The sequence below is a fragment of the Parasphingorhabdus sp. genome (assembly GCF_965233695.1).
Lineage (GTDB): Bacteria > Pseudomonadota > Alphaproteobacteria > Sphingomonadales > Sphingomonadaceae > Parasphingorhabdus.
In genome coordinates this window covers 1,129,942-1,186,509 of the sequence record NZ_OZ247497.1, presented here as the reverse complement: position 1 = coordinate 1,186,509, position 56,568 = coordinate 1,129,942, and the positions used below count along the sequence as shown (strand labels likewise).

General features: G+C 54.8%; 54 protein-coding genes (2 of these 54 cut by a window edge). 27 read left to right on the top strand and 27 right to left on the bottom strand.

The window, feature by feature from the left end; translation table 11 throughout:
* The 3 genes in view from ACO6S1_RS05565 to ACO6S1_RS05555 are tightly spaced (at most 16 nt apart) and all read left to right on the top strand, a layout consistent with a single transcriptional unit that may run on beyond the window.
* A protein-coding gene (locus tag ACO6S1_RS05565; RefSeq protein WP_422346146.1) for a M61 family metallopeptidase crosses the window boundary here: on the top strand, window positions 1–699 show its 3' portion. Its footprint begins 1,284 nt before the window's first position; the window shows 699 of its 1,983 coding nt (coding positions 1,285–1,983); its start codon lies off the left edge, out of view; it ends in the stop codon at window positions 697–699.
* A 16-nt stretch (window positions 700–715) separates the two neighbouring features.
* The gene (ppa, locus tag ACO6S1_RS05560; protein ID WP_422345328.1) at window positions 716–1,249 is read left to right on the top strand and encodes an inorganic diphosphatase; all 534 of its coding nucleotides are present in this window, start codon (window positions 716–718) and stop codon (window positions 1,247–1,249) included.
* On the top strand, window positions 1,246–1,560 hold the full coding sequence (locus ACO6S1_RS05555; RefSeq protein WP_422345327.1) for a hypothetical protein: 315 nt from the start codon (window positions 1,246–1,248) through the stop codon (window positions 1,558–1,560). The genes ppa and ACO6S1_RS05555 overlap by 4 nt, the downstream gene beginning before the upstream one ends.
* Window positions 1,561–1,574: 14 nt before the next feature.
* Here ACO6S1_RS05555 and ACO6S1_RS05550 read toward each other — a convergent pair whose 3' ends face one another.
* Window positions 1,575–2,699: a serine hydrolase domain-containing protein gene (locus ACO6S1_RS05550; RefSeq protein ID WP_422345326.1), complete on the bottom strand. Its 1,125-nt coding sequence runs from the start codon at window positions 2,697–2,699 to the stop codon at window positions 1,575–1,577.
* A gap of 174 nt (window positions 2,700–2,873) precedes the next feature.
* On the opposite strand from ACO6S1_RS05550, the gene sucC reads away from it, so the two are divergent.
* The 5 genes from sucC to ACO6S1_RS05525 all read left to right on the top strand — a co-directional run bounded on the left by sucC (window position 2,874) and on the right by ACO6S1_RS05525 (window position 8,238).
* Window positions 2,874–4,073 carry an ADP-forming succinate--CoA ligase subunit beta gene (sucC, locus tag ACO6S1_RS05545; RefSeq protein ID WP_422345325.1) on the top strand — a complete coding sequence of 400 codons (1,200 nt, stop codon included), beginning with the start codon at window positions 2,874–2,876 and terminating at the stop codon, window positions 4,071–4,073.
* Between the two features lie 133 nt (window positions 4,074–4,206).
* The gene (locus tag ACO6S1_RS05540) at window positions 4,207–4,953 is read left to right on the top strand and encodes an electron transfer flavoprotein subunit beta/FixA family protein (RefSeq protein WP_422345324.1); all 747 of its coding nucleotides are present in this window, start codon (window positions 4,207–4,209) and stop codon (window positions 4,951–4,953) included.
* Window positions 4,953–5,882, top strand: coding sequence for an electron transfer flavoprotein subunit alpha/FixB family protein (locus ACO6S1_RS05535; RefSeq protein WP_422345323.1), 930 nt, complete (start codon window positions 4,953–4,955; stop codon window positions 5,880–5,882). The genes ACO6S1_RS05540 and ACO6S1_RS05535 overlap by 1 nt, the downstream gene beginning before the upstream one ends.
* 138 nt (window positions 5,883–6,020) lie before the next feature.
* Window positions 6,021–7,178: an AAA family ATPase gene (locus ACO6S1_RS05530; RefSeq protein ID WP_422345322.1), complete on the top strand. Its 1,158-nt coding sequence runs from the start codon at window positions 6,021–6,023 to the stop codon at window positions 7,176–7,178.
* A 46-nt stretch (window positions 7,179–7,224) separates the two neighbouring features.
* Window positions 7,225–8,238 carry a cupin-like domain-containing protein gene (locus ACO6S1_RS05525; protein WP_422345321.1) on the top strand — a complete coding sequence of 338 codons (1,014 nt, stop codon included), beginning with the start codon at window positions 7,225–7,227 and terminating at the stop codon, window positions 8,236–8,238.
* A gap of 21 nt (window positions 8,239–8,259) precedes the next feature.
* Here the strand turns inward: ACO6S1_RS05525 and ACO6S1_RS05520 are convergent, their stop codons facing one another.
* The 14 genes from ACO6S1_RS05520 to acs all read right to left on the bottom strand — a co-directional run bounded on the left by ACO6S1_RS05520 (window position 8,260) and on the right by acs (window position 20,754).
* Entirely contained in the window at window positions 8,260–8,727 is a 468-nt protein-coding gene (locus tag ACO6S1_RS05520) for a hypothetical protein (protein WP_422345320.1), read from the bottom strand.
* Entirely contained in the window at window positions 8,727–9,089 is a 363-nt protein-coding gene (locus ACO6S1_RS05515; protein ID WP_422345319.1) for a HesB/IscA family protein, read from the bottom strand. The genes ACO6S1_RS05520 and ACO6S1_RS05515 overlap by 1 nt, the downstream gene beginning before the upstream one ends.
* Window positions 9,086–9,604: a GNAT family N-acetyltransferase gene (locus ACO6S1_RS05510; protein WP_422345318.1), complete on the bottom strand. Its 519-nt coding sequence runs from the start codon at window positions 9,602–9,604 to the stop codon at window positions 9,086–9,088. Before ACO6S1_RS05510 ends, ACO6S1_RS05515 begins: the two co-directional genes overlap by 4 nt.
* The gene (locus ACO6S1_RS05505) at window positions 9,601–10,122 is read right to left on the bottom strand and encodes an SUF system Fe-S cluster assembly protein (RefSeq protein WP_422346145.1); all 522 of its coding nucleotides are present in this window, start codon (window positions 10,120–10,122) and stop codon (window positions 9,601–9,603) included. Before ACO6S1_RS05505 ends, ACO6S1_RS05510 begins: the two co-directional genes overlap by 4 nt.
* A 9-nt stretch (window positions 10,123–10,131) precedes the next feature.
* A complete protein-coding gene (locus tag ACO6S1_RS05500; RefSeq protein WP_422345317.1) occupies window positions 10,132–11,346 on the bottom strand; it encodes a SufS family cysteine desulfurase in 1,215 nt (404 codons plus the stop codon).
* Window positions 11,346–11,828 (bottom strand): hypothetical protein, encoded by a 483-nt coding sequence (locus ACO6S1_RS05495; protein WP_422345316.1) that lies wholly within the window; start codon window positions 11,826–11,828, stop codon window positions 11,346–11,348. Before ACO6S1_RS05495 ends, ACO6S1_RS05500 begins: the two co-directional genes overlap by 1 nt.
* Window positions 11,825–12,583 (bottom strand): SufD family Fe-S cluster assembly protein, encoded by a 759-nt coding sequence (locus tag ACO6S1_RS05490; RefSeq protein ID WP_422345315.1) that lies wholly within the window; start codon window positions 12,581–12,583, stop codon window positions 11,825–11,827. Before ACO6S1_RS05490 ends, ACO6S1_RS05495 begins: the two co-directional genes overlap by 4 nt.
* Entirely contained in the window at window positions 12,580–12,906 is a 327-nt protein-coding gene (locus tag ACO6S1_RS05485; RefSeq protein WP_422345314.1) for a hypothetical protein, read from the bottom strand. The genes ACO6S1_RS05490 and ACO6S1_RS05485 overlap by 4 nt, the downstream gene beginning before the upstream one ends.
* Entirely contained in the window at window positions 12,903–13,646 is a 744-nt protein-coding gene (gene sufC / locus ACO6S1_RS05480; protein WP_422345313.1) for a Fe-S cluster assembly ATPase SufC, read from the bottom strand. Before sufC ends, ACO6S1_RS05485 begins: the two co-directional genes overlap by 4 nt.
* Window positions 13,647–13,729: 83 nt before the next feature.
* Window positions 13,730–15,241 (bottom strand): Fe-S cluster assembly protein SufB, encoded by a 1,512-nt coding sequence (gene sufB / locus ACO6S1_RS05475; RefSeq protein WP_422345312.1) that lies wholly within the window; start codon window positions 15,239–15,241, stop codon window positions 13,730–13,732.
* Entirely contained in the window at window positions 15,238–15,696 is a 459-nt protein-coding gene (locus ACO6S1_RS05470) for an SUF system Fe-S cluster assembly regulator (RefSeq protein ID WP_422345311.1), read from the bottom strand. Before ACO6S1_RS05470 ends, sufB begins: the two co-directional genes overlap by 4 nt.
* Window positions 15,697–15,777: 81 nt before the next feature.
* Window positions 15,778–16,620, bottom strand: coding sequence for a DUF6597 domain-containing transcriptional factor (locus ACO6S1_RS05465; RefSeq protein WP_422345310.1), 843 nt, complete (start codon window positions 16,618–16,620; stop codon window positions 15,778–15,780).
* A gap of 272 nt (window positions 16,621–16,892) precedes the next feature.
* On the bottom strand, window positions 16,893–18,728 hold the full coding sequence (locus ACO6S1_RS05460) for a DUF885 domain-containing protein (protein ID WP_422345309.1): 1,836 nt from the start codon (window positions 18,726–18,728) through the stop codon (window positions 16,893–16,895).
* 88 nt (window positions 18,729–18,816) lie between these two features.
* On the bottom strand, window positions 18,817–20,754 hold the full coding sequence (gene acs / locus ACO6S1_RS05455) for an acetate--CoA ligase (RefSeq protein ID WP_422345308.1): 1,938 nt from the start codon (window positions 20,752–20,754) through the stop codon (window positions 18,817–18,819).
* 177 nt (window positions 20,755–20,931) lie between these two features.
* On the opposite strand from acs, the gene ACO6S1_RS05450 reads away from it, so the two are divergent.
* Genes ACO6S1_RS05450 through ACO6S1_RS05440 form a run of 3 tightly spaced genes read left to right on the top strand, consistent with a single transcriptional unit; the run spans window position 20,932 to window position 24,698 of the window.
* Window positions 20,932–22,833, top strand: a complete 1,902-nt coding sequence (locus tag ACO6S1_RS05450; RefSeq protein WP_422345307.1) for a DUF3604 domain-containing protein — start codon at window positions 20,932–20,934, stop codon at window positions 22,831–22,833.
* 48 nt (window positions 22,834–22,881) lie between these two features.
* Complete coding sequence (locus tag ACO6S1_RS05445; RefSeq protein ID WP_422345306.1) at window positions 22,882–23,700, top strand: peptidyl-prolyl cis-trans isomerase; 819 nt, start codon at window positions 22,882–22,884, stop codon at window positions 23,698–23,700.
* An 8-nt stretch (window positions 23,701–23,708) separates the two neighbouring features.
* Window positions 23,709–24,698, top strand: a complete 990-nt coding sequence (locus ACO6S1_RS05440) for a HupE/UreJ family protein (protein WP_422345305.1) — start codon at window positions 23,709–23,711, stop codon at window positions 24,696–24,698.
* 7 nt (window positions 24,699–24,705) lie between these two features.
* Here ACO6S1_RS05440 and ACO6S1_RS05435 read toward each other — a convergent pair whose 3' ends face one another.
* The 6 genes from ACO6S1_RS05435 to ACO6S1_RS05410 all read right to left on the bottom strand — a co-directional run bounded on the left by ACO6S1_RS05435 (window position 24,706) and on the right by ACO6S1_RS05410 (window position 28,445).
* Window positions 24,706–25,083 carry a DUF6768 family protein gene (locus ACO6S1_RS05435; protein WP_422345304.1) on the bottom strand — a complete coding sequence of 126 codons (378 nt, stop codon included), beginning with the start codon at window positions 25,081–25,083 and terminating at the stop codon, window positions 24,706–24,708.
* A complete protein-coding gene (locus ACO6S1_RS05430; protein ID WP_422345303.1) occupies window positions 25,080–25,643 on the bottom strand; it encodes an RNA polymerase sigma factor in 564 nt (187 codons plus the stop codon). The genes ACO6S1_RS05435 and ACO6S1_RS05430 overlap by 4 nt, the downstream gene beginning before the upstream one ends.
* A 94-nt stretch (window positions 25,644–25,737) precedes the next feature.
* Complete coding sequence (locus ACO6S1_RS05425) at window positions 25,738–26,670, bottom strand: SDR family oxidoreductase (protein ID WP_422345302.1); 933 nt, start codon at window positions 26,668–26,670, stop codon at window positions 25,738–25,740.
* Between the two features lie 83 nt (window positions 26,671–26,753).
* On the bottom strand, window positions 26,754–27,527 hold the full coding sequence (locus tag ACO6S1_RS05420) for an SDR family oxidoreductase (RefSeq protein WP_422345301.1): 774 nt from the start codon (window positions 27,525–27,527) through the stop codon (window positions 26,754–26,756).
* 83 nt (window positions 27,528–27,610) lie between these two features.
* Window positions 27,611–27,991, bottom strand: a complete 381-nt coding sequence (locus ACO6S1_RS05415; protein WP_422345300.1) for a nuclear transport factor 2 family protein — start codon at window positions 27,989–27,991, stop codon at window positions 27,611–27,613.
* Between the two features lie 25 nt (window positions 27,992–28,016).
* Window positions 28,017–28,445: a MarR family winged helix-turn-helix transcriptional regulator gene (locus tag ACO6S1_RS05410; RefSeq protein WP_422345299.1), complete on the bottom strand. Its 429-nt coding sequence runs from the start codon at window positions 28,443–28,445 to the stop codon at window positions 28,017–28,019.
* Window positions 28,446–28,521: 76 nt separating this feature from the next.
* Here ACO6S1_RS05410 and ACO6S1_RS05405 point away from each other — a divergent pair, with 76 nt between their 5' ends.
* Complete coding sequence (locus ACO6S1_RS05405) at window positions 28,522–29,334, top strand: amidohydrolase family protein (protein ID WP_422345298.1); 813 nt, start codon at window positions 28,522–28,524, stop codon at window positions 29,332–29,334.
* Window positions 29,335–29,356: 22 nt separating this feature from the next.
* On the opposite strand, the gene ACO6S1_RS05400 is transcribed toward ACO6S1_RS05405, so the two are convergent.
* From ACO6S1_RS05400 to ACO6S1_RS05390, 3 genes are all read right to left on the bottom strand, one after another.
* Window positions 29,357–30,403 (bottom strand): phytase, encoded by a 1,047-nt coding sequence (locus tag ACO6S1_RS05400; protein ID WP_422345297.1) that lies wholly within the window; start codon window positions 30,401–30,403, stop codon window positions 29,357–29,359.
* Complete coding sequence (locus ACO6S1_RS05395) at window positions 30,403–33,174, bottom strand: TonB-dependent receptor (RefSeq protein ID WP_422345296.1); 2,772 nt, start codon at window positions 33,172–33,174, stop codon at window positions 30,403–30,405. Before ACO6S1_RS05395 ends, ACO6S1_RS05400 begins: the two co-directional genes overlap by 1 nt.
* A gap of 113 nt (window positions 33,175–33,287) precedes the next feature.
* Window positions 33,288–33,920 (bottom strand): glutathione S-transferase family protein, encoded by a 633-nt coding sequence (locus ACO6S1_RS05390; RefSeq protein ID WP_422345295.1) that lies wholly within the window; start codon window positions 33,918–33,920, stop codon window positions 33,288–33,290.
* Between the two features lie 137 nt (window positions 33,921–34,057).
* Between ACO6S1_RS05390 and ACO6S1_RS05385 the strand changes: the two genes are divergently transcribed.
* The 3 genes from ACO6S1_RS05385 (at window position 34,058) to ACO6S1_RS05375 (ending at window position 36,793) form a co-directional block, all read left to right on the top strand.
* Window positions 34,058–34,648, top strand: a complete 591-nt coding sequence (locus ACO6S1_RS05385) for a phosphoribosyltransferase (RefSeq protein ID WP_422345294.1) — start codon at window positions 34,058–34,060, stop codon at window positions 34,646–34,648.
* Window positions 34,649–34,650: 2 nt separating this feature from the next.
* Complete coding sequence (locus ACO6S1_RS05380) at window positions 34,651–35,685, top strand: adenosine deaminase (RefSeq protein ID WP_422345293.1); 1,035 nt, start codon at window positions 34,651–34,653, stop codon at window positions 35,683–35,685.
* A gap of 91 nt (window positions 35,686–35,776) precedes the next feature.
* Window positions 35,777–36,793, top strand: a complete 1,017-nt coding sequence (locus tag ACO6S1_RS05375) for an SDR family NAD(P)-dependent oxidoreductase (protein ID WP_422345292.1) — start codon at window positions 35,777–35,779, stop codon at window positions 36,791–36,793.
* Here the strand turns inward: ACO6S1_RS05375 and ACO6S1_RS05370 are convergent, their stop codons facing one another.
* Window positions 36,794–37,378, bottom strand: coding sequence for an NADPH-dependent FMN reductase (locus tag ACO6S1_RS05370; RefSeq protein ID WP_422345291.1), 585 nt, complete (start codon window positions 37,376–37,378; stop codon window positions 36,794–36,796).
* Window positions 37,379–37,560: 182 nt separating this feature from the next.
* Between ACO6S1_RS05370 and ACO6S1_RS05365 the strand changes: the two genes are divergently transcribed.
* The 11 genes from ACO6S1_RS05365 to ACO6S1_RS05315 all read left to right on the top strand — a co-directional run bounded on the left by ACO6S1_RS05365 (window position 37,561) and on the right by ACO6S1_RS05315 (window position 54,043).
* Window positions 37,561–38,721, top strand: coding sequence for an acyl-CoA dehydrogenase family protein (locus ACO6S1_RS05365; RefSeq protein WP_422345290.1), 1,161 nt, complete (start codon window positions 37,561–37,563; stop codon window positions 38,719–38,721).
* 141 nt (window positions 38,722–38,862) lie between these two features.
* Window positions 38,863–40,077 carry an acetyl-CoA C-acetyltransferase gene (locus ACO6S1_RS05360; RefSeq protein ID WP_422345289.1) on the top strand — a complete coding sequence of 405 codons (1,215 nt, stop codon included), beginning with the start codon at window positions 38,863–38,865 and terminating at the stop codon, window positions 40,075–40,077.
* 128 nt (window positions 40,078–40,205) lie between these two features.
* Entirely contained in the window at window positions 40,206–42,395 is a 2,190-nt protein-coding gene (locus ACO6S1_RS05355; protein WP_422345288.1) for a 3-hydroxyacyl-CoA dehydrogenase NAD-binding domain-containing protein, read from the top strand.
* A 265-nt stretch (window positions 42,396–42,660) separates the two neighbouring features.
* Window positions 42,661–44,493, top strand: coding sequence for an acyclic terpene utilization AtuA family protein (locus ACO6S1_RS05350; RefSeq protein ID WP_422345287.1), 1,833 nt, complete (start codon window positions 42,661–42,663; stop codon window positions 44,491–44,493).
* Between the two features lie 2 nt (window positions 44,494–44,495).
* Entirely contained in the window at window positions 44,496–46,118 is a 1,623-nt protein-coding gene (locus tag ACO6S1_RS05345) for an acyl-CoA carboxylase subunit beta (RefSeq protein ID WP_422345286.1), read from the top strand.
* Between the two features lie 112 nt (window positions 46,119–46,230).
* Window positions 46,231–47,043: an enoyl-CoA hydratase/isomerase family protein gene (locus ACO6S1_RS05340; protein ID WP_422345285.1), complete on the top strand. Its 813-nt coding sequence runs from the start codon at window positions 46,231–46,233 to the stop codon at window positions 47,041–47,043.
* A gap of 10 nt (window positions 47,044–47,053) precedes the next feature.
* Entirely contained in the window at window positions 47,054–49,069 is a 2,016-nt protein-coding gene (locus tag ACO6S1_RS05335) for an acetyl/propionyl/methylcrotonyl-CoA carboxylase subunit alpha (RefSeq protein WP_422345284.1), read from the top strand.
* Window positions 49,066–50,208 (top strand): NAD(P)H-dependent flavin oxidoreductase, encoded by a 1,143-nt coding sequence (locus ACO6S1_RS05330; RefSeq protein ID WP_422345283.1) that lies wholly within the window; start codon window positions 49,066–49,068, stop codon window positions 50,206–50,208. Before ACO6S1_RS05335 ends, ACO6S1_RS05330 begins: the two co-directional genes overlap by 4 nt.
* Window positions 50,209–50,345: 137 nt before the next feature.
* A complete protein-coding gene (locus tag ACO6S1_RS05325) occupies window positions 50,346–51,500 on the top strand; it encodes a CaiB/BaiF CoA transferase family protein (protein WP_422345282.1) in 1,155 nt (384 codons plus the stop codon).
* Window positions 51,500–52,318 carry a TIGR03084 family metal-binding protein gene (locus ACO6S1_RS05320; protein ID WP_422345281.1) on the top strand — a complete coding sequence of 273 codons (819 nt, stop codon included), beginning with the start codon at window positions 51,500–51,502 and terminating at the stop codon, window positions 52,316–52,318. Before ACO6S1_RS05325 ends, ACO6S1_RS05320 begins: the two co-directional genes overlap by 1 nt.
* 84 nt (window positions 52,319–52,402) lie before the next feature.
* Entirely contained in the window at window positions 52,403–54,043 is a 1,641-nt protein-coding gene (locus tag ACO6S1_RS05315) for an acyl-CoA synthetase (protein ID WP_422345280.1), read from the top strand.
* On the opposite strand, the gene ACO6S1_RS05310 is transcribed toward ACO6S1_RS05315, so the two are convergent.
* Complete coding sequence (locus ACO6S1_RS05310) at window positions 54,040–55,131, bottom strand: NAD(P)/FAD-dependent oxidoreductase (protein ID WP_422345279.1); 1,092 nt, start codon at window positions 55,129–55,131, stop codon at window positions 54,040–54,042. The two genes, ACO6S1_RS05315 and ACO6S1_RS05310, sit on opposite strands and share 4 nt — an antisense overlap.
* Window positions 55,132–55,187: 56 nt before the next feature.
* Here ACO6S1_RS05310 and ACO6S1_RS05305 point away from each other — a divergent pair, with 56 nt between their 5' ends.
* Window positions 55,188–56,132, top strand: coding sequence for a diacylglycerol/lipid kinase family protein (locus ACO6S1_RS05305; protein ID WP_422345278.1), 945 nt, complete (start codon window positions 55,188–55,190; stop codon window positions 56,130–56,132).
* 19 nt (window positions 56,133–56,151) lie between these two features.
* Here ACO6S1_RS05305 and ACO6S1_RS05300 read toward each other — a convergent pair whose 3' ends face one another.
* A protein-coding gene (locus ACO6S1_RS05300; RefSeq protein WP_422345277.1) for an alpha/beta fold hydrolase crosses the window boundary here: on the bottom strand, window positions 56,152–56,568 show its 3' portion. 474 nt of this gene lie beyond the right edge of the window; 417 of the gene's 891 nt are visible here — the last part of the coding sequence; its start codon lies beyond the right edge, outside the window — the gene reads right to left on this strand; its stop codon occupies window positions 56,152–56,154.

The window sequence follows — 56,568 nt, the reverse complement described above, 5'->3', positions numbered from 1 at the left end:
CAGCGGCAGGAAGACTATTATAACGAAGGCCTGCTCATCTGGCTGGAGGTCGATGGCATTATCCGCCGCGAATCGGAAGGCGAGAAATCGCTCGAAGATTTTGCCCGGAGCTTTTTCAAGGGCAAGAATGGCGACTATGGCGTCGTTACCTATGAACTGCCCGATGTGATCGCGGCACTTGACGCGGTGCAACCATATGACTGGGCTGGGTTCATCCGGGAACGGGTCTATCAGACAACTGCCGAAGCACCCAAAAATGGCCTGGCGCTGGGGGGTTATAAACTGGTCTATAATGCCACGCAGAGCGATTTTATCCGCGCCAACGATAAACGCCGCAAACAGCTGGATCTCAGTCACTCGATTGGCATGGTGGTAAGTGACAAGGGCGTTGTCAAAGCGGTGATGTGGGACGGTCCGGCGTTTAGGGCGGGCCTTAAAAACGGCCTCACTATCACTGCAGTAAACGGCAAGGCCTATACCGCCGAAATGTTGACCCAGGCGATCGAGGAAAATCGCGGGCAAATGAATAAAATCGAGATATTCGCGAAGAATGACGACCAATATAGCAATTTTTTGGTCGATTATTCAGGCGGGCTTCGCTATCCGCACCTCGAAAAGATTATTGCGGATGCAACCGCTGGAGAGGGTGGCCAAGCTGAAGGGGGCATTGACCGGCTTTTAGAGCCAAAAACCAGATAATAGGACCCGATACCCTATGGACATCACCAAAATTCCTATCGGCGATAACCCGCCGGAAAGCCTCAACGTCATAATCGAAGTTCCGGTGGGCGGCGAACCGGTTAAATATGAATTTGACAAGGCATCCGGAGCACTGTTCGTCGACCGCATCCTCCACACACCGATGCGCTATCCCGCCAATTACGGCTTCATTCCGCATACCTTGTCCCCCGATGGCGATCCGCTGGATGCGCTGGTCGTGGCGCGCTCGCCCTTCATGCCGGGCTGTGTTGTGCGTTGCCGGCCGATTGCGGTATTGAATCTGGAAGACGAGCATGGCGGCGACGAAAAACTGCTTTGCGTCCCGATTGATGCAACATTCCCTTATTATCGCGCCATTGGCGAAGGTGGTGATCTGCCCGAGATCGTGATGCAGCAAATCGAGCATTTCTTCACCCATTACAAAGACCTGGAGCCCGAAAAATGGGTCCGTGTCGGCAAATGGGGCGATGCCGAGGAAGCCCGTCAGGTCGTGATGGACGCGATCGAACTGGCGAAAACAAAAGCATGAGCAAGATGCAATATGCGGCCGGACTAGCGCTGATCGCGTGTCTGGCCGCCTGCACGACGCCCGAAACCCGGGTGCGCAACGGATTGATGAGCGCGGGACTGTCCAAACCAATCGCAAGCTGTATGGCAGACCGGATGGTGGATCGGCTATCCTATGCGCAGTTGGACAAGCTCAGCCGCCTCGACAAACTGCGCAAACGCAATGCCGGGGATATCAGCGTCAATGAGTTTGTAAAGCGAACCAAAGCCCTGCAAGATCCCGAAATACTGGGTGTTGTTACCTCTTCGGGACTGGTCTGCGCCGTCAAATAGATAACAATATCCGCTTATGGCGTGACAAATTCCATGAGGAATTTCGCCACAACCGGACTATTGTGAATCTCCGCCGCAGTCAAAGGATTGCCCCACCAGAGATTTTCGTTATTTGCCAGCACGATAAGGGTGAGCCTCTTATCCGGTATTTTGAGATAGATGGCGGAATAGCGATCCGGCTCCCATCCCGAATGCCAATAGAGCCGCTTACCCTGCCGGTCTTGTGCAAACCAGCCCCAGCGATAATCCCCGCGCGGCGGCAGTTTGTCGTCAGAGAATATCCGCCCCATCCATTCAGCCGAAAGCAGTTTTCCGGAATCGAGCGCGATATCAAACTGGGCGATATGTCTCGCGCTGGCTCTGATGCCAGCAGCCGCGCGAAAGTCATCATCCGAATGACTGGCCTTAACATCGCGGCCATCCTCCTGAACGGTAAATGGCGGTGCCAGCAGCCGGAGCGCTGAGCCCCCTTCCGGATCATGCCATCCCAGCGCGACATTTTCCATGCCCGCCTTTTTCAGGACATTGTCCCGAACAATCGCGCGCAACGGCCGTCCACCTGCGCCTTCAATAGCGCGATCAATGCGCGCATAGGTCATCGGATTGTAAACGAAGGCCGATCCTGCCGCGCCATTGACCCGCATGTTGAGGCTGTCCGATAGCGACAATTTGCGGGTGCAGTCCACCGGTTCGATAACGGTTCCATCACTGTCTTGGCCGCCGCCGCCAAAGGGAATGCCGGAGGCTGAAAACCATCCGCAAAAATCTGCCCAGCGCGGGTCGTTGGCCAAGAGCCAATCGAGAAAGAGTCCGCCCTTCTCGGCTTCCGCCAAAATCGCGGTTGCGGCAATGGGTTTCGTGACCGACGCAATCCCGAAAGTCGTGTCTATTGTCGCCGGAACATCGCCCTCGTCATCCGATGTTCCCAAAGCCTGTTCCCAGACTATTTCGCCGTCTTTGACAATTACGGCGGTCAGCGCCCGAATGGATTGCCCCTTGCGAAAGTCAGACAGAAAGGCGCCAAATTTTTGATAGCTTTCGATATCGTCCTTTTCCGAGGCCGATACTGTATCGCCGAGAGGTAACAAAATCGCGGTCAGCGACATGAAAATACCGCTTAGCAGGCCTTTGCAAGTCATCGAGTAACCTCTTTCGCCAAAGGGGGAGCGGAAATCGCGGGAAGCCTATCTTTACATAGCTGTCTGGAGAAGCAACAAATATCATAAATCAGGGTGGAAATCCCCACCTGACTGTGCTTTAGCCCTGCACAAGACTCGCTAACCGAAGATATAAGAAAGGCGCTGCACCGTCCCATGAACATCCATGAATATCAGGCCAAAGAAGAACTCGCCAAATATGGCATTGGCATTCCTGCAGGCCACGCGGCCCTGACCGTTGAAGAAGCCGTAGCAGCAGCCGAGAAACTGCCCGGACCGCTCTATGTGGTCAAAGCGCAAATCCATGCCGGCGGACGCGGCAAGGGCAAGTTCAAGGAATTGGGGCCAGATGCCAGCGGCGGCGTGCGCCTCTCCAAATCGGTCGACGCCGTGCGCGATAATGCGACGGAAATGCTCGGCAACACGCTCGTCACTATCCAGACCGGTGATGAAGGCAAGCAGGTCAACCGGCTCTATGTCACCGATGGCGTGGATATTGAGGAAGAATATTATCTCTCCATGCTGGTCGACCGCGCAAGCGGCCGGATCGCGATGATCGTCTCCACCGAAGGCGGCATGGACATCGAAGATGTCGCGCATAACACACCGGAAAAAATCAAGACGATCACAATCGATCCCGCGCAAGGCTTTATGCCGCATCATGGCCGGTCGATGGCTTTTGCTCTCGGTCTTTCGGGTGATCTGAACAAGCAAGCGCAGAAACTCGGCAAACAGCTCTATACCGCGTTTACCGACATGGATTGCGAGATGCTGGAAATTAACCCGCTCGTCGAAACCAAAGACGGTCAGCTGCTCGTGCTCGACACGAAAATGAGCTTTGATGGCAACGCGTTGATGCGTCACCCCAATCTGGTCGAACTGCGCGATGTGACCGAGGAAGATCCGGCAGAAGTCGAAGCATCCAAATATGACCTCGCCTACATCAAACTGGACGGCAATATCGGCTGCATGGTCAATGGCGCGGGTCTTGCGATGGCCACTATGGACATTATCAAGCTTAACGGTGCGTTCCCGGCCAACTTCCTCGATGTAGGCGGCGGCGCGACCACGGAAAAAGTGACCGCAGCGTTCAAGATCATTCTTGCTGATCCGGCTGTCGAAGGCATTTTGGTCAATATTTTTGGCGGAATCATGAAATGCGATATCATTGCTGAAGGCATTGTTACCGCGGCAAAGGAAGTCGATCTGTCGGTACCGCTCGTGGTCCGCCTGGAAGGCACCAATGTCGCGAAGGGCAAGGAAATTTTGGCGAATAGCGGTCTGCCGATCGTTTCAGCCGACGACCTCGGCGATGCGGCGAAGAAAATTGTTGCCCAGGTAAAAGACGCCGCCTGAACCGCGGCATAGGTCACAAAGTGCATCTATGCGTGGTTCGCAAAAGCGGTCATGTTGCGTTGCACCATCGATATTTGACGTTTACGTGAACGTAAGCTAAGGCGTTCGCGATATTACAAAGAAGGAAACAGCAATGAAAATCCTGGTGCCCGTCAAACGGGTCATAGACTATAATGTAAAACCGCGGGTCAAATCCGACGGCAGCGGCGTGGATCTCGCCAATGTCAAAATGTCGATGAACCCGTTTGACGAAATTTCTGTCGAAGAAGCGATTCGCCTGAAAGAAGCTGGTAAGGCGGAAGAAATCATCGCCGTTTCGGTTGGCCCGCAAAAGGCACAGGAAACTCTCCGCACCGCACTCGCCATGGGCGCAGACCGCGCGATCCTGGTTATGACCGACGCAGAAGTCGAGCCACTGGGCGTTGCCAAAATCCTTGCCAAAATCGTTGAAGAAGAAGCACCAAAGCTGGTCATCACCGGCAAGCAGGCGATTGATGACGATTCAAACCAAACCGGTCAGATGCTCGCAGCATTGCTCGGTTGGGGTCAGGGCACATTCGCCAACACCGTTTCCGTCGATGGCGACAGTGTCGAGGTAAAGCGCGAAATTGATGGCGGTTTGCAGACGGTCAAGCTCAGCTTGCCTGCTGTGGTCACCACCGACCTGCGCCTCAACGAGCCACGCTATGCGTCGCTGCCGAACATCATGAAGGCCAAGAAAAAGCCGATGGATGAGAAAACACCGGCTGATTACGGCGTCGATATTTCGCCGCGCCTCACCACCACCAATGTTTCCGAACCGCCCGTGCGTCAGGCCGGTGAAAAGGTTGAAGATGTGGATGCGCTGGTCGCCAAACTTAAAGCTGTAGGAGCCATCTGATGAAGACTCTTGTACTCGTAGAACATGACAATACGAACATGAAAGATGCGACGCTGGCCGTGGTTACTGCCGCGTCGCAACTGGGCGAAGTCCATGCGCTGGTCGTCGGCTCTGGCTGTGCCAGCGTTGGTGAGCAAGCCGCAAAGGTCGCCGGTGTCAGCACCGTGCATGTCGCCGACGATGCCGCGCTTGCCAATCAATTGGCTGAAAATGTCGCGCCTCTGGTCGCCAGCCTGATGGACAGCCATGACGCGTTCCTCGCGCCCGCCACCACCACCGGCAAAAACATCGCGCCGCGCGTTGCTGCCTTGCTCGACGTCATGCAGATTTCGGACATTCTCTCGGTTGAAAGCGAAGACACTTTCACCCGACCGATTTACGCGGGCAACGCGATTGCCACCGTCAAATCATCGGATGCCAAGAAAGTCATCACCGTACGCGGTACGGCCTTTGACAAGGCCGCCACCGAAGGCGGCTCCGCATCCATCGAAGGCGTGACCGGCGCCGGTGAATCCGGGCTTTCATCATTTGTGAGCGAAGAAATCGCCAAGTCCGAGCGTCCCGAACTGACCTCCGCCAAGATCATCGTATCGGGCGGCCGTGCCCTGGGCTCTGCCGAAAAATTCGAAGAAGTCATCACGCCTCTCGCCGACAAGCTCGGCGCCGGCATCGGTGCTTCACGCGCTGCGGTCGACGCGGGCTATGTCCCCAATGATTATCAAGTCGGCCAAACCGGCAAAATCGTCGCTCCAGAAGTCTATATCGCCATCGGTATTTCCGGCGCGATCCAGCATCTCGCAGGCATGAAAGACTCCAAGACAATCGTCGCGATCAACAAGGACGAAGACGCTCCGATTTTTCAAGTGGCCGATATCGGACTGGTTGCGGATCTGTTTAACGCCGTGCCGGAGTTGACCGAGAAGGTTTAAGCGTTTCGATAAATGGGATATTTTTATCCCGTTTGACAGTTTCAGACCCCGGCGTGAAAGCGTCGGGGTTTTTTGTTATGAAAGCTTTCAGTCTTTCAGCCGTTCTTGAAATATCCCTTTCACTGTCAAAGTAGTTTCATGATTAGTACGCTCGCCATTTCCGGATATCGGTCCCTTCGGGACATAAAGCTCTCGCTGAGCGATCTCACCATCATCAGTGGCGGGAATGGAGCAGGAAAATCCAGCCTATATCGGGCCTTGCGGTTGCTTGCCGATTGTGCGCAAGGGCGGATCATCCAAAGTCTGGCTCTCGAAGGCGGCCTATCCTCGACCTTATGGGCCGGACCGGAATCTTTCTCACCTGCGATGAAAACTGGTGAAAAGCCCGTTCAAGGAACCATACGCAAAAAGGCAATATCCCTAAAACTCGGATTTGGTGCAGATGACTATAGTTATGCTATTGATCTGGGGCGAAGTGCAACTGGCCCATCATTCTTTTCTGGGGACCCTGAGATAAAGTCCGAATATTTGTGGATGGGAGAAATCTGCAGGCCCGCTAATGTTATAGCGAAGCGCAATGGCCCCGGTGTTACAATTCGTGATCGGGAAGGGAGTTGGAAACAAGTATTCACTCAACTCGCTCCCTTTGACAGCATGATGACTCACGCCAGCGATCCTTTAGAGGCCGCCGAACTCCTTATCGCCCGGGAACAAATGCGCGATTGGCGTTTTTACGATCATTTTCGCACCGATGCCGCAGCGCCCGCGCGGCGGGCACAAATTGGTACTTATACACCTGTTCTCAGTTCCAACGGTCATGACTTGGCAGCAGCCATCCAGACTATCCGTGAAATGGGCGATCCTGAACAACTCGATGCTGCCGTGGCCGATGCATTTGCAGGTGCTTCCATCGGCGTATCCGATGCCTCTGCAGGTTTTATCCTAGAAATGATGCAACCGGGACTGTTGCGGACTCTGGCTGCCCATGAACTATCGGATGGAACGTTGCGATATCTTTTGCTGATCGCCGCGCTCTTATCTCCGAGGCCACCGAAATTGATGATACTCAACGAACCGGAAACAAGTTTGCATCCGGAACTGATCAAGCCATTGGCCCGATTGATTGCACATGCATCACAATCCACCCAAATGATTGTCGTTTCTCACTCGGACACGCTCGTAGATGCGCTGATGGATCAACCTGGCACGACACAGGTGCTGCTGGACAAGGAATTAGGCGAGACTGTTATCCATGATCACGAGTCACCATTATGGAAATGGCCGACAGCGCGTTAAACGCCGCCGTCTTTTTTCTGCAACCTCGCGCTGATATGACGCTTTCATGACAGCCGCCAAATCCCCCAAAGCCAAACCGGATAAGCGCGAAGTCCTCGCGCAGGCCATCCTTGATGGATGCCCGATCAATGACCTGCCTGCCCGTTTCATTGCCGCTGGCTATAGCGAGAAGGCCGCCGCTTATGAGGCCGGGCGGGCGATGAAGGATCCGCTTTTCAATGCTGGCAAGCGGGTGAGCAACCGGCTGCGCAAAAGCCATTGGACGCTGGACAATTATCGCCGCCTGCACCGGGCTGACGCTGGCGACGGAACGGAAATTCCTGCCGTCCAGACGATCGAACCAGACGTCTTTTTCCGCGACTACCACCATCGCAATCTGCCCGTAAAACTAACCGGGCTGGTCGACCACTGGCCGGCGATGCAGCGCTGGACGCTGGATTATTTCGCAGACAAAATCGGGGATGCAACTGTCGAGCTGCAGGGCCAGCGGCAATCGCGCGACGATTATGAAATGGCCAAAGACAACCACAAGCGCCACGTGAAATTCAGCGAATTTGTCGCCCTGCTCCGTCAGACGGAGAGCAGCAATGATTTCTACATCACCGCCTATAATGACACGGTCAACAAACAGGCGCTGGCGCCCTTATGGGAGGATGTCGGCGATATTTCGCTGCTCCAATCAAGCGGCGGACAGGACGGGTTTTTCTGGATGGGGCCAAAGGGTACGATCACGCCTTTTCATCATGACCTGACGAACAATCTGCTGCTGCAAATTTCGGGGCGCAAGCGTGTCACCATGGTCGCCGCCTATGACACCGCACATATGCGCAACCACCTGCACTGCTTTAGCTTATGGACCTCGCCCGAAGATATCCGCGCGCTGGGCGAGGCGGCGCCAAAACTATGGCAATGCGATATCGGCCCGGGCGAGGCTGTGTTCCTGCCCGTCGGCTGGTGGCACCATGTCGAGGCGCTCGACCATACGATCGGTATGTCGTTCACGAACTTTCCGGTCGATAATGATTTTTATACAGATTATCCGAGCGACGTGGAATTCTAGCGGTTCACGCAAGGCCGCAGGTCATCGGTCATAATCGAACCCGTTTTCGGCCAGCCGTACCCAGCGCTTTTGACGATGCGCATAAAATGCCTTTGCGAATATCGCGACGAGTGGTGTCAAAATTCCTGCGTCGACGGTTATCCGGTCGGCATAGTGCGTTTGCAAGCCGCTTGGCCTGATCTCTATCATGTGATCCCAAGTGCGGATCATCATGCCGCGGCCATTATCGCGGATGCGGCGAACTTCGCCTTCGGCCGGCTGATCTTCAATGGCTATTATCTGCCAACCAATGGGAATGAAGCCAAATAGCAACAGCCAGGCCCGATATTCACCCTCCACCCAGGTCTCGGGAAACGGCTTCGTTTTCGTCGGAACAAACCGCACAAACCCGCGTGTTATATAGTGCAAAAGCCGGGACGTCCGCACTTCCTGCCAGACTTTTTCAACGGCAGCAGGAATTTCTGTTTCCAGGACGATAGTCCTCGCCATCAGACGGTAAAGCTCTCCCCGCAGCCGCAATCGCCTTTGCTATTGGGATTGTTGAACACAAAGCCTGCGGTGAAATCGTCTTCCTGCCAGTCCATGGTGGACCCGATCAGATAAAGCACACTCGGCCCATCGACATAGAATACGCCGCCGGGGGTGACGATCTTCTCGTCAAATTTCACTTCCTCGGTGATGTAATCAACCGAATAGGCGAGGCCCGAACAGCCTCTGCGCGGGGTGGATAGTTTCACGCCGATCACATCGTCCGGCGCCTTGGCCATCAGGTCGGCGATGCGTTTCTCGGCCGCGGGCGTCAGGATGATCGCTGCGGGGATTTCGCGCGTTTTGGTTTTTACTTCGGTCATGTCTCAAGCCTTTTTTGCCAGAACAATGCTTTGCCCATTTTCGGGTCCAGTTGATAATCGCCATAGCCCAGAGAAGCATAAAGCGCCTTGGCCGGCATATTGCCTTCCAGCACTTCCAGAGTTACTTTGCAGGCGCCCACTTCCCGGGCCATGGTTTCAATCTCTGCAAACAGCGCGCGTCCGACGCCACTGCCACGATATTCTTTGGCGACCACTATATCATGAATGTTGATCAGCGGCTTGGCGGCAAAGGACGAAAATGTCGTCATCAAATTGGCCAGTCCCGCTACCTCGTCACCCACATAAGCGAGCACAGAGGATGCCGCCGGTGTTGCGGCCAGACCGGGAACCAGATCAGCCTGTACCTGCGGCGACAGATCTGCACCGCCGCCCATCGGGTCCATTGCATAGACGCGCAGCATCTCGACTATGGCCGCCGCGTGATCGGCATTGGCATAGTCTGCGCGAATGACGGTCGCTGCCGGCGCCATGGAAAGAGTAGCGGTTGCCGTCATAGCATCCCCAGTTCGAGCTTCGCTTCGTCGCTCATCTTCTGCGGATCCCATGGCGGGTCCCAGACGAGATTCACTTCGCTATGGCCAACACCGGGAACACTGCCGACCTGCATTTCAATTTCGCCGGGCATGGACTCGGCCACCGGGCAATGCGGGGTGGTCAAAGTCATGGTGACAATCGCGTGATTATCAGGCGTAATCTCCACGCCGTAAATCAGACCAAGGTCATAAATATTCACTGGAATCTCAGGGTCATAAATCGACTTCAAGGTATCAATGACGGCTTCATAAAGATCGCCGCCCGCTTCACCCGCCGGTGTTTCGGTGGGTTGCTGAGCCAGAAAACCTTCGAGATAATCGCGCTTGCGGTTTAGCTTGCTGACATCGCTTTCGGCCTCATAGGGCGAAGGGGCCATTACAGGCGCGGGCTTTTCTTCAACCGCGTCCTCGACTTTTGCCAAGGGTGGCTTTTCCACGCTGTCGACTTCTTCGACCACTATTTTGCGTTCTTCGTTCATCATTCTTTCCTACCCGAAAATCTTTCTTACCCGTTCGATACCCTTGACCAGGGCCGCGACATCTTCTGCGTCGCTGTAAATTCCAAAGCTGGCCCGCGCCGTTGCCGGTACGCCCAGATAGTCCATAAGCGGCTGCGCACAATGATGACCGGCGCGGATCGCAACGCTGCCTTCATCCAATATAGTGGCGACATCGTGCGGATGCACGTCGCCAACCGCGAAACTCAATATGCCCATGCTCTTATCCGGGCCGAATACCCGCACGCTGTTGATGCCGGACAAGGCTTCGCGCGCCATCGCCAGCGTTGCATTTTCATGGGCAGAAATCACGTCCAGACCGATGCCTTCAACATATTGGATAGCGGCGTCGAGACCGACGACCCCTGCAATATGCGGCGTGCCTGCTTCGAACCGTCCCGGCGGCGGCGCATAGGTCGTGCCGTCAAAACTGACCCGGTCAATCATCGACCCGCCGCCCTTCCATGGGGGCATGGCGTCAAGAATGTCATAAGGCGCCCACAGCGCACCAATGCCGGTCGGGCCATAAATTTTGTGGCCGGAAAAGACATAGAAGTCGCAGCCAAGGTCCTGCACATTCACAGGCAATCGCGGTGCAGCCTGACAGCCATCGAGCAACAGTTTCGCACCAACTTTATGAGCGATGGTTGCCGCGCGTTTGGCGTCGAGCAAAGACCCCAGCACATTCGATACATGGGCCAGCGCCACCAGCTTGTGCTGTTCGGTCAGATTGGCTTCAATCCAGTCGAGATCAATCTGGCCATCGTCGGTTAAAGGCGCAACATCGATATGCGCACCCACTCGCTCAGCCAGCAATTGCCACGGCACGATATTGCTGTGATGCTCCAGTTGCGACAACATGATCCGGTCGCCTTTGCCGACATTGGCGTTACCCCAACTTTCTGCGACCAGATTGATGCTATCGGTCGCACCGCTGGTAAAGACGATTTCATTCTCGCTCGCAGCGCCCAAGAAATCAGCAACCCGTTTACGGGCAGCTTCAAAGGCCAGCGTCATGTTGGCGGAACGCTCATAAACGCCGCGGTGTACGGTTGCATAATCAGGACCATAGGCGCGCGCTATGGCATCCAGCACAGGTTTGGCTTTTTGCGCTGTCGCAGCGGTGTCGAGATAATGCCAGTCCTCGGCTATGCCGGGAAAGTCGGCGCGTTTGGACGCGTTTTCCATTGTGATTTCATCAACCATCAGGGACATGATCCAACCTTCCATGAGCCTGCATTGTCTCCGCGGGCGCATTGCGATCGCATTGTCATACCGTTTAGTTTCCAACCGCCTTCCACAGGCTTGAGGCGGATCAACCATTGCTCGGCATCAACAGAATCGTCTAGCAATCCTTCGGCCATGACGGTGACCAGCAACCTGTCCTTGTGGTCAATATCCGGCTCAGCGGTAACCGTCAGCTTCTGTTTCCCCTCGAGCGATTCCGGGAAATTTCTAACAAATGCGCTGGCCGCATCTAGCGGTGTCGGAAAAATCGTTAGCGGCATTGTGATACGCTTCATTTCCGATGATGCTGGCTCGGGTGAAGGCAATTGCACCGGTTGAGCCTGTGCCTGAGATGCAAGGAGCGTCAAAAAGCACAGCGCTACTGTGGATATTGTTGTCGCTCTACCAGGAACAACTTTTGCACCAGCCAAATGCCGTTTCATATCTCGCCAGAATATCATGAAATATTCTCCAACGCCGCCAAGGCTTTATCCTCAATCAACGCGCGTTGTTCGTCGCTTTCCATGCTCACAAACGCATCTGCGATAAACGCCTGCAGCATCAATTTCTGCGCCAGTTCGGGCGGCAGACCGCGCGCGGCCATATAGAACAGCGCCTGCTTGTCGAGTTCACCGACAGTTGCGCCATGGGCACATTTCACATCGTCGGCGAAAATTTCCAGCTCCGGCTTGGCATTGGCGGTCGCCGTGCGGTCGAGCAGCATGGCCTTGACCGATTGGGCTGCATCGGTTTTCTGCGCATCGCGCGCGACATTGATTTTCCCGAGGAAACTGCCGGTGGCCTTGCCCGCGAGTACCGAGCGCACAACCTGATTGGATGTCGCATTCGGCTCCGCATGAATCGTTTCGGTCACAATTTCCAACGTCTGTATGCCCGAACCCAAAATCGCGCCACCCAGTTCAAAATGCGCGCCCTTGCCGAGCGTTACTTTGACCTGAATGCGGCCATAGTCGGCAGCGCTTGCCAGCACGTGAAGCGCGAAAGTCGCATTGTCGCCAACGGTAATGTCGAGATCGACAATGCCAACGCCATCAATCATCGGCAGCTCGGTAATCTGGCGCGAAGCGGTCTCGCCGGCAGCAACCATCAGCCGCTCCGGACCATCCAGCTTGGGCCAGACCGGCTCGAGCGCTTTCAGGTCCGCATAGCGCCATGCTTCATCACGCTTGGTCGGGAGAGGAAGAGTTGTAGTCATGGTTGAGACCTTTGTAATTCGCGGCGCAATTTGGTCAGTAATTTGGGCTTTTCCGCGTCCACGCAGCTTTTAATGGCGCCGTCACCGACAGCCCCGTCGCGGATGCATCGCACGGTTGTCTTGCACAGGCGCTTGTCCAGATTGATATTGCCGGATGACTTGTCGAGCGAGCAGGTGAAACGGCCTTTCTGGTCTTTTCCGACCATGGCCGATATGCTGTTCAATCGCCGCCCGATGACGACAATCTCATCCTCGACCGCCTCACTCTCGGCCGCAGTTGCAGCCGGTTGCACCGCTGCCAGCAAGAGGACACTCAAAATCATGCCGCGACTGCCTCATAACCTTCTTCTTCGAGCTGCAGTGCCAGTTCGGGGCCGCCCGTCTTGACGATCCGGCCACCCGCCAACACATGGACAAAGTCCGGTTTGACCAGTTCGAGCAAGCGTTGATAGTGGGTGATCAGCAGCACGGCCTTGTCAGGTTTGCGCATAATCGCATTAATGCCGGAACCAACGACGCGCAGCGCGTCGATGTCGAGACCGCTATCAGTTTCGTCGAGAATTGCCAGCTTGGGATCGATAATCCCCATTTGCACCATCTCGTTGCGCTTCTTTTCACCGCCGGAAAAACCGACATTAACCGCGCGTTTCAGCATATCCATATCCATTTTCAGCAAGCCTGCTTTTTCCTTGGCGAGCTTGATAAATTCTGCGCCCGATAAAGGCTTTTCCCCGCGCGACTTGCGCTGGCTGTTGAGGCTTTCGCGCAGGAATTGCAGATTGGACACGCCGGGAATTTCGACCGGATATTGAAAGCCGAGGAAGATACCCGCCGCTGCACGCTCATGCGGATCGAGTTCGAGCAAATCCTCTCCGTCAAAGTTCACACTTCCTGCTGTGATTTCATAGCCGGGTCGGCCACCAAGCGCATAAGACAGGGTCGATTTACCGGCGCCATTCGGCCCCATGATCGCATGGATTTCACCTGCGTTCAGTTCGAGCGAAAGCCCCTTGAGGATTTCAGTGTCGCCGACTTGGGCGTGGAGGTTTTCAATTTTCAGCATATTTCTTTTCTTTGATTGAATGGCATATGATTTTCTTTAGCCTGACCTTGTTTCAGCATGACGGGATAGGACGACACACCGCCTCATCCGACACTCCCCTCAAGCGAAATCGCCAACAGCTTCTGCGCTTCCACCGCAAATTCCATCGGCAGCTGCTTCAGCACATCCTTGGCAAAGCCGTTGACGATCAGGGAGACCGCTTCTTCCTCATCCAGCCCGCGCTGCTGAGCATAGAACATCTGGTCGTCGCTGATCTTTGAAGTCGTCGCTTCATGCTCAATCTGCGCGGTGGGGTTTTTCACCTCGATATAGGGCACCGTATGCGCGCCGCTTTTGTCGCCGAGCAGCAAGCTGTCACATTGCGTGAAATTACGGACATTTTCCGCGTTCGCACCCACGCGGACCAGGCCGCGATAGGTATTGTCGCTATGGCCAGCGCTGATCCCCTTGGAAATAATCGTTGAACGGGTGTTCTTACCATTGTGGATCATCTTGGTGCCGGTGTCGGCCTGCTGATAATTGTTGGTCAGCGCGACCGAGTAAAATTCGCCGACGCTGTTTTCGCCGTTGAGCACACAGCTTGGATATTTCCACGTCACCGCGCTGCCGGTCTCCACCTGCGTCCAAGAAATCTTGCTGTTTTTACCCTGACACAGACCGCGCTTGGTCACAAAATTGTAAATCCCGCCCTTGCCGTCCTCGTCACCGGGATACCAGTTCTGGACGGTGCTATATTTAATCTCGGCATCATCCATCGCAACCAGTTCGACCACCGCCGCATGGAGCTGGTTTTCATCGCGCATCGGCGCGGTGCAGCCTTCGAGATAGCTGACATAGCTGCCTTCTTCCGCAATGATCAGGGTGCGCTCAAACTGGCCCGTATTCTCCGCATTAATCCGGAAATAGGTGCTCAGTTCCATGGGGCATTTGACGCCCTTGGGAATATAAACAAACGTCCCGTCGCTGAACACGGCGCAATTGAGCGTCGCGAAATAATTGTCCTTCATCGGCACGACCTTGCCGAGATATTTGCGAACGAGATCGGGATATTCCTTGATCGCTTCGGAGATCGAACGGAAAATCACGCCCGCTTCTTCCAGTTCCTCGCGGAAGGTTGTCGCCACTGACACGCTGTCAAACACCGCATCCACGGCTACCTTGCGCGCGCCTTCCACGCCGGCGAGCACCTTTTGCTCCTCGATCGGAATGCCAAGCTTCTCATAAACCCGCAAAATTTCCGGGTCGACCTCGTCGAGACTGTTCAGCTTTGGCTTCGCCTTGGGCTCGGCATAATAATAGGCATCCTGATAATCGATCATCGGGATTTCGAGCTTTGCCCAATCGGGGCTTTCCATCGTTTCCCACATGCGAAAGGCCTTGAGGCGCCAGTCCAGCATCCACTGCGGCTCGCCCTTTTTGTCGGAAATGAAACGCACCGTATCTTCGTTCAGACCTTTGGGCGCGAAGTCCTGTTCAATGTCGGACGACCAGCCAAATTCATAGTTGCTGGCATTGTCCACGGCCGCTTGCGCTTCGGCATTCATTGCCGCGCGATCGTCCAGTTCCTGAATGTCCGTTTTCACTTCTTCACTCATAACGCTTTTTCCATGGATGTGATTTTCTGTGCGGCCGGCTCATCTGCCAGGCTTGCAAGGCTAACGTCGTTCAATGCTTTGCGGATTGTCTGGTTGATCACGCCCCAGTGCGGCTTGACCGTACAATTATCTTCCAGTGCGCAGTCATGATTGCCATCAATCGTGCAACTGGTGATAGCGAGCGGCCCTTCAACGGCCTCGACAATATCGGCAAGACTGATCGATGCGGGGGGCCGTGCCAGCCTGATGCCACCGCCGATACCGCGCGTCGATTCGATCAACCCGGCTGCGGACAGGCGGCTGACCAGTTTCTGTGTTGTCGGCAAAGGAACACCGGTTTCCTGAGACAGGGTCGATGCGTTCATCTTGCCTTCCGCCAAAAGCGCAGCACCGCAGTGCCGCGAAGCAGCGGACATAAGGACAACAGCATAGTCGGCAAGGCTGGAAAGCCGCATAAAAACTCTCGAAATTCCTGTGATTCTCTAAATAAGACCTATTTAGTCGTATTTAGCCGGAAATGCAACTCCTGACTGATATTATGTGTCAGAAGTGAGTGGCGGTATATGCCCTTTTAACAGGCCGCGCTGGTCAATCAGCTTAGCCGTTTCGCCCTCAGCAACCCGCAATTTCGTCGGCGTTGTACCGGCGAAAAACTTGATCTCGCGAATCATATGCGACTGATCATAAAAAGCATCCTCAAGCGCCAGCAGCTCTTCCTCATTCTGCTCTGCATAGGCCCGTGCCGCTCGCAAGGCCCGATATTTACGCGCCAGATATTTTGGCGCCATGCCGTAGAGTTTATTGACGGTCCGGAGCACCTGTCGGGAACTTTGATCCGATCGCTCCATAAGCGCGCTGACTGGAGGAGAGGGCTCAGATGACAACCATTCATCGACCATTTTCGTGAACTGTTCGACCTCGGGTTTGACCCGGTGCCGCAAATCCCGGAAAATCCGGTCCGCCCAGGCGGTCATGCCGTCCGGGCTGTTGCAACCGCGCAGTAATTCAAGACTTTTGTCAATCTCATCGGTAAAGATCTTGTGCGCTGGCACCGCTTTGTCGGTAAAATCGGCAGCCGATTTCTTCGTCAGCGCCGCCCAGCCTGCCGGCAAAAGACCGACTCCAAACATCCGGAACGGTCCCTTCACATCAAAATGCATCGCACCGGTAGAGGGGCCAACCAGCATCGCGTCTTTCGCCGCATATGTTTTGCCATCGGCAAATCCAAGTTCCGCCGTGCCTTCCAAAAGAAAGCGCAGCTGCGCTATGGCGGCGCGTTCATTATCCGAAAATTTGGGATGCTCAACTTCAAAAAGATAATAGACCGAGACTAGGTCCCGAACATCTTCTGCAGGAGCAAAATATCTCAAACTAACCAAAGCGAACCCCTTTTATCCGGTTCGGGGGCAAACCGGAATTCCATTGGTTGCACGTTTATAACCAAAAAAAATAGGAAAAAAAACTGGCCTGGCCAATAAAATAGCCAGGCCAATGAGGAAAAGAAGTCCCAGCCGCAGGCTTAATGCAGCAGAGTTTCCTTGTGGTCGCACAAATTCAATGCACCAGAACAGGGGATTCGCAATTGGACAAAAACGACAAATTTTGCTGTAGTTATTGACATTTACGGCCAGTCAGCAGCGCCCTTAGGCTGTTAGCGCGTTGCTGCAATCCAGTTATTGACCCGCTCTTCCATGATATTCAGGGGCACTGGACCACTGCGCAAGATCACATCATGGAAATCGCCCATGGTAAATTTGTCACCCAGTTCTTTTTGCGATTTTGCCCGCAATTCCATGATTTTAAGCTTCCCAATCATGTAAGCGGTCGCTTGACCCGGATAGACAATATAGCGCTCAATCGCTTTGCGGATATCGCTTTCCGGATTCGGCGTATTGTCGGTCAGATATTTGATCGCTTCTTCGCGACTCCATCGCTTGTCATGGATCCCGGTGTCGACAACCAACCGGCAAGCACGCCACAATTCCATGCCTAACCGGCCGAAATCGGAATAGGGGTCCGTGTAGAAGCCCATATCCTTGCCGAGCTCCTCAGTATAAAGGCCCCAGCCTTCCGAATAGGCGGTGACACCGCCAAATTTGCGGAATGCAGGCAAATCGCCCAGTTCGGTCTGAATGGCGAGCTGCAAATGGTGACCCGGCAGTGCCTCGTGATAGGCCAAAGCCTCTAGCTCGGTTTTGGACATGCCTTTCAGGTCATAGAGATTGACATAATAGGTGCCTGGCCGCGACCCATCCGGCGCAGGGCGCTGATAAAAGGCTTTGCCGGCAGATTTCTCCCGGAACGCTTCTACTGGCTTGATGACAAACGGCGCCTTGGGCAGGGTGTTGAAAAATTCCGGCAGTTTCTTTTCCATTTCGGCCAATTTCGCATTGGCTTCGGCCAGATAATCTTCCCGGCTGGTGTGGAAATATTGATCGCTGGTCCTCAGATGGGTGAAGAAATCCTGCAAACTGCCTTCAAAACCGACCTGCGCCATGATTTTGCGCATTTCACCATGAATCCGCGCTACATTATCAAGACCGATTTGATGAATTTCATCCGCCGTCAAATCCGTAGTCGTATAGTTTTTCAGACGTTCCGCATAATAAGCTTCGCCATCCTTGAACCGCCAGACACCATCGCCATCGACCGCCATTTGCTGCTGGCGCTCCATCTCGGTAATAAGTTTCTGATAAGCAGGCGCGAGACTGCCCGTCAGCGCCTCACGGCCCCGTGCAATCAGATCCGCCTTTTCCGCATCTGAAATGGAAAGCGCATTCACTTTCTTTTTCAAATCCGCAAAAATGGGGGAGTCAGCGCCTGTATCAAACGGTGCGCCAGTGATAACGTTTTTGGTGTCATTGATCACATAAGGGAAGACCCAGTCCGGAACGATAATCCCGTCATTCGCCCTCTCCGCCGATTGCGCGACCAGTGACTCAAAAAATGGTCCGGATGCATTGAGCCGGCTTACATAAGCCTCGGCGTCCGCTTTATTGGTGACCCGGTGAATATTGATCATGAAGGCGGGAATCTGGCTCTGCGCGCCGTTCATCTGATCGAAAATATAGCTGTTCCGGCGAAACGGAAATGCTTCTCTCGAACGTTCGGCTCGCACCTGGAACAGCCGGTAGCTCAGTTTGCTGGCGTCGTTGAGCTCGCTTTCGTCAAATTCCGCTTCCATCACGACCAGGGCTTCCTGGCCGCGTTCATATTCCTCAACTGCAGCGACATCGCTGGGATCATCCAGCTTGCCATAATCCGCGTCCTTGATACCGCGGAAGGATTTCGAGATTGGCGAGTTAGCCAGCTCAATCTGATCATAATCGTCGAAAAATGCCAACAGCCGTGCATTGATGTCGCTATCGACAGCAACCTGCTCGGCCTGCGCTTCTGATGGATTGGCGCTGGCACTGGCAACCGATCCATTTTGCGGTGAACAGGCCGCTAACATAGCAGTGGTAGCGAGGAGGACATATTTGAGCATGGCGATTCCCTTTATGGTTATCAGCTTGGTATCAGGTCGTTTTCGCGTCGTAAACAATCTGTGTAATTTTATTACAAGGCCCTGACACCTACCTATTCATTCTTCCTTTGATGAGTGTATCGACGACGTTTGGATCTGCAAGGGTTGAGGTGTCACCGAGTGTTGCATAGTCGTTTTCGGCTATTTTGCGCAGGATGCGCCGCATGATCTTGCCGGAGCGGGTTTTGGGCAGTGCCGGGGTGAAGTGGAGATGGTCGGGCGTGGCAATGGGGCCGATCTCTGTGCGGACATGGTTTCTGAGCTCTGCGGCAAACGCGTCGCTGGCTTCCTCACCGGCATTGAGCGTGACATAGCAGTAAATGCCCTGGCCCTTGATGTCGTGCGGATAGCCCACCACGGCGGCTTCGGCGACCTTGGGGTGGGATACCAGCGCGCTTTCCACCTCGGCGGTGCCCATGCGGTGACCCGAGACATTGATCACATCATCGACCCGGCCGGTAATCCAGTAATAATCGTCCTCGTCTCTTCGGCAGCCATCACCGGTAAAATATTTGCCCTTGTAGGTGGAGAAATAGGTCTGGATGAAGCGTTCATGGTCACCGTAGACTGATCTTGCCTGGCCCGGCCAGCTCGCGGTGATGCACAGGTTGCCATCGGTCGCCCCATCAAGCACCGCGCCGTCATTATCAACCAGCTGCGGCTGGATACCGAAGAAGGGTTTACCGGCACTGCCCGGCTTCATCCCGTGCGCGCCGGGCAAAGTGGTGATCATGATACCGCCGGTCTCTGTCTGCCACCAGGTATCGACTATCGGGGACTGGCCATCGCCGACCACTTCATAATACCAGCGCCAGGCTTCCGGGTTAATCGGTTCACCTACCGTGCCAAGCAGGCGGATGGATGAACGGTCATGCGCTTTGACCGGAGCATCGCCTTCGCGCATCAGCGCGCGGATGGCGGTGGGGGCGGTATAGAAGATGTTGACCTTGTGCCTGGCAACCACTTGCCAGAAGCGGCCATGGTCGGGATAGTTAGGCACGCCCTCGAACATGACCTCGGTCGCGCCGTTGATGAGCGGGCCGTATACAATATAGCTATGGCCTGTGACCCAGCCGATATCGGCTGAACACCAGAAGACCTCGCCCGGCTTATAGTCAAAGACATAGTGGAAGGTGGTTGCCACCCACACGGCATAGCCGCCGGTGGTATGGAGCACGCCCTTGGGCTTGCCGGTCGAGCCGGATGTGTAGAGAATGAACAGAGGGTCTTCCGCATTCATCGGCTCGCACGGGCATGTCGCGGGCACATCGGCCGCCACTTCGTGATACCAGTGGTCGCGGCCCTCGGTCATCGCAATATCGCTGCCCGTGTGATTAATCACCAGCACCGCATCGACATCTGTACCGTCTTTGGCCAGCGCGGCATCGACATTGGCCTTCAGGGGCACGCCCTTGCCGCCGCGCAGGCCGCCATCGGCGCAGACCACAAACCTGCTCTTGCAATCTTCAATCCGCCCGGCCAGCGCTTCGGGAGAAAAGCCGCCAAACACCACCGAGTGGATCGCGCCAATGCGCGCGCAGGCGAGCATCGCCACCGCGCCTTCCACAATCATCGGCATATAGATGGTGACCCGGTCACCCTTGCCCGCGCCCAGCTTCTTCAGCGCGCCGGCCATCTTGACCACTTCGGCCTGCAGCTCGGCATAGGTAAGCGTCCTGCCTTCCCCGTCCGGATCATCCGGCTCGAAGATCAAAGCCGTCACATCCCCCCGGCCGGCTGCCACATGCCGGTCCACCGCATTATGACAGATATTAAGCACACCATCCTCGAACCACTTGATCGATACCGGATCATAAGACCAGTTGGCGATCGTACCCGGCGCCTGCGCCCACTCCAGACGCTCAGCCTGCTTCAACCAAAAACCATCAGGATCAGAAATACTCTCCGCATAAAGAGCTGCATAAGCAGAAGAAGGGCAGTGGGTGCTGCTGGTCGCCTTTGTATCGGGCTGAATTATATCGCTCATTTTTCTCTCCGGTGACTTCGGTATGTTTTGCCAAATCTCTAGCAGACGAAACAAGCGGCCGCCTAGCCTTGTTGGAAGGAAACAGGAATGACGCTACGACAAGCTGACTTGCCGCAGAGTCTCTTGCACCACCGCCCATTGAACTATAGTTTCGAAAAATAGAGGATGAGGGAAAATATGATGCGCAAAGCACTTTTACTGGCAGTCTGCTCGGCAGCGCTGGCCATTTCAGGATGTAGCAAAGACAGTGGATCGGGTGGTTCGGATGCCACAGTCACCAACACCGAATATCCCGAACAGGTTTTCTGGGGCGACACCCACCTCCACACCGACAACAGCATTGATGCATTTGGCTTTGGCAACCGGCTCGACGCGGAGGCCGCGTTGCGCTTCGCCAAAGGCGAAGAAGTGACAGCAACCAAAGGCGAAAAGGCAAAGCTATCCCGCCCGCTCGACTTTCTGGTGATCGCGGATCACAGCGATGCGGTAGGTGCAACCAAGGCCCTTTATGAAGCCCCTCGCATTGCGCTTTTGGGCAATGACTTTTTGCTCCGCTGGCATGACATGATGCATGAAAGTGACGAGGGCTCGTTGCGGGTGACATCCGAATTGATCGACGGCGCGGCTGCCGGAACCTTGCCGGAAGGGCTTTTCGACCCCGAAGAATCCGCGGATCGGATCAAGTCTTTATGGACCGAACATGGCGAGACGCTGGATGAATATAATGAGCCCGGCAAATTTACCGCTTTTCATGGCTTTGAATATACACCCATGCCTGGCGGAGATAATCTGCACCGTGTTGTGATGTTCCGGGATGGCGCGGACAAGACAAGCACCATGCTCCCCTTTGCCAGCTTTGACGCCGGTGATCCGGAGCAACTTTGGGCTTACATGGCGGCTTATGAAAAAAGCACCGGCGGAAAAGTCCTCGCCATCCCGCATAACAGTAATGTTTCCAATGGCCGCATGTTCGCGATGAACAAGCTGGACGGCAGCCCTATCGACGAGGCCTATATAAAAACACGCGCCCTGCGGGAGCCGATTGTCGAGGTCACTCAGATCAAGGGCGACAGCGAAAGCCATCCGTTCCTCTCTCCCAATGACGAATTTGCCAGTTATGGCGATGCTGGCTGGGACAAATGCAACCTGAGCTGCGGCAAGGATATGCCACCGGAAAGCTATGGCGGCAGCTATGCGCGCGAAGCGCTGAAGCGGGGTCTCGAATTCACCCAGAAAATGGGTGCCAATCCGTTCAAATTTGGCATGATCGGTTCGACCGATAGCCATACATCACTGGCAACAGCTGATGAGAATAATTTTTACGGCAAGCATAGTGGCAACGAGATCAACAACAAGGAGCGGGCATTGGCTCCGCAAAATCTTGGCACGCGCCAAGGGCGGTTTGGCTGGCATTATCTGTCCAGTGGCTATGCCGCAGTCTGGGCAACCAGCAACACGCGCGAAGCAATTTTTGACGCGATGATGCGCCGCGAAGTCTATGCGACGACTGGCCCGCGGATGCAGGTGCGTTTCTTCGGTGGATTTGATTTTGCCGAAGGCGATACGGCTGATCTGGTCAAAGCCGGTTATACCAAGGGTGTACCTATGGGGGGTGATCTTACAGGTGGAGAAGGCAAAACACCCAGCTTCCTGATCTCCGCATTGATGGATCCCGAAAGCGCCAATCTCGACCGGATTCAGGTTGTCAAAGGGTGGATTGATGCCAATGGAAAATCCCAGGAAAAAATCTACAACGTCAGCTGGAGCAGTCCGGATAACCGCTCGGTGGGCGCAGACGGCAAACTGACCGCAGTTGGTAACACCGTTGATCTCACCAAAGGCACGTGGGAGAATAATATTGGTGCACCGGAATTGACCACATGGTGGCAGGACCCGGATTTCGATGCGCAGCAAAATGCGTTTTATTATGTTCGCGTGCTTGAAATACCAACGCCAACCTGGCCGGTTTATGACGCGTTGAAATTCGGCCTGACGCTGCCGGACGATGTCATCAAAATCCAGCAGGAACGGGCTTATTCATCGCCGATCTGGTATACGCCCGGCGCGTCAACAAGCTGACAACATGGTTGCGCGGCCTGCGCGGCAAATCAGGAGTATCGTGCGGAGATGAAATTGCTAAAAGAGCCTTTGGTCCATTTTCTGGGCGGGGCATTGCTGGTTTTTGCATTTTTCTGGGCTACAGGATCAAACCGCGATCCAGCCGATTATGAAATCACCATCAGCGAGACCGATATCGAACGGCTAAAGGCAGGCTGGGTGCAAAATTTCCGGCGTGCGCCTACCCAGACGGAACTGGACGGGTTGATAGATCAGGAGATCAGGGAAGAAATCTATTATCGCGAAGCATTGCGGCTCGGCCTCGATCGCAATGATCCGGTCATCCGTCGCCGACTGTACACCAAGATGCGGTTTCTCGACAATGAAGAGGTGGAGACAGAGCCTACCGACACGGTTCTGCAAAAATGGCTGGATGAACACCCGGAAAAATATGCCCTGTCCTCGCTTTATGATCTGGAACAAATTTACCTTGGACAACAAGACTTGCTCGATGAAGCGCGCATCGCGCAGCTGGTGGACGATCTGAACCAAGGCACAATCCAGCCTGACGAAGTTGCGCGACCGATTTCTCTGCCCACTCAATTGCAAAGAGCCGAAACTGCGGCGATATCGCGTCAGTTTGGCGAGAAATTTGCAAGCTCCTTAACCAGTCTCGAAACCGAAAAATGGCAGGGGCCGGTTCCGTCAGGATTCGGTCTGCATCTGGTCAAGATCACAGCGAAAATATCTGGAAAAAAAGCTAGCCTAGATGACGTTCGCCAGCGCGTGACCAATGACTGGCGCGCGGCGCAGACGGCGGCAAAGGAAAAGCAATCTCTCGGCAAATATCGCGCCGAATATTATGTGACGGTTGCAGGTCGTCCATGAAATATTGTTTGTCCGTTCTGACGGGACTGATCTGCGCACTGATATGGGTTTCACCAGCCAGTGCGGATGAATTGCGCCCTGCCTATGTCGAACTCACCCAGAAATCATCGAGCGACTGGCTTCTATTGTGGAAAGCCTCTGAACGGTCGCGGCTGGGCCAATCAGGTGAAGTTATTCTGCCAGCCAACTGCACGCAAGTTGGAGAAACGGAAAAACGATTTGCGGCGACAAATATCCTGACAAACCTGTCGCTCAACTGCACAGGGTCAATGGCCGGCCAGTCTATCGGATTAAAGGGATTGGAACTCAGCACTACCGATGCGCTGGTCAGGATCGCCCCGCTTGATGAAGCTACGCAAACACTCCGCCTGACCCCAAAGGCGCCCATCGCCACGATTGCGCAAAAAGACGAGATTGCCAATGTGGCCTGGACCTACACCATTATCGGTATCGAGCATATCGTGCTGGGCTTCGACCATTTGCTATTCGTCTTAGCGCTTGTCCTTTTGCTGAAAGGCGGCTGGTTGGTCGCCAAAACGGTGACTGCATTCACCATTGCTCATAGTATCACCCTGATCGGGTCCACACTGGGCTATCTTTCATTACCCTCGCAACCGGTTGAAGCGATCATCGCCCTGTCCATTGTTTTTCTGGCGGTTGAAATCGTCAAAGCGCAAAGAGATCATCATATTCATGGTCCGCGGCTATCGGAACGCTTTCCATGGATAGTCGCGTTTCTGTTTGGCCTGCTCCACGGCTTTGGCTTTGCCGGCGCTTTGGCCGAAATCGGATTACCGCAGGATGATGTGCCGATGGCGCTCCTGACCTTCAACCTTGGTGTCGAGATCGGGCAGTTGATCATCGTCGCTATCGCCTTTGGGCTCCTTTGGCTGATCCGCCGCTTTCAGCAATCATGGCTGCAGCCGGTCAAGACGGCGACATCCTATGCCATTGGCATTGTCGCAACCTATTGGTTCATTGAACGGATGGTGGCCTGAGCAGCAATCATTTCAGCCTGTCGCTCAATTGGGCCACACGCAGCTCCAGCGTTTTCAGTTCGGTTAACACCGACAGCAGATTCATCCGCTGGAAAATCCAGTTCTTCGAAAAGCCAACCATCATGAAAAGAAGTATAACACCGGTCGACCATAATATTATTTCCCTTGTGTCGACGGCGTTAAATGCGCGCCAGCCAGCATAAAAAGCGCCCATAGCGACAATGAATGTTATTGTCGTGATCAGATAGGACCAGAACCGCATCGGTCCCTGCAATGTTGCGCCCAGCTGCTCAAAAAGACCGCGGCCATTTTCCAGATCCTGGAGAAATGCCGTGTCTTCAGCACTGAGCGATTGGTTCAGTTCATCATCAAATTTCGTCATCATGTGTCTCCTTCATTATGTTTGTCATCTAGCGCTGCCTTTAACTGTCGGCGCGCATGAAACAGGCGGGATTTTGCCGTACCGATTGCCGTACCCGTTACCCCTGCAATTTCCTTGATCGTCAGGCCTTCACCGAAATAGAGCAAAGCGGCTGTCCGGTGATCATCGCTTAGGCGGTCAAAGGCTTGATCAATCGTAACCTTGTCTTCGCCGCGCGGTGCGATGGATAGGTCCGCATCTTGAGCAGCGGCAGCATGAAGGCCGCGATGCTTCTGGTTTCTGCCTATCTGATCCGCACATTTGCGGTGCAGGATCGTATAAGCCCATGCGGGAAAGCGGGATGGATTGCGCAAACGGCGCCAACCCTTGCAAATCCCGCTCCATGCTTCCTGTACCGCGACGCGTGCCTGTTCCTCGTCGCGCAAAAGCCTAACGGCTGTCCGCATCAAACGCGGATACCATCGCGCCGCCAATCGTTCTCCTGCGCGCCGGTCACCAGCCTGAATCCGGGTCAGCAGCAATTCGTCATAAATCCGGTCAGTATCGCTGTAGCGCATAGACATCCTAATGGCCTTTACCCCTATAGTCGGAGCAAAGTGCCAAAAGGTTCAATGTTAAAATCAGCTTTGCAGGAAATTTCCTGCGTGCGCAGAGACCCTAGCCGGCAGGTGGCCGGTGGGCGCTGTCCGACCAGTCCTGTCGCGCGGCCCATTGTTCCAGCGTTTCAAACTCGACCTCTGGCAGGCGTTGCTGCATGAAGTCCGTACATACTTCAAAAGGCTTGGTCTCTGCCTTGTTATTATACTCATAGAAGGCTGCGATTCCCGCCGACATGGTCGCGCGATTTTCCTCTGGCACGTCATCACCAAATGCGTTCACCAACAGGTCGCCAAATTCTGCCGGTGTGCAGGGGTCATATTTAATCTCGCGCCCGAAAACCTTGGACAAGATTTTGGCAACCTCAGGCGGCTTAACGCGCTGCGGTCCGCCAATATTCATCCACGATCCCTCGAAATCGGGGCGCTCCATAGCTGCGACCATGCATTTGCCGACATCATCCAGACTGATCCAGTTAGCCTCCAGATGTGCTTCATGCGGATAGACATAACGGCTTTCATTGACGATGAACGGCCGCGCCCAGTTGGTAAGCAGGTTGTCCATAAACAGCACCGAACCAAAAACGGTGGCGGGCACGCCGGAGCGAAAAATGGAATTTACGGCGATCGTGTTATTGCCATAAGTAAATGGATCACCGGGGCGCTCGGGAATCCAGCTCGACGTATTCCAGATGAAGCGTTTGCCGCCTGCTTTCTGTACCGCAGCAGCCACGCGGCCCGTTAAAGTCGCCCGATCCTCGCGCGCTTGCAAAGGGTGGGTATAGAAAACAGCATCCGATCCTTCAAAAGCCGGAACCCATGTATCTTCATCATAGAGATCAAAAATGCGGGCTTCATCGGCAACGTTGCTACCGCCCAGATCAGGGGTTTCGCTGCGTGACAGTGCGCGGACCCTGTGGCCCGTGGCCCCCAATTGCCTGATTTGAGCCAATCCCTGACGTCCGGTTGCGCCGACCACTGATACCAATGCCATTTCGAATCCTCCTTTATATTTGCAAGAGAGGCTAATCGCACAGGGGCCTCTGCCCAATGCTCCATTTTGTCAGGTCATTAATGTTAGGAGGCTTGCTCGTTCAACATTGCTTGCCAGCGCTGCATACCGGTGATCCAGCGCTCCGGATCGCTACCCTTTTGCTTGATATAATCAGCGACTTGTGGATGCGGCATTATCAGGAAGCGCTCTTCTTCAATGGCATCCAGCGTGATTTGCGCAACGGCTTCGGCGGTCAGCATACCGTCTTTTGCAACCGTAGAAGTATCGATATCGGCGGTCATTGCTGTTGCCACACCCTGCGGACAGAGCACCGAGACTTTCAGTCCATCGCCGCCATGGGTGATTGCCAGCCATTCGGCAAAACTCACAGCTGCATGTTTGGTCACCGAATAGGGCGCGGAACCGATTTGCGCCAGCAGGCCAGCGGCAGAAGCAGTGCTCAAAATATATCCGCCACCACGCGCGAGCATTTTGGGGACCAATATGCGGGCGGCGCGAATATGGGCGAGGACATTAATGTCCCAGATTTTCTGCCAGCCATCATCAGCAACTTCAACGCCGCCTTCCATGATGATCCCGGCATTGGACACGAACAGATCGATCGGGCCGATGTCTTTTTCCACCGTCTCGATAAGAGATGTAATATCCGCTTCCAAAGATACATCGGTTTGAATGGCCGTTCCGCCGATATCGTTCGCGACGGACTGCGCCCCGGCCAAATCCCGATCCGCGCAGACAACATGCTTAGCGCCTGCCGCGGCAAAGCGTCGCGCCATGGCAGCGCCAATGCCACTTGCGCCGCCTGTAATAACGATGATTTTGTCTTTAAGATTCATAGATCGGATGTCCTGTTCAAGCTGTTTGGCCGGACGTTAGGCGATGGCTCTGGAAAGATACAGAGCGTGATTTTCTTTTATGCTCAATCGGGTTCAACAACTTGCCAGGCGGTAGCGCTATCATAGACAAACCGCTCTTTGATAATGCCATCGGCCGACCATACCTGATGGGAAATTTCATTGAGTCTGCGCGTTACACCTTGCTTATCGGTCGCATCAAATGTCCATAGGATCATCACATCGTCGCCATCGACCAGCACCGTTTCGGGCGGATGTGTTTTCATCCTCTGCAAGCGATCCATTGCCTTTTTTTCATGTGCGATCAGGTTATCACGACCGCGCCTTGGTGGTTCGCGATTCTCCTGCATCGTTGCGTCTGCATGATAAAATTCTTTGATGGCCTCGGCATGATCGCCATGCACCACGGCGTGAATAAATTGTTCAACTCGCTTTCGACTTGGCATAATATATCTCTTTCATTTCGTTTCCTTATTCATCCAAAGCAGCAAGTATGTTCTTCAGGCTTACGGCCAGTCGTTCCGCATCCTCGGCATCGATATTTTTATCGAGCACATCGTTTATCTTGCCGAAGGGCACTTTGATGTTGCTGAGCGCATCCAATCCCTTCGGACTAATGGTCAGCTCCCAGGCCCTGCCATCTGCCACAGACCGCTCTCTGCTTATATAGTCCGCAGCCAGCAAACGGTTTGCCATCGTCATGACGGCACTTTCCCTCTGCGACAGCTTATCGGCCACGAAGCGCTGCGTGACCGGCCCGTCCTTGGCAATGATCGACAGCGCCGCCGCTTGCGCCGTTGTCAGGCCAGCCGAGTCTTTGAGAGCGCTGTCCGCGCGCTTTTTCAGACGATGTGCAACCCGTTGCAGCAAAAAATAGAGACGATGCTCTGACGCCGACATCCGTTTCCTTTCGATATTGACATTTCCATACTGATATTACTACACATATGTAGTTAATTGGCAAGAGGAGATCAAAATGGGCGCGATAGATGTCTGGTCGCAGATGACCACGGAGCGCATGGCAAAGGCCCCTTGGCTGGAAACTTTGCTGCGATGGACGAATCAGGCCGGCGACCCTTTGATCCCTACAACCGAATCGACTCTGCGTGCGATGGATGAGGCTGGCGTGGATATTTCCCTGCTCTCCGCCTGGCACGGACCGCAAGGATCACTGATCAGCAATGAGGAAGTCAGCGATCAAATCGATAGCGCACCGGAACGGTTTCGCGGGCTTGCGACGGTGGACCTGACCAATCCAATGCAGGCGGTCCGGGATATCCGCAAGTGGGTGGATGGCAAAAAATTTGTCGGGGTTCGTGTCGTTCCCTGGCTCTGGGATCTTCCCCCAAATGACCGCCGCTATTATCCGGTATATGCCGCCTGCGTTGACCTTGGCGTCCCGTTTTGCACGCAGATCGGACATACCGGACCGCTGCTACGATCAGAAACCGGAAGGCCTATTCCCTATTTGGAGGATGTGTTGCTCGACTTTCCAGAGTTGGTCGTGGTGGGCGGCCATGTCGGGTTTCCATGGATTGACGAGTTGATTTCCCTGACCATCAAGTTTCCCAATTTCCATGTCGATACATCGGCCTATGCCGTGCATCGCCTTCCCGATAACTTTATAGGCTTCATGAAGGGCCTCGGGTTCAAGCGGGTGATGTTTGGTACGAACTGGCCGATGCTGTCTCCGCAGCAATGCCTGCAACATCTGGAACAGCTGGGCCTTACACCAGAACAACAAGATGCTTTTTTGTCGGGTAACGCCCGCCGGGTTTTCAATCTCTAGCCAGCGGTCGACCCATGACTTTCTACAGATTTAGAGCCTTTCGTATCGCGTCCCAGGACAGAAGCTTGAAATTCTGCGTGCCCTCTCCATTGTCACCGTCTTGCGCGACAAAAACCCCGCCGGGATAGTCGGGACCAAAATCGCCGAGTATCAACTCGATGCCATCGGTATCGGATGTCGTGTCTATATATCCATCTTCTACGACAAAGCGCGAGCGAAACGTCCTGCTTTCCAGATCGTAAACGGCATAGCCGTTATCGCCCTGACTCGATGCCACCAAATAGCCCCCGGAGTCGCCTTCTGGAGCCAGCGCTAGTCCTTCCACGTCCGCGGTGAGCTCTCCCGCCTTGAGTATAGCGAATTGCACCGGTTGAGGTTGCTCCTGCTTGAGATCAAACGACCAGATTCCGACATTTTCCTCACCGACATAGAGCATGCCCGTGCGGTCATCGACCACGCAGCCTTCCGGCTGGGTTTCCAATTGAAACATGCGATTGACGTCGACGATTGGCACGCTTTCCGAAAGCCTCACTGACATGTCGATAATCGTGCCTTCTTTGGTCACGATGAAAGCGCGCAAGTCGCTGTCGCTCATCATGCCCAAGCAGAAACCATATGCCTCGCCTTTGCCCACCTGTACATTGGTCAGCGGGTTCAATGTCTTATTTTCGCTATCGAGTGTGTAGAGCGCGAGCCGGGGCTGCTTGCGATCGCTGCGATCACTTGCGCCGACCAGGATCACTTCACCGGCAGCGGAGGATACCGTTCTGATATCGATATTATTCACCGCATCGGCTGCAAGGAACGACATTTGGCGGCCTTGCAAATCATAGATATGAATGCCCGCCTTTTTATCCGTACCGATGATAAGGCTTTGCGAGGGATCATCCGGATTCCGCCAGATTGCAGGGTCATCGGCTGCATCATCTCCGACTGTGCCTACGCTGTCTGTTTCCGCCACAGCAGGCACAGCAATGATATCAGGCGTCAGGGCAGCCTGTTCACCGCAACCAGCCACCAATGACAATCCGGCCAATGTCATGAGCGGCGATAAATTGGGTCCGCACATCAGAAATTCACCTTCGCGCCAAATTTGGCCGTCCAGCTATATTCCTCATATTGCAGCAACCGGCGGCGGTTATCGCGGTTCTGATAAGCAAAATAAGGCTCATCATTGATATTCACCCATTCCAGGAAAAATTGCAGATTCTTGTTCACCCGATATTTGGCGCTGGCGTCCAGCTGGAAATGGCTAGCCACAATCCGGTCATCTTCGGCTGACGCGCCGATTTCATCGAGATATTTGTCGCGATATGTCCCCGCCAATCGAAAGCTAAACGGCCCCGTTTCATATCCCAGAACCGCATTGAGCGTATGTTTGGATGAAGCCGGCAGCGGAATATCCCGGCCGTCATCCAGCGTGCCTTCGGCGTCAGTATAGGTGTAATTAACCTGCACCAAAAACCCATCAAGCGGCGAAGGTAGGAAGGTCAGGGCCTGGCTGAGGCTCAGCTCCACGCCTTTGATGGTCGCGCTTTCGCCGTTGATCGGTATGACCGCTTCTTCAAATGTTATCCCATTAAAAACGCCGCCATCCTCGTTGAAGGAATCAACGACAAAATCTTTGACATCCTTGTAGAAGAAATTAGCCGAAATCGCTCCATTATTGCTGAAATAATATTCTGCCGAGGCATCGAAATTCCAGGCGCGATACGGGCGCAGATCGGGATTGCCGAAATCGCCCTCATTATCATCGCTAAGCTCAAAGCGCGGAGCCAGATCAGCGAGATTCGGTCGCACGAGACTGCGATAGGCTGCGGCACGAAACACAAGATTGCGCTGCGGCTCAAAACGGATGTTGAGGCTCGGTAACCAGTTATCATAATCATTGGAGAACCGCACCGGCGTGATAGTCGGTCCGTCTTCATCAACCCGGTTTCCGTTGAGATCGGTTTTTGTGTTTTCGTAGCGAACCCCGCCAATCACCCGTAGCGTGTCGCTATCCCACCGGCCGAGCAGATAGCCGGCGAGAATGTCTTCGTCTGCGACATAATCACCCGCTGCCGAGTCAAATATCGAGTCGTCCGGCTGCAATTCAAAGAGGTCAAAATTGTCGAAGAAAAAATTACTCGCACCGCGAAAGCTGGGAAGCGGGCTGATGTCGGTAATCCGATAGGTTGGAAAACCGAGTACATCGCCGAGATTATAAGTTCCGGTCGGATCTTCATAAAATTCGACATCAAGATTATAGGACTTCTCCCGCCAGCGTCCTTTGAAACCGGCCTGCACGGTAAAATCACCACTGCCCATCGCGAATTGACGGCCAATATCAAATTGCGCCGCATATTCCTCATCCTGAGCATCCGAGCGCTTGGTAAATTCAACTTCATCCAGACCATAGCCCGATGGGTCAGTCGCTATGTCCGCACCGCTGAGATAATTAAATAGCGGGATTTTGCTGTCGCTATAGTCGAACAGCACATCAAGGCCGTCATCCTCGAAACCCCTGATAAATACTGTTGGGTCTACCGAACCATCTTCCAGTTCGCTGGACTTGGCCCAACTGGCCGAATATTCGATGGTCCATGGCCCGGTATTGGTTTCTCCGCCCAAGGCGATAGAACGGATTTTTTGTTCTTCCTGACGATCCTTGATATCGCGTTCAATCTCGATTTCACCGCCCGCATCGGAAAATGACACATTATCGGCATCCACACCGGTTACCGTGGCATCGCCGAGCTTGAAGATATTGCGCCGCCGAAACTCCTGATCATCAAACTGACTGTATATTCCGCGGATGTATAAGCTCGTGTCATCACTCGCCCGGAAGTCGAGCGACAGGGATGCGCTGATCCGTTCCCGCTGCACGTCATAATCGCGATACTGGACCTCTTCGGCATAGCCGAAACCTTCATCGGTTGTGGTCCAGTCTTCCGCCTCGACATTGTCGGTTTCGAACCGTCTGTTGTAGTAAGACAATCCGCCTGCGATGCCCAAATTATCGCTCAGTCGCGTGGAAAAGTCGATGCTCGCCTTGGGAGAGGCCACGTCGCGCAAATCATTGTAACTACCTTCCACCTTAACCGAGAGCAGGTCTTTCTTGCGGTCAAAGGCGCTGACTGTGTTAATCTCAATCGACGCCCCGATAGTATCGCCATCCATGTCCGGAGTCAGTGATTTTTTGACTTCGATTGATTCGATCAGGTCACTGGAAATCACATCAAGCGCAACCGAACGAATGTCCGATTCAGGGGATGGCAGACGCACGCCGTTGATCGAGCTACTATTCAAATTGGGGTCCAGTCCGCGAACAGAAACAAACCGGCCCTCGCCCTGATCATTCAGAACGTTCAGCCCGGGCAAACGGCGGAGCGATTCTGCAACATTCTGATCAGGAAACTGACCCACAGAATCGCGGGTGAGAGCGCTGACGACACCATCGGCCGCGCGCTGACGGGACAACGCGCTGGCTTGATTGGCAGCCTGGCCGATGACGAGTATTTCGTTGCGGCCCATGCCCTGCATGACAATATCAATACGGACATTGCCGGTTTCTGGCACATCCACTTTGGTCGTGACCATATCGGCTCCGACATAGCGGGCTTCCATCGTATAGGACCCGGCAGGAACATCGGGGAAACGATAGGCACCACCACGCCCCGATCTGGCAACACGGTCGAGCTCTACGATACGCAATTCGGCTGATTGCAGGCCCTGCGTCGCGCTGCCTTCACTGACAGTGCCAATAATCGTACCAGCCCAGGCAGAAGTCGGCATGGCAGCCGTAGCGAGCAATGCGGAACAGATGGCAAGGCGGCGGATATTTTTTGGTGCAGGCATATTTTGGAACTCCCTCGGTTTGAGGGTGCCCTAGGGATCGCTTGTTCCAAAAATATGCGTTGTTCGTGACTCTGCTGTGACGGAGCTATTGCAGTTTTATTGTGCGACCGAATTCAACTCGCGGCGAAACTATATTCTCCGCCCTTTTCAAGACCGCGTTGATATGCTGGCCGGGATTGCAATTCTTTAACAAATGCGGCCAGCTTCGGATGTGTCTCGGCTCTGCCCTGAGCGATCGCCACCTCTGCCGGGAAGCTAAGCATGAAGTCTGCCGCACTAAGGCTATCACCGATAAAATGACCGGAAGGATTGAGTTCGCTTTCCATAAAGTCAAAATGGCTAGTCAACTGTTCATTGATCCGCGGCATCAGCGGCGCGCCCGCTTCCTCAAGCCGGCCAACATAGAGGTTCAGCAGGATCGGGGTCATCGCAGACCCTTCGGCAAAGTGAATCAGCTCAAGATGGCGAAGATAGTCATCGGTCCCGCGCTCTGGCACAAATTGATCACCGCCATGATGCGCGCAAATATGTTCTACAATCGCACCGGATTCGATGATCATGCGTCCGTCGTCTTCAATCATCGGCGACTTGCCGAGGGGATGCAGAGCCGTCAGACTGGGTGGAGCCTGGTTCGTAACCGCGTCGCGTTGATGATGGCGAATTTCATAGGGAAGGCCAATTTCTTCAAGCAACCACAATATACGCTGAGACCGGCTATTATTGAGATGGTGGACGATCAATGTCATTTTGGTTCTCCAGGAAATATCGGTTTAACATGCTTGAAACAGCGGCTACCTATGTCTCTGCATAATGCTAATGCGATAATATCCTAGGACTTTTTGCAGATAGGCGTTTCTTTTGCCGGCGAGAAAGTGTGATCAAAATGACGATACAGAAAACCTACATCACCGCTGACGCCCTATTGTCGGATAGCTTCCGGCTTGGCATGCAGATATTGAAAAGTGATTTTTCACCAACCCATATTGTCGGCATCTGGCGCGGCGGTGCACCGGTGGGCATTGCGGTACAGGAAATTCTTGAATTTCATGGTGTCTCGACCGACCATATCGCGATACGAACCTCCTCCTATTCCGGAATTGATAAACAACAGCGGTCGGTGCGGGTATTTGCGCTGGGCTATCTCGTCGATACGCTTAACCCTGATGACAATCTGCTGATCGTCGACGATGTGTTTGACAGTGGCCGCAGCATCGAGGCGTTTCTGAAAGAACTGAGTGATCGATGCCGCCACAATATGCCGAAGGACGTTCGCGTTGCGACAGTGTATAGCAAGCCTTCTCGCAACAAGACGGTTTTGAAGCCCGATTTCTTCATTCATGAAACCGAAGACTGGCTGATCTTCCCGCACGAGCTTGACGGGCTGACTAAAGAAGAAATTTGCGATAACAAATCCGATGCGGCGATTATTTTCGGCGAGGAAGCCATTCCCAATCCCATCATCATAAAGAGTTAGACATGAGCTTTGCATCCCCCCAGCAGCGCCAGGCATTTATCGCCGATATCCCGAAAGCGGAGCTGCATTTACATATCGAAGGGTCGCTGGAACCGGAAATGATGTTCGCTCTGGCCCAGCGCAACGGGATTGATATTCCCTTCGCCTCGGTCGAAGAAGTCCGCAAAGCCTATGCCTTTTCGAACCTGCAGGATTTTCTGGATATCTATTATCAGGGGATGAATGTCCTGCGCACGGAGCAGGATTTTTACGACCTGACGATGGCCTATTTCAACCGGATACATACCGACAAAGCGATTCATGCAGAGATATTTTTTGATCCGCAGGGCCATACCGAGCGCGGGATAGCTTTTTCCACCGCGATTGATGGGATATTGCGCGCCATGGGTGATGCCGAGGCGCATCTGGGCATATCATCAAAGCTGATCATGTGCTTTCTTCGCCATCTCAGCGAAGCAGATGCTTTGGCAACGCTTGAAGAGGCTACCCCCTATCTCGGCAAAATATCCGGGGTTGGTCTGGATTCATCGGAGCTCGGTCATCCACCTTCGAAATTTGCGAAAGTCTTTGCCAAAGCTAAAGCTCTTGGCCTCAAGGCAGTGGCCCATGCGGGTGAAGAAGGGCCACCGGACTATGTTTGGGAGGCATTGGACCTTTTGAAGATCGACCGGATGGATCACGGCAACCGGTCATTGGAGGATCCCCGGCTTGTTGAAAGATTGCGAAACAATCAAATGACGCTAACTGTCTGTCCGTTGTCCAATTTGTCACTGTGCGTGGTGGACAATCTTACAGACCATCCGCTGAAAAAGATGCTCGACCTTGGCCTGCGTGCCACCATCAATTCCGACGACCCCTCCTATTTTGGCGGCTATCTGAATGACAATTACGAGGCAACCGCGTCTGCCTTGAACCTCGATAAGGATGACATCGTAGCGCTAGCCAAAAACAGCTTTCGTGGTTCATTTCTCGGTGAGGAAACTATTGCTCAGTCTCTCCGCCGCATTGACGACTATGTTGCGCGATTTGACGGATAAACGGGTTGAACCGAAACCAGTCCGTTGGAAATTTTCATTTTTTGCTGTTACTGACCCAGACAATGATCCCGAATGACCGAGGAATGACTCTATGAACCAAATGGATGATCAAGGAGGTCGATCAGACACCATATTGGTTACAGGCGCAGCGGGATTCATTGGCCACGCGGTTTCCCAAAGGCTGATTGCGCGCGGAGAGCGGGTCATCGGCATCGACAATCTGAATGATTACTACGATCCTCGCCTGAAAGCGGCGCGTCTCGCAAATTTGCGGTCATTGGAAGGGTTTGAATTTGCGGAAATGGATGTCTCCGACGCTGAAGGCGTGCGTAAACTAGTACAAGTCAATGGCGTGAAGCGCATCATCCATCTCGCCGCCCAGGCCGGTGTGCGCTATAGTATCCAAAACCCGTTTGCCTATCAGAAGTCCAATCTGGAAGGCCATTTGAGCCTGCTCGAAGCCAGCCGTCATGCAGCCGACTTCGAACATCTCGTCTACGCCTCTTCCAGTTCTGTCTATGGCAATAAACCGATGGGCGGCGAGGGTTTTGTCGAGGAAGAGCCGGCGGTTGACCCGGTCTCGCTCTATGCCGCTACCAAACGCTCCTGCGAATTGATGAGCGCATCCTATGCGAAACTTTACGGCTTTCCACAAACCGGCCTGCGGTTTTTCACCGTTTATGGTCCGTGGGGCCGACCGGATATGGCCTATTTCGGCTTTACCAAAAAGATTCTCGCTGGCGAGCCCATTGAAGTTTACGGCGAAGGCAAAATGGCGCGGGATTTCACTTATATTGATGACATTGTTGATGGCATATTGGGGTCGCTGGACAATCCGCCAGCCTCTGGCGAACATCGGGTATTGAATATCGGTGACAGTCGGCCAGTCGGGCTCATGGACATGATCAAAGCTCTGGAGCAAGCGCTGGGTATGGAAGCGCAGAAGATCATGCGCCCGATGCAGCCCGGAGACGTTACGGCGACCTACGCCGATGTGTCGAAGCTGCATGCGCTGACCGGCTATGAACCGAAAGTCATGCTGGAAGATGGTTTAAAGCGCTTTGTCAGCTGGTATCGGGACTTTTACGGCAATCTGCCGCCGGAATAGCTATTGATCCAGATATTCCCGCCGGTGGGAACCCTGCATCACTTGCTGGGCGACAAGACGAAGCTGCTCATTCACCGCCTCATCGGCGCAAAGCCCATTTTTGAAAATCCCGCCCGAAGCATTGATCCCAACCCCCAAAGGTGTCGGCCAGCCGCGCAGCGCATGAACAATCGAACGCATCGCGGCCAATGTCGAACCGGTGGCTTGCCACCCATAAGCGGTAACGATCAGTCCAACTGGCAGGCCATCGAGATATACGCGCTCATCACCGGCTGTTTCCTCAATATAGTCGACGGCATTTTTGACCAGACCGGAAATAGTGCCATGATATCCGGGGCTCGCCAGGATAATGCCATCAGCACGGCGAACCGCTTCGACCAATAATTTTCCCGTTTCGTTTAAGCCGGCAGGATCGGATCGGTAATGCGGCAAAGCGCATAGTTTGGCCGATCCAAACAATTCGGTTTCCGCGCCCGCATCCGACGCTGTTTTCAGCGCGATCGCCAAAGCCTGTTCAGTCGAGCTATGCGGATTGGTTGTGCCGCCAAGGCCCAATATGAAAGGTTTATCGTCATTTTTCGCCATGGCCACTCTTAGCAAGCCTTTTCAAACAATTGCAACGATCAAGAATGATCGTGTAGCATGGCAAAAAGAACAGGTTGCCGGGCATGCCAAGCCGTGTTTTAATTGACCGATTAAACCGAATTCGTTATCGCGACCCGCAATAACAATGTTGATGAACTGCCAAACATTAAAGGATTTCTCCCATGCGTAAATTTACCGAAGAACAGCATATGTTCCGCGACGCCTATCGCCGCTTCTTGGCCGATGAAGTGGCGCCGCGCATGGATGAATTTCGCGAAGCCGGCATTGTCGATCGTGAGATTTTCAAGAAAGCCGGAGATCAGGGTTTCCTGATGATCTGGCCGGATGAAAAATATGGCGGCATGGGCGATAATGATTTCCGCTATGAGCAGATCATTATCGAGGAAACCACCCGGGCGGGCTGCGCGGAATGGTATAATACGCTGCACAGCCGTCTCGTTGGCCCCTATTTCAAGAATATCGGCAACGAGGAACAGCGCGAACGCTTCCTGCCCAAATGTGTCAGCGGCGAAACCATATTGGCGGTCGCTATGACCGAGCCCGGCGCAGGTAGCGATCTTTCGGGCATGAAATCCACAGCAACCGATAACGGCGATCATTGGGTGCTGAACGGTTCGAAGACTTATATCTCCAACGGCATTAACGCGGATGTTGTGATTGTCGCTGCGAAAATAGCGGGCGTCGATGACAAACATGCGATGGTCTTGCTGATTGTCGAACGCGGGATGGAAGGCTTTGAACGCGGCCAGAATTTGGAGAAAATCGGGCTGCATGCACAGGATACCGCTGAGCTTTTCTTTAACAACGTCAAAATCCCGAAAGAGAACCAGCTCGGCACGCCGGGCAAAGGCTTTATCCATCTGATGGAAGGTCTGGCCGAAGAACGCCTGATAGCCATGGTGGGCTATGCCGCCTCTGCTCGCCGCGCCTTTGATGTCACCCGTGAGTTCGTCATGGAGCGCGATGTCTTTGGCAAGAAACTGTCCGACATGCAGAACACGCAGTTCAAGATGGCCGAGATGGATTCCAAGATCGACATGCTGCAGGTCTATGTCGATCATTGTGTCGAGGTCCATAATCAGGGCGGGCTTAACGCCAATATCGCCGCCAAGGGCAAGATGCTGGGCAGCGAAATTGAATGGGAAATGGCCGATCTGGGGCTGCAGCTGCATGGCGGCGCGGGCTATATGAAGGAATATGAGATCAGCCGGATCTTTACCGATGCGCGGATGAGCCGCATCTATGCCGGCAGCAGCGAGATCATGCGTTATATTGTCGGGCGGGATGTCTTCAGCCAGAAATATCAAAGCATCCTGGAATAGTTTATAGCGGAAGCACAAGAAGGACAAGGCGAGTCGCCCACCTTTCTTGATTGACGTTTACGTAAACTGCTTGACTGTGCTGCAGCGCAACATTAACTATGCACTTAACAGTCCAGACTTAATTAAAATAAGGAATATCGCATGACCGAAGCCTATATTTATGACGCTGTGCGCAGCCCGCGCGGGAAAGGCCGCAGCGACGGCAGCCTGCACGAAATCACCGCTCTTGATCTCGCGTCCCAGGTGCTCGCTTCGGTCAATGACCGCAACGAACTGGACGGTCATGAAGTGGAAGATATTGCTTATGGCTGCGTCTCCCCCGTGGGTGAGCAAGGCGCCGTCATCAGCCGTATGGCAGCCCTGAAAGCCGGTTATGCGGACACCACCTCTGCGATTCAGGTCAATCGTTTCTGCGGCTCCGGTCTGGAAGCGGTGAATATCGCGGCCGGCAAGATCAAATCTGGCGAAGCAGACCTGGCGATTGGCGGCGGCGTGGAATCCATGTCCCGCATTCCCATGGGCAGCGACGGATTGGGCGGCATGGCCGACCCGACGCTCGTTTTTCAGGAATATTTCGTCCCCCAAGGCATTTCCGCCGATCTGATCGCCACAAAATATGGCTATAGCCGCGACGATGTCGACGCCTATGCCGTGGAAAGCCAAAAGCGCGCCGCGAAAAGCTGGGAAGAAAAGCGTTTTGCCAAATCGATCCTGCCAATCAAGGACGTGATCGGCGAAACTGTTCTCGACCATGACGAACTGATGCGCCCGGAAACCGACATGCAGTCTCTGGGTTCGCTCAACCCCGCCTTCCAGATGATGGGTGAGCAGATGCCCGGCTTTAACGATGTCGCGATTCTGAAGCATCCCGACATTGAGAAAATGAACCATGTCCATCATGCCGGTAACAGCTCCGGTATCGTTGATGGTGCGGCGGCCGTGCTGATCGGCAACGAAGAAGCAGGCACGAAATACGGCCTGAAACCGCGGGCGCGGATCGTTTCCATGGCGTCGATCGGATCGGAGCCAACCATCATGCTGACCGGCCCTGAATTTGCCGCGCAAAAGGCACTCAAGCGTGCGGGCATGGAAGCCAGCGACATTGATGTGTGGGAGTTGAACGAGGCATTTGCCGCCGTAGTCCTGCGCTTCATGGAAGCGATGAATGTCGATCATAGCGATATCAATGTGAATGGCGGCGCGATTGCCATGGGCCATCCCTTGGGCGCGACCGGCGCGATGATCCTCGGTACGGTGCTGGACGAGCTGGAACGTTCGGGCAAGCAGACCGCTTTGTCGACGCTTTGCATCGGCGGCGGCATGGGCATTGCCACCATCATTGAGCGGGTGAACTAGAAACAAATAGCAATTTAGTGCCCCTGCGCAGGCAGGGGCCCATCTCCCGGTATCGCCAAAATGAACCAACTGGAGATGGATTCCTGCCCCATAATTTTCTGGCGCAGGAATACAAGAAAGGAAAAAACATGACTTACGAAACACTCACCGTCGATATTGACAGCGATGGCATTGCCCTTGTCACAATCGATCTTCCCGGCCAGTCGATGAACGTCTGGAATGAAGGCCTGATGGCTGACTTCCCGAAATTCGTCGATGAACTGATTTCCAATGACGACATCAAAGGTGCGGTGATCACATCGGGCAAGAAATCCGGCTTCCTTGCCGGTGCCGATCTCAACATGCTCGGCTCTTCCAAGGCCGAAACCATGAAAGAGGCATTTGATCAGGCTTGGCAACTCAACAGCGTTCTCCGCAAGATGGAAACCGGCGGTAACAGCGCGAAGGACCTTCTGAAAGGCAAAGCCCACGCCAAGCCGGTTGCCTGCGCGCTTAACGGCCTCGCCCTCGGCGGCGGTCTCGAACTGGCGCTTGCTTGCCACTATCGCGTTTGCGCCGACAATCCGAAACTGCAACTCGGCCTGCCCGAAGTGCAAGTTGGTCTGCTGCCCGGTGGCGGCGGAACCCAGCGTCTGCCGCGTCTTGCCGGTTTGCAAGCGGCTGGCATGGCGATCATGATGGGTCAGCCGATGAACCCGCAGGCTGCGCTCGCACAAAAGATTGTTGATGAAGTCGTTCCTGCTGATGAAGTCGTCGCCAAGGCGAAAGCGTGGGTCAAAGCCAATCCCAAAGCATCTGCGCCTTGGGACAAGAAGGGCTGGAAATTCCCCGGAGGCGCTGGCTCCATGGATCCCCGCGCCGTGCCGCTGTACCTTGGTTCGTCAGCCATGGCGCTGAAGCAGAGCAAAGGCAATTACGAAGCGGTCAAGGCAATCCTGTCCTGCCTCTATGAAGGTTCGATGCTGCCAATCGACACCGCATTGCGCGTTGAAAGCAAATATTTCACCAAATTGCTCAGCGGCCCGCAATCCAAAAACATGATCCGCACCTTGTTCGTGAACAAGCAGGCCGCCGAAAAGGGCGCCGCTCGTCCCAAGGGCGTGCCGGCTTCCGACCTCAAAACTGTTGGCGTGCTGGGCGCGGGCCTGATGGGCTCGGGCATTACCCATGTGACAGCCAAGGGCGGCATGAATGTCATCGTCCTCGACCGCAATATGGAAGAGGCGCAGAAGGCGATCGATTATAGTCAGAAGATTGTCGACAAGGGCGTGAAGCGTGGCAAGATGAGCCAAGAAAAAGCCGATGCTTTCATGGCGCGGATCACCCCGACCGATAATTATGACGATCTGAAAGATGTCGACCTGATCATCGAAGCGGTATTTGAACGCCCCGATGTCAAAGCCGATGTGATCAAGAAAACCGAAGCAGTCATCGGCAAGGATGTGGTTTTCGCATCCAACACCTCGACGCTTCCGATCACAGGTCTCGCGAAAAACAGCGAGCGTCCCGATCAGTTTATCGGCATGCACTTTTTCTCACCGGTTGAAAAAATGCCCCTGCTGGAAATCATTCCCGGCGACGAAACCGGCGACAAGGCATTGGCCGTGGCGCTCGATTATAATGCCAAGATCCGCAAAACGCCGATTGTGGTCAAGGACGTGCGCGGTTTCTACACCAACCGTGTGTTCCCGCCTTATGCCAATGAAGCGATGCTGATGGTTGCCGAAGGCGTCAAACCCGCACTGATCGAAAATGCGGCCGTTGCCATGGGCATGCCGATTGGCCCGCTCGCCATTGTCGATGAGACCACCCTGCAACTGGGTTACGACATCATGACGTCAACCAAGGAAGAAATGGGCGACGCCTATGTTTCCAGCGGGACAGAGGATCTGATGGAATTGATGGTCAAGAAGATTGACCGTCGCGGACGCCGTTTTGGTGGTGGTTTCTACGAATATAGCGATGATGGCTCCAAGAAATTATGGCCTGGTCTCAGCGAGCATTTCCCGCTGGCAGATGAGCAGCCCGATGTTGAGGAAGTCAAACAGCGGTTGATGTACATCCAGCTGATCGCGACGGCCCAATGTTTCCACGAAGGCGTTGTGTCCGATCCGCAATCTGCTGATCTCGGCGCGATCTTCGGTTGGGGCTTTGCGCCATGGACCGGCGGCCCGATGAGCCATATCGACACGATCGGCGTCGACAATTTCGTCCGCACAGCCGACAATATGGCCCAGAAATATGGCGAGCGGTTCAAACCGCCGATGAGCTTCCGCGAAAAAGCGGACGCTGGTGAGAGCTTTTACAAAGCGGCCTGAACGTCGTCGATAATCAAAAGATTTGTGCCCCCGCGAAGGCGGGGGCCCATCTCCCGTACTACCATCTTGAACCGCCGGTAAAAGTACAGCGCGGTATTCGATTTATCGCCTGCCTTATCTGATTGCTGTGTAACGCACCCTTGGGAGATAGGCTCCCGCCTGCGCGGGAGCACAAAGACGGGTGTTTTTATGCGTCCATATCCATCAATAACGGGTTGATAAGTCGCGCAACTTGACCCAAGCTGGTTTCAGGAGAGACCAGTATATGACGGCTGATAAAATCATTCGCATCGGCGGGGCCAGCGGCTTCTGGGGCGAATCCGATATGGCGGTGCCGCAATTTTTGCAGGCGGCGGAAAACGGGCAAAAGCTGGACTATATTGTTTTCGATTATCTCGCTGAAATTACCATGTCGATCATGGCGCGGGCGCGGGCCAAAAATCCCGACATGGGCTATGCGACCGATTTTGTCGCTGCGGTGATCAAGCCGCATATTGGCGCCATCGCAAAACAGGGCATCAAGCTGATCTCCAACGCCGGCGGGACCAATCCCGTCGCTTGTGCGGCGGCCGTTCGCGCTGTCATTGCCGAGGCCGGGCTCGATCTGAAAGTCGCGGTTATTACCGGCGATGATCTCACATCTCGCGCAGTCGATTTTGCGGACGCCCGTGAGATGTTTTCGGGCGAAGCTTTTCCCGCTCCGGAAAATATTGCCAGCATCAATGCCTATTTGGGCGCCTTCCCAATCGCTACCGCCCTCAATCGGGGGGCCGACATTGTCATCACCGGCCGCTGCGTTGACAGCGCCGTGACACTTGGTGCCTGCATCCATGAATTTGACTGGAGCGCGGATGATCTCGACCAGCTATCCGGTGCCAGCTTGGCCGGTCACATATTGGAATGCGGGCCGCAAGCAACCGGCGGCAATTTCACCGATTGGGAAAGCGTGGCGGGCAGCATGGACAATGCCGGCTATCCGATTGCCGAAATCGCCGCCGATGGCAGCTTCATTGCGACCAAGCCGGAAGGGACAGGCGGGATCGTCAATATCGGCACGATCGGCGAGCAGATGCTCTATGAAATTGGCGATCCGCAAGCCTATATGCTGCCAGACGTTGTCTGCGATTTCAGCGCAGTAACTTTGGAGCAGATAGCCGATAATCGCGTCGCCGTGTCCGGTGCCATCGGCCATGCCGCACCGGATAGCTACAAGACATGCGCCACCTATTCCGATGGCTGGAAGATGGTCGCGCCGTTTTTCTTCATTGGCATGGACGCGAAAAGAAAAGCGGAAAGCTTTGCTGAAAATGCACTCAAGCGCACGCGCGCCAAATTGCGCGCCTCCAATGCCGGTGATTTTGATGAGGTGCTGATTGAGACTCTGGGCGATGACAGCCATTTCGGGACCTTTGGACAGGCAGCTGAAACCCGCGAAGTGGTTCTGAAAATCGGCGTCAAGCATCGCGATCCCAAAGCAACCCTATTGCTGCTGAAGGAAGCCACTGGCATGGGCCTCGCGACGCCGCCGGGACTGGCGCTGTTCGCTGGCGGCCGACCCAAGCCCTCACCGGTGGTGCGTCTGTTTTCGCTGCTGGTGCCAAAATCGGAAGTCTCGATTTCGGTGACGGTTGGCAATGATGGTCAGGAATTTACCGAAACCAAAGGCACGGCTTTTGACGCTGCGGCGATCCAGCGACCAGACCCGCCTGCTCTGCCCGTTGGTGACGGACCCATGACACAAGTGCAGCTGATCGATCTCGCCTGGGGCCGGTCCGGAGACAAAGGTGATAAATCCAATATCGGCATTTTGCCGCGCGACAAGAGCTATGCGCCCTATATCTGGGCAGCGCTCGGCGAGGACATCGTGCGGGAACGCTTTGCCCATTTCCTGACGCAGCCCGATGATCCGTCCAGCGTCGAGCGCTATTACATGCCCGGCACCGGCGCGATTAACTTCCTCCTCCATGATATTTTGGGCGGCGGCGGGGTTGCATCCATGCGCAATGATCCGCAGGGTAAAAGCTATGCCCAGATCCTGCTCGCCGCTCCCGTTTCCATACCGCAATCACTCCAGTCCTCTTTGGCTAAGGCGCTCTGACTATGCCCCAGTTTAAATCGAAAATTTCCACCAGCTCCGACAGCTTTGCCCAGAACCGCAAGGATATGCTGACGCTGATCGAGCATCTGCGCAGTCTGGAGAAGCGGGCTGTTGAAGCATCGGAGAAACGCCGCCCGACTTTTGAAAAACGCGGCCAGCTGACCCCGCATGAGCGGCTGACGCGCTTGCTCGACCCCGGTATGCCGTTTTTGCGGCTCTATAATATGGCCAATTATCTCGTCGAAGATGATAATCCCGACACCAGCATTCCGGGCGGCAGCGTGATCCTTGGCATCGGCTTTGTCAAAGGCGTGCGCTGCATGATCTGGGTCGATGACAGTGGCATTCGCGCGGGCGCCGCAACAACGGGTGGCTGGGACGCATCCAAGGGTGCGCAGAAAATGGCGCAGGATCTGAAGCTGCCCTTCATCCATCTGGTTGAGAGCGCGGGCGCGAACCTGATGGAATATAAGGTCGAGCTTTGGGCGCATGGCGGGATGCTGTTCCGCAATCTCGCCTGGCTGAGCGCAGCGGGTATCCCGACCATGGTCGTGCTGCACGGGCCTTCCACCGCTGGTGGCGCCTATATGCCGGGCATGTCCGACTATGTCATTGGCGTACGCGACAATGGTATGGCGGCGCTGGGCGGTGCGGCCCTGGTTCATGCGGCGACCGGCGAAGTGGCCGATGATCGCGAGCTGGGCGGAACCGAAATGCATGCGAGCACCACCGGCAGTGTCGAATATCTCGCGGATGATGATGCGCACGGTATCGAGATTGCCCGTGACACAATGGGTCGGATTGACTGGAACAAGAATACCGCACCGATCCGGCAGAACGACTATGCCGAACCCGTTTATGATATCGACGAAATTGCGGGCATCGTGCCGACAGACTATACCATTCCCTATGATGTCCGCGAAGTCGCGGCGCGGATTGTGGATGGATCGGACTTTGAGGAATTCAAAAGCCGCTATGGCCCCGGCACCGTCTGCATGCAGGCGAGCATCATGGGCCATGCGGTCGGACTGATCGGCAATAACGGCCCGTTCGATCCCGAAGCGGCCGCCAAGGCGACGCACTTCTTCCAGCTATGTGACCAGTCCGAACTGCCGATCATCTTCCTGAACAATACCACCGGCTATATTGTCGGCAAAGAGTCCGAGCATAAGGGCATGATCAAGCTGGGCAGCAAGATGATCCAGGCCGTGTCCAATGTGCGCGTGCCGAAATTGTCGCTCTATATTGGTGCCAGCTTTGGCGCAGGCAATTACGGTATGAGCGGCGTCGCCTTTGAACCGGATTTTCTGTTTTCATGGCCCAATGCCAAAACCGGTGTGATGGCGGGGGCATCAGCAGCCAACACGATGAGCCATGTCGCAAAGGTGCAGGCGCAGCGCAAAGGCGTGGAACCGGATGAAGAAGCCATTGCCAAACAGAACCAGCGCATCCGGGATATTTTCGAAGCGCAGGAAAGCGCTTTCTTCACCTCTGGCCGCGTGCTTGATAACGGTGTGATTGACCCGCGAGACACCCGCAAGGTGCTCGGCTTTGCTCTCGAAACAATTTTCGAGGCCAAGAACCGTACGCTGCATCCCAATGCCTTCGGTGTGGCGCGGATATGATTTTTTCTACTCAACGCTTTTTGTTCCCCCGCGAAGGCGGGGGTCCATCTCCCGCCGTTATGGCTTACCGAATAGCAGGAGATGGGCTCCTGCCTGCGCAGGAGCACACAGCATGACGAACCTCCCCGAAACCAGCACCCTCGAACTGGATCTCAAGCAGGGCTGGCTCACCATCTGGTTCAACCAGCCGGATAATCGCAACGCCCTGAGCGACGCCTTGGTGGCAGACTTAGCCTCTGTTTTAAAAGGTGTTCGTGACGACCGGACGGTCCGTGGCATAACCCTAAGGGGTCGCGGCGGTGTCTTTTGCGCCGGTGCGGATCTGAAGAATTTCAAAGAGAATTTTCAGGCGAGTGGCGACCGCGAAGCGACCATAACCATGTCGATGGGAGCGGCTGAAATATTCGACCTGGTCAACACCGCGCCGCAAGTGGTGATCGTCCTGATCGAGGGCGCAGCCATGGCAGGCGGCTTTGGCCTGTCCTGCTGCGCTGATGTCGTGATCTGCGAATCCGGTGCGCGTTTTGCGATGACAGAAACCGCCATCGGTGTCACCCCGGCGCAGATATCGCCTTTCGTCATTCAAAAGCTTGGTTATGCCACTGGCCGGCGGTTGATGCTGACTGCCGCCCGCTTTGATGGCATGCAAGCGCATGAACTGGGTTTTGCCGATTTTATCGCCGATGATGTGCCGGGATTGGAAGCGATTGAGATGCAGCTCAGAAATCAGGTGCTCGGCACCGCGCCCGGTGCGGTTGCTGCAACGAAAGAACTGCTTGGCCAGATTGCTGGTAAACCGCGCGAAGAAGTGATCCGCCTTGCTGCCGAAAATTTTGCCGACCGCATGATCAGCGATGAAGCCAAGGAGGGCGTCGCCTCCTTCTTTGAAAAGCGCAAACCCAATTGGGTCGTGAAGCCGGAATAGGGAACCATAGATGACACAAATATCCACACTCCTTATTGCCAATCGCGGCGAAATTGCCTGCCGGGTGATACGAACAGCCAAAGCAAAAGGCATAAGAACAGTCGCCGTCTATTCCGACGCCGATGCCAATGCACCCCATGTTCATATGGCCGATGACGCGGTGCATATCGGGCCTGCGCCAGTCAGTGAATCCTATCTGCAGATCGACACCATCATACAGGCGGCAAAGGACAGCGGTGCCGATGCCGTGCATCCCGGCTATGGTTTTCTGTCGGAAAATGCCGCTTTCTCGCAAGCCTGTGCCGACGCCAATATCATCTTCGTCGGACCACCGGAAAAAGCCATTGATGTCATGGGTGACAAGGCGCGGTCCAAGCGCGCAATGATTGCGGCCGGTGTACCGTGCGTCCCGGGCTATCAGGATGATGACCAATCCGACGCGACATTGATTGCCGAAGCCAAGAAAATCGGGGTGCCGCTGATGGTCAAGGCGGCCGCGGGTGGTGGTGGCCGCGGTATGCGGCTGGTTCACGATCAGGCAGAGGTGCCCAATGCGATCAAGCTCGCGCGATCGGAAGCGGAAAATGCCTTTGGCAATGGCGAACTGATCCTCGAAAAAGCGATCATCAAACCCCGCCATGTCGAGATTCAGGTTTTTGCCGACAGTCATGGCAACACCATCCATCTGGGCGAACGTGATTGTTCGGTACAGCGCCGTCACCAGAAAGTGATCGAGGAAGCGCCCTGCCCGGTCATGACCGAAGAGCTGCGCGCTGAAATGGGAGCCGCCGCTGTAGAAGCGGCCCGCGCGGTCGATTATCGCGGGGCGGGCACAGTGGAATTTCTGCTGGATCAATCCGGCAGTTTCTACTTTCTCGAAATGAACACGCGGCTGCAGGTTGAGCATCCTGTAACCGAGGAGATCACCGGTCTTGATCTGGTTGCCTTGCAATTGAAAGTTGCCCAAGGCGAACCGCTGGATATTGCGCAGGATGATGTCACTCTCACCGGCCATGCCATGGAAGTACGGCTCTATGCCGAAGACCCGGCCGATGATTTTCTGCCCAGCACCGGCCATATTGATCTCTGGTATCCGTCGGCCAATGCGCGCATCGACAGCGGCATCGCTACGGGCGGCGAGGTTTCCCCGTTTTACGACAGCATGGTCGCGAAAATCATTACCCACGGAACGACCCGCGAAGACGCGCGGCTACAGATGGTCAAGGCCTTGTCCCAGACCGCTCTGTTCGGTCCGAAAACCAATCGTGACTTCCTGATCGATGCCCTCGGCAAACCGGATTTTATCGCCGGTCAGGCGACCACCGCTTTCATTGCCGAAAATTATGGCGAAGAGGGTGTTGATCTGGGCGCGCATGATTTTACGACATTTGCGATTGCCGCCGTGCTCCAGCACAAATTGCGTCAGCAGGCGGCGCATAAACTGGCGCTCAACGTCAATCCAGAAATGCTCGATTGGTCGAGCACCGCGGATCTGAAAACCGTCACCCAATATGGAAAGCTGGCGGAAGCGACCGAGACGGATGGGATCGTTCATGTCCATGTGCATCAACCCGGGCATTATCATGTGGATGGTGCTGGACAGGAAGCGCAAGTCGAGTTGCTGTCCAGCACCGGTGACATGGCAAAACTGCGCGTCAATGGCCGGACGGTCGAAGCGATACATCATGCCGACGGCCGCCATCTGCATCTGGCATTGCCGGCCCGCTCTCTGTCGGTCACAGACCTGACAGGCCTCAGCGCCATGGAAGATATGGCTGGCGGTGGCACGGTAGTGGCGCCGATGCACGGCCTGTTACTTGAGATACTCGTCGAGCAGGGCGCGACTGTGGCAAAGGGCGACAAGCTGGCGGTTTTGGAAGCGATGAAGATGCAGCACGAGATTCTGGCGGAGATTGACGGTACCGTTGAAACGGTTGCGGCTGCCGCGGGCAAACAGATTGCAGCCGATGATCTGATCATGGAAATTGCTGCAAAAGAAACGGGTGAAGAGGACGACGCGTCATGAAAAACCCCATTTGCGACATGCTGGGCATCGAATTCCCGCTGGTTGCTTTCAGCCATTGCCGCGATGTTGTCGCTGCGGTTTCCAAAGCCGGCGGCATGGGGGTATTCGGCGGCGTCAACTGCACACCCGAAACACTGGAAGAGGAACTGAGCTGGATCGACGATCATGTCGATGGCAAACCCTATGGCCTCGATATCATTGTACCCAACAAGGTTGAGGGCAAAGGCGAGCAGATCGATGTTGACACCACCTTGGCGATGATTCCTGAGGAACATAAACAGTTTTCCAAAGACATAATGGCGCGTCATGGCGTCGATCCCGGCGATCTGGAGGAACTGCGCCGGGAACATGCCGTGGGCGCGGACAATCTGCGCGGCGGCAATGCGGGCGCACTGCTGGAAGTTGCTTTCCGCCATCCAATCAAACTCATCGCCAATGCGCTGGGCATCCCGCCGCAGGTCATGACCGATATGGGCCGCGAACATGGCGTACCCGTCGCGGCGCTGATCGGGACCAAGGAACATGCCATGAGCCAGGTCGCCGCTGGCGTGGATATTCTCATCGCCGTCGGCGGAGAAGCCGGTGGTCATACCGGTGATGTCGCCACGATGGTTTTGATCCCCGAAGTCTGCAATGCCTTGCGCGATATGGGAGATGACACGCCGGTACTAGCAGCAGGCGGCATTGCCACCGGCGCACAAATGGCAGCGGCCATGGCCATGGGCGCAAGCGGCGTATGGTGTGGATCGGTCTGGCTGACCACAGCAGAGGCAGAGACCAATCCTGTCGTGAAAGAGAAAATGCTGAACGCAACGTCGCGTGATACGGTTCGCGCCCGCTCTCGTACCGGCAAGCCGTCCCGGCAATTGCGCTCGCCATGGACCGATGCCTGGGAAGCGGAAGATGCGCCGACTCCGCTGGCCATGCCATTGCAGTCTCTGGTCGCGGAACCACCCCTTCGTTCGATCGACAAATTGAGTCAGGGTGATAATCAGGGCGCAAAAGATCTCGCAACCTATTGGGTCGGCCAAGGCGTTGGCCTGATGAACCAGCCCATGTCGACTGCGCAGGTTGTCCAGGGATTCAAAGAAGATTTTATCACCGCCTATGAGAGGCTCGCTGCCAATCTTGAGGATTGACGGCACCGATAGCCCGCGCTCATTCTGCTTGTCCTGAGCGACTGCTGCAAGCAGGCAGTCGAAGGATGAGTTTCGAACGGTTTTGATAAGATGCTTCGACAAGCTCAGCATGAGCGCGAAGGGATATAGGAGATGAGATGGCAGAGGTGACAGCACAACAGCCGCTGGCCGGGATCAAGGTGGTCGAATTTTCAACGATGATCACCGCGTCTCTCGCGACCATGATGTTTGCGCAACAGGGCGCGGACGTCATCAAGGTGGAACCGCCCGGCATTGGCGACCCTATGCGCTGGCTGGGCAGCCGGAAGGAAAGCATCTCCGGCCTGTTCAACAATTGCAACCGCGCCAAGCGCTCGATCACGCTGGATCTGAAAAGCAAAGAGGGCGTTGCAACGGCGCGCAAGCTGTGCCTCGATGCCGATATTGTCATTCATAATTATCGCCCCGGCGTGATGCAGCGCCTGGGCCTCGACAGCAAAAGTCTCCGCGCCGAGAAACCGGCACTTATCTATTGCGCCATTACCGGCTTTGGTCGCGACGGACCGATGGCCGATCGCCCCGCCTATGATCATGTGATGCAGGCGATGGCGGGTTTCATGGGTACACAAGGCCATCCCGATGGTTTTAGCTATGTGAAGACTTTGCTATGCGACAAGCTCACCGCCTATACCGCCGCGCAAGCTATAACCGCTGCATTATTTGCACGAGAACGCTCCGGTGAAGGACAGCATATTGACTTGTCTATGCTGGCCAGCTGCATTGCCTTTCTGTGGCCCGACGGCGGCATGCATCTGACCTTGATGAACGATGATGCGATTCATGCGGCGCCCTTTGCCGACTATTATCAGATGCCGCTACGCACCACCGACGGCGCGATTGCCTATGCAGCGATGAGCGACGCGCATTGGCAGGTTGTTTTCGAAATGGTCGGCCGCGACGATTTGAAATCGGAAGAAAAATATCAAGGCCTCGAAAATCGCAGCATGCATATGGCCGAACTCGCGCAAATTGTCGCCAGCCAGCCGCCGCGCCATGATACCGATACGATGATCGCCGGCCTGACCAAAGGCGATGTGCCCGCCGCGCCGTGTCTGACACTGGCCGATGTGAAGGACCATGCCCAGATCGTTGCGATCGAAGCCTTCGAGGAACAGGACCATCCATTGCTCGGGAGAATTCACAATGTCGCGTCACCGGTGCATATCAATGGACAAAAACTGCCAACCACTGGGCCCAGCCCGGCGCTTGGCGAACATACGCAAGAAATATTGCAGGAAATGGGAATTACATAATGATGGAGCAGGCACAGGATTTTCTCGACGAAAGCGAAGCGATATATGCGCTCGTCAAAGATCTTTCCGATGGGCAGATGGAACAGGAAACCGGTTTCAAGGGCTGGACGATCAATGCCATAATCCGCCATCTGCATATCTGGAACATGGCCGCCTATTGGTCGCTGACCGAGCCGGAAAAATTCCATGGCTTCTTCAAAGAGGCGATGACTGCGATGAAAGAGAATGCCAAAAAGGGCCAGACGTCGATGCGGTTTTTCGAGACAGATTATCTCGACAATTTATCCGGCGCGCCGCTCGTAAAAACCTGGCGGGACTTCTTTCAGAAAATGGCGCCGGAATTTGGCGCAGCTGATCCGGCAATGCGGGTCGAATGGGCGGGCCCTTCCATGAGCGTGCGCTCTTCCATCACCGCACGGCTGATGGAAAACTGGTCGCATGCGCAGGCCATTTATGATGTGCTCGGCCTCAAGCGCGAAAATGCGGACCGCATCCGCAATATCGTGATGATCGGCCTCAACACCTATGGCTGGACCTTCAAGGTCAACGGCGAAGAAGCGCCGCAGCCTGTGCCCTATCTCAAGCTTACTGCCCCCTCTGGTGCAGTCTGGGACTATGGCGATGAGAGCGAAGAAGAGCGGATTGAGGGTTTGGCTGAGGAATTTTGCCAAGTCGTTACCCAGACTCGTAATATTGCGGATACAGACTTAAAAGTGACCGGTCCAAACGCAACCCGGTGGATGGCCATAGCGCAATGTTTTGCTGGCGGCGCGGAAAGCCCGCCAGCGCCAGGGACGCGTTCTATCAAAACAGGGTGAGTGAACCTATCGGGTCTATCTATTGTGCCCGCTATTGAATTGGGCCTTTTTCTGGCTATGTTCAAAAGAAAAAGGAGAGACTCGATGAGCTGGCACATGGCTGATATCTGGGAAAATATTGCCCAGGCGATTCCGGAAAAACCCGCAATTGTAGAAGGCGCCAAGCGCTATAGCTGGTCAGAATATGAACAGCGCGCGGCAAAGCTGGCGCAGGTTTATGCTGATCATGGCCTGAAACCCGGCGCGAAACTCTCTATCTACGCCTATAATTGCGCAGAATATATGGAGGCGCAATTTGCCGCCTTCAAGGCGCGTATTTGTCCGGTCAATGTCAATTACCGCTATCTTGAAGCGGAGCTGACTCATGTCATCAACAACAGCGATAGCGAAGCCTTGGTATATCATGCGCAATTCGCACCGCGCGTCGCCGCAATCAAGGACAAGCTGGAGCATGTGAAGCTGTTCCTCGAAATTGAAGATGGTTCCGGTGAACATCTCGATGGCGCGGTGGATTATGAAACCGCCTTGCAGGCTGCTGATCCGATGCCGGTGATCGAGCGCTCTGACGACGATCTCTATATGCTCTACACCGGCGGGACGACTGGCATGCCCAAGGGTGTGATGTATGATCACAAGACTTTTTCCAGCGCGCTGTTCACCAAGGGCTTTGAAATGCGGGAAATGACTCTGCCGGAAGGCGCGACAGGTTTTGGACCGCTGGCTCAGGCGCTACATGGCGCGGGGGCGGCCAGCCGGTCGATTCCGGCCTGCCCGATCATGCACGGCACCGGCATGTGGATCGGGGCGATGATCCCGCACGCGCTGGGTGGTTGCGTCATCCTGTTCAACAACCGGCATTTTGACCCGCATGCGCTTTGGCAACTAGCGGATAACGAGAAAGCCACCGACATCACGATCGTCGGCGATGTGTTCGCCAAGCCGATGCTGGCCGCGCTGGTTGATGCCAAGGAACAGGGCAAGCCCTATGATCTGTCATCTGTCCAGATGATTGGCTCTTCAGGCGTTATGTGGTCAGCCGAAGTCAAAAAAGGCCTGCTGGAACATATCGAAATGGTCATCGTCGACAGCATGGGATCGACTGAAGGCAGCATGGGCGCATCGGTTACAACCCGTGAAAATGCCGCGATTGAAAAGACCGCCACTTTTGAAATGGCAGAAACCACCAAGATTTTGACCGAAGAGGGCCGCGAAGTAAAACCCGGTTCAGGCGAAATGGGCATGATCTGTAACGGGGGAATGGTCCCGCTTGGCTATTATAAGGATGAAGAAAAAAGCGCCGCGACGTTCAAGACATTTAACGGCGTTCGCTATTCCATCCCCGGTGACTTCGCGATGGTCGAGGCCGATGGCACCGTGACGCTGCTGGGCCGCGGGTCCGTCTGCATCAATAGCGGCGGGGAGAAGATTTTCCCTGAGGAAGTCGAGGAAGCGCTCAAGACCCATGACAGTGTTTATGACTGTCTGGTCGTCGGAGTACCCGATGACCGCTTCGGCGAGAAGGTGACGGCTGTGCTGTCCGTAACGGATGGTCATACGCTCGATGAAGCGGCGCTACACGATCATGTTCGCGGCAAGCTGGCCGATTATAAAACGCCGCGCGCGTTTCTGGTGGTCGATGATGTGCCCCGTGCTGCCAACGGGAAACCGGGCTACAAGGACGCGAAGGATATCGCCCTGAAAATGCTGCAACCGGTCGCCGCTTAGGGCTGCCAGTCAAATTCCCGATGATAGCGCGGGATGAAAAGCTTTTTGCCTTTGATGGCGGATGTCAAAAACGGCCCGGTCACGCCAAAGGGCAGCGCACTTGCGCCTTTATCCGGTCCCAAAGGCAGTAATATCAACGGCTTGGGCCATGGCTTATAGGGCCTCACATCCTCGATCTGCTTGCCGCCGATATGGGCTTTCAGGGCCTTTTTCAGCCATCCCACCTGACGCGTCAGTCCGACAATTGTCATCGTGTCACCGGTGCTCGCAATATCGCCGACGATAAACAGATCAGGATTGGCAGTGGGTCTGAGCCAGCCGTCAACCTTTGCGCGGCCATCATCATCAAAGATCACGCCTTGCAGATTCTGCAGCAGACCAGTCGCCGGTTTCGACCCGATGACCGGGATCACCAGATCGGCATCAATCGGGAAACCGTCAGCCAGTTTGATTTTGTTTTTGAGCGGTACAAACGGTTGGTCCGTATGTTTCAGTTTCTTGATCCGTTCGCCCAAACGCACCTTTACGCCCAGTTCCCCCAATTGCCGCAGCATCGCGCGTCCAAGCTTGGCCGGATAGTCCGGAAACAGGCTTTCATCTGCCGAGATCAGCGTGACCTGTTTTTCCGGCCGCGCAAAAGCAATCTCGCCCGCCAGTTCGCTACCCACTGCGCCGGCGCCAACAATGGCGATGGTCTTTGCCTTGTCGATCTGAGCGATCACCTGCTTGGCTTTGGTTAGAAACGCCGCTTCATCATCACCCTGCATTTTAAACGGCGCCGCATAGGTTGATCCCGTGGCGATGATGATCATGTCTCCGGCAATCTCAGTGCCATCTTCCAATATTGCAACATTGCCATCAATGGAAGCCGCACGGCCACGGATGATCTTGCCGTTTTTCAACAGGCCGTCATAGGGAATGACTATCTCATCCAGCAGCTCCGGCCGCGCCATCGCTCTGATCATCGCGACATTATGGACCCATTTTTCCCGCGGCTCGATCAGGCTGATTTCGGCATGTTGATCCAACTCCCTGGCCAACATGGTTCCGGCGTAACCGCCGCCAATGATTATGATTTTCTTGGTCATGGCGAGATTCATAAAGTGGTTTTCCGACAATACACAAGACTATTCACGCTTCGCCATTGACGCAGCGGCGAAATTATCGCCATGTCCTGTCAATGCTTGTTCAGCTGATCCACAATCCGGCATCGGGTACCCATCATGAGCTGCGTCTTGGTGTGCTCGCGCAGGCTTTCGAAGCGTGCGGTGCCAAAGTGGTCATGGGCATCACCGAAATAGACGGCAGCATGAAGCTGGCCCACGACAGCGACCTTGTCTGCGTTTCCGGCGGTGATGGAACGCTGCGTCTGGTTATCGCCGCCATGCAAAAAAGCGAACTGAAAACACCCATTTGTATTTTTCCCGCCGGCACCGTGAATCTCGTTGCCCGCGAAATTGGCTATGCTTCGGAACCCGAACAATTTGCGGGTGAAGTGATGCGCGGATATCTTGCTGGAGCCGAGGCGCGATTGAAGGAACCAGTAGCCGGTACCAATCACGGTCCGTTTGCTGCGTGTCTGAGCGCTGGCCCCGATGGCGTTGCCGTTGCCAATCACTCGCCGCAGCTGAAAAAGAAAATTGGCCGTAGCGCCTATGCCTGGTCCTTTGCCAAGCTCTTTGCGCGCTGGCCGCGACAAAAATTTGCACTGGATGTGACGGTATCGGACGGGTCCAAAAACAGCCTGTTTTGCGAGGCCTTTTACATTGCCAAGGGACGCTATTTCGCCGGGCCATGGTCCCTGACTCCAGAGGCCGGCTTGGGTGATGATCATTTCCATCTCATTACATTATCGCGCGCTAGCCGGTGGCATTTCCTTCGCTTCATGCTCTCTGTCGCACGCGGAAAAGATCCTGAAAACCTGCCTTTTGCGCGCCCCTGTCGTGCCCGGGCTGTGACCATTAAAAACCCTCCAGAATCAATAAATATTGATTTTTTTCAAGAGGATGGTGACACAATGGTGGTCGCTCCGCAGCAAATAGTTATGACGGGCCATGTTATCGAATATTGCCTGCCACGAAATCTTTAGGCCGGGAATATCCAATCCATCAAGCAGCGCTGCAATGCTCCGCGATCAATTCGACCATCACCGGCAATTTGCTTGGCGGAAGATCATGACCCATGCCATCGACCAGCTCAAGCCGGGCGTTGTTAACATTGGCCGCAATATCCTCACCGCAGGGATGGGGAATAAGCGGATCCGCCGTGCCGTGAACAACCATGGTCGGAACAGAAATTGTCTGCGCCTTGGGCCGCAGATTACCGGTTTCGATAATCGCCGCCATTTGCCGTTGCCGACCGGCAGGATAAAAACTGCGCTCCAGAGCTTTCTTCATGAGGGCCCGACGTTCCTCTTCTCGCGCCCTGCCTTCTTCCGATGCAATGATAGAGGAAAACGCCATGCCTGCGGTCAGGGCTTCTTCCAAGGTCGTCGCTTTCGCGCGAGCTGACTGAATGAGCCCCTT

What these genes read in the sequence shown, in the direction of transcription:
- ppa (WP_422345328.1), top strand. Translation starts at nt 716, where the DNA reads ATGGACATCACCAAAATTCCTATCGGCGATAACCCGCCGGAAAGCCTC.
- ACO6S1_RS05555 (WP_422345327.1), top strand. Translation starts at nt 1,246, where the DNA reads ATGAGCAAGATGCAATATGCGGCCGGACTAGCGCTGATCGCGTGTCTG.
- ACO6S1_RS05550 (WP_422345326.1), bottom strand. Translation starts at nt 2,699, where the DNA reads ATGACTTGCAAAGGCCTGCTAAGCGGTATTTTCATGTCGCTGACCGCG.
- sucC (WP_422345325.1), top strand. Translation starts at nt 2,874, where the DNA reads ATGAACATCCATGAATATCAGGCCAAAGAAGAACTCGCCAAATATGGC.
- ACO6S1_RS05540 (WP_422345324.1), top strand. Translation starts at nt 4,207, where the DNA reads ATGAAAATCCTGGTGCCCGTCAAACGGGTCATAGACTATAATGTAAAA.
- ACO6S1_RS05535 (WP_422345323.1), top strand. Translation starts at nt 4,953, where the DNA reads ATGAAGACTCTTGTACTCGTAGAACATGACAATACGAACATGAAAGAT.
- ACO6S1_RS05530 (WP_422345322.1), top strand. Translation starts at nt 6,021, where the DNA reads ATGATTAGTACGCTCGCCATTTCCGGATATCGGTCCCTTCGGGACATA.
- ACO6S1_RS05525 (WP_422345321.1), top strand. Translation starts at nt 7,225, where the DNA reads ATGACAGCCGCCAAATCCCCCAAAGCCAAACCGGATAAGCGCGAAGTC.
- ACO6S1_RS05520 (WP_422345320.1), bottom strand. Translation starts at nt 8,727, where the DNA reads ATGGCGAGGACTATCGTCCTGGAAACAGAAATTCCTGCTGCCGTTGAA.
- ACO6S1_RS05515 (WP_422345319.1), bottom strand. Translation starts at nt 9,089, where the DNA reads ATGACCGAAGTAAAAACCAAAACGCGCGAAATCCCCGCAGCGATCATC.
- ACO6S1_RS05510 (WP_422345318.1), bottom strand. Translation starts at nt 9,604, where the DNA reads ATGACGGCAACCGCTACTCTTTCCATGGCGCCGGCAGCGACCGTCATT.
- ACO6S1_RS05505 (WP_422346145.1), bottom strand. Translation starts at nt 10,122, where the DNA reads ATGAACGAAGAACGCAAAATAGTGGTCGAAGAAGTCGACAGCGTGGAA.
- ACO6S1_RS05500 (WP_422345317.1), bottom strand. Translation starts at nt 11,346, where the DNA reads ATGGTTGATGAAATCACAATGGAAAACGCGTCCAAACGCGCCGACTTT.
- ACO6S1_RS05495 (WP_422345316.1), bottom strand. Translation starts at nt 11,828, where the DNA reads ATGATATTCTGGCGAGATATGAAACGGCATTTGGCTGGTGCAAAAGTT.
- ACO6S1_RS05490 (WP_422345315.1), bottom strand. Translation starts at nt 12,583, where the DNA reads ATGACTACAACTCTTCCTCTCCCGACCAAGCGTGATGAAGCATGGCGC.
- ACO6S1_RS05485 (WP_422345314.1), bottom strand. Translation starts at nt 12,906, where the DNA reads ATGATTTTGAGTGTCCTCTTGCTGGCAGCGGTGCAACCGGCTGCAACT.
- sufC (WP_422345313.1), bottom strand. Translation starts at nt 13,646, where the DNA reads ATGCTGAAAATTGAAAACCTCCACGCCCAAGTCGGCGACACTGAAATC.
- sufB (WP_422345312.1), bottom strand. Translation starts at nt 15,241, where the DNA reads ATGAGTGAAGAAGTGAAAACGGACATTCAGGAACTGGACGATCGCGCG.
- ACO6S1_RS05470 (WP_422345311.1), bottom strand. Translation starts at nt 15,696, where the DNA reads ATGCGGCTTTCCAGCCTTGCCGACTATGCTGTTGTCCTTATGTCCGCT.
- ACO6S1_RS05460 (WP_422345309.1), bottom strand. Translation starts at nt 18,728, where the DNA reads ATGCTCAAATATGTCCTCCTCGCTACCACTGCTATGTTAGCGGCCTGT.
- acs (WP_422345308.1), bottom strand. Translation starts at nt 20,754, where the DNA reads ATGAGCGATATAATTCAGCCCGATACAAAGGCGACCAGCAGCACCCAC.
- ACO6S1_RS05450 (WP_422345307.1), top strand. Translation starts at nt 20,932, where the DNA reads ATGATGCGCAAAGCACTTTTACTGGCAGTCTGCTCGGCAGCGCTGGCC.
- ACO6S1_RS05445 (WP_422345306.1), top strand. Translation starts at nt 22,882, where the DNA reads ATGAAATTGCTAAAAGAGCCTTTGGTCCATTTTCTGGGCGGGGCATTG.
- ACO6S1_RS05435 (WP_422345304.1), bottom strand. Translation starts at nt 25,083, where the DNA reads ATGATGACGAAATTTGATGATGAACTGAACCAATCGCTCAGTGCTGAA.
- ACO6S1_RS05430 (WP_422345303.1), bottom strand. Translation starts at nt 25,643, where the DNA reads ATGTCTATGCGCTACAGCGATACTGACCGGATTTATGACGAATTGCTG.
- ACO6S1_RS05425 (WP_422345302.1), bottom strand. Translation starts at nt 26,670, where the DNA reads ATGGCATTGGTATCAGTGGTCGGCGCAACCGGACGTCAGGGATTGGCT.
- ACO6S1_RS05420 (WP_422345301.1), bottom strand. Translation starts at nt 27,527, where the DNA reads ATGAATCTTAAAGACAAAATCATCGTTATTACAGGCGGCGCAAGTGGC.
- ACO6S1_RS05415 (WP_422345300.1), bottom strand. Translation starts at nt 27,991, where the DNA reads ATGCCAAGTCGAAAGCGAGTTGAACAATTTATTCACGCCGTGGTGCAT.
- ACO6S1_RS05410 (WP_422345299.1), bottom strand. Translation starts at nt 28,445, where the DNA reads ATGTCGGCGTCAGAGCATCGTCTCTATTTTTTGCTGCAACGGGTTGCA.
- ACO6S1_RS05405 (WP_422345298.1), top strand. Translation starts at nt 28,522, where the DNA reads ATGGGCGCGATAGATGTCTGGTCGCAGATGACCACGGAGCGCATGGCA.
- ACO6S1_RS05400 (WP_422345297.1), bottom strand. Translation starts at nt 30,403, where the DNA reads ATGTGCGGACCCAATTTATCGCCGCTCATGACATTGGCCGGATTGTCA.
- ACO6S1_RS05395 (WP_422345296.1), bottom strand. Translation starts at nt 33,174, where the DNA reads ATGCCTGCACCAAAAAATATCCGCCGCCTTGCCATCTGTTCCGCATTG.
- ACO6S1_RS05390 (WP_422345295.1), bottom strand. Translation starts at nt 33,920, where the DNA reads ATGACATTGATCGTCCACCATCTCAATAATAGCCGGTCTCAGCGTATA.
- ACO6S1_RS05385 (WP_422345294.1), top strand. Translation starts at nt 34,058, where the DNA reads ATGACGATACAGAAAACCTACATCACCGCTGACGCCCTATTGTCGGAT.
- ACO6S1_RS05380 (WP_422345293.1), top strand. Translation starts at nt 34,651, where the DNA reads ATGAGCTTTGCATCCCCCCAGCAGCGCCAGGCATTTATCGCCGATATC.
- ACO6S1_RS05375 (WP_422345292.1), top strand. Translation starts at nt 35,777, where the DNA reads ATGAACCAAATGGATGATCAAGGAGGTCGATCAGACACCATATTGGTT.
- ACO6S1_RS05370 (WP_422345291.1), bottom strand. Translation starts at nt 37,378, where the DNA reads ATGGCGAAAAATGACGATAAACCTTTCATATTGGGCCTTGGCGGCACA.
- ACO6S1_RS05365 (WP_422345290.1), top strand. Translation starts at nt 37,561, where the DNA reads ATGCGTAAATTTACCGAAGAACAGCATATGTTCCGCGACGCCTATCGC.
- ACO6S1_RS05360 (WP_422345289.1), top strand. Translation starts at nt 38,863, where the DNA reads ATGACCGAAGCCTATATTTATGACGCTGTGCGCAGCCCGCGCGGGAAA.
- ACO6S1_RS05355 (WP_422345288.1), top strand. Translation starts at nt 40,206, where the DNA reads ATGACTTACGAAACACTCACCGTCGATATTGACAGCGATGGCATTGCC.
- ACO6S1_RS05350 (WP_422345287.1), top strand. Translation starts at nt 42,661, where the DNA reads ATGACGGCTGATAAAATCATTCGCATCGGCGGGGCCAGCGGCTTCTGG.
- ACO6S1_RS05345 (WP_422345286.1), top strand. Translation starts at nt 44,496, where the DNA reads ATGCCCCAGTTTAAATCGAAAATTTCCACCAGCTCCGACAGCTTTGCC.
- ACO6S1_RS05340 (WP_422345285.1), top strand. Translation starts at nt 46,231, where the DNA reads ATGACGAACCTCCCCGAAACCAGCACCCTCGAACTGGATCTCAAGCAG.
- ACO6S1_RS05335 (WP_422345284.1), top strand. Translation starts at nt 47,054, where the DNA reads ATGACACAAATATCCACACTCCTTATTGCCAATCGCGGCGAAATTGCC.
- ACO6S1_RS05330 (WP_422345283.1), top strand. Translation starts at nt 49,066, where the DNA reads ATGAAAAACCCCATTTGCGACATGCTGGGCATCGAATTCCCGCTGGTT.
- ACO6S1_RS05325 (WP_422345282.1), top strand. Translation starts at nt 50,346, where the DNA reads ATGGCAGAGGTGACAGCACAACAGCCGCTGGCCGGGATCAAGGTGGTC.
- ACO6S1_RS05320 (WP_422345281.1), top strand. Translation starts at nt 51,500, where the DNA reads ATGATGGAGCAGGCACAGGATTTTCTCGACGAAAGCGAAGCGATATAT.
- ACO6S1_RS05315 (WP_422345280.1), top strand. Translation starts at nt 52,403, where the DNA reads ATGAGCTGGCACATGGCTGATATCTGGGAAAATATTGCCCAGGCGATT.
- ACO6S1_RS05310 (WP_422345279.1), bottom strand. Translation starts at nt 55,131, where the DNA reads ATGACCAAGAAAATCATAATCATTGGCGGCGGTTACGCCGGAACCATG.